Raw genomic sequence first — 51,689 nt, forward strand, 5'->3', positions numbered from 1 at the left:
TTATTTTTGTTCCATTTTTTCATCTTCTTCAATATTTTCATTGTTTTGTTGTTCCGTTTCACTTCCGACTTCATGAATTCTGCCTGGTTCTTAGACCCGGATTCTCTAAGCTCCAAATCTTTTTCATTTCGCAATTACCTAATAAACAGTTTTTTTATTTAAACTGTCCACTATAAGGGGAGCATATCACAGACGACTTTAGTAGGTATTTTATTTTATAGACTGCTGAATCATAAATGCGATATACCACTATCCAATTTTTCACTCGAAGGAAAAAATGCCGTACAGCTTTTGGACAATAAATGGGCAACTGAATGGGCATACTCTTTTAAACAAAAATTCAATCTTTGTAAAAGGCTTTCTTATCGTCTTAACTGTGTGCCCTTAGAAATACAAAACCCCGACCTTCAGGTCGTAGGTATATTGACTAGTCATTTTCCCAGATCAAAACAGATTCACCCGAAACATCCGCCTATTTCTTTCAGTAAGTGACTCGGTATGACGATCCATATTAAAGCAGATCATATCCAGACACAGAATATCCAGATAAGCTTTGGCCATAGCTGGTTTCAATTCTTTGATCCGATTGTAATTAAACACATAATCGACTTCGTCTCCGACCAGACTTCTGGCCGGTTCGTAGTTCAGGTTGGCACCATCGTTAAAATTCCGGCTCTTGATTCCCTTTTCCCAGGCAATGCAATGAGCCATATCAAAACCCAGGAATTTTCCACGTACATAGATAAACAATTGGGAAAAGATCTCCTGTTGATTTTCCTGTTGATACAGCCATCAGTGCCCATCTTCCTGTCACCAGCATTTTTCTAATGAAGCCAATATTGGTGAGTTCTGGTGCCCGACTGTAAAGAAGTCCTGGCTGATTGGGCCATAGTAATGTGAATATCACATTAGGTACCTACACCCATGTTTTATAGCAACAAAAAATAAAGATAGCATCACTCATTGATGCACTCTATGATACTGAGGAAATTTCAAATGTTATCTCTATCGGTTAAAATTCGGTTAAAACATAAAAAAAACCCATCCGCAAGAAACTTGCGGATGGGATTACACTGCATTTTATGGCGTGCCCTGAGGGATTCGAACCCACGACCTCTCGGTTCGTAGCCGAACGCTCTATCCAGCTGAGCTAAGGGCACGCAGCGTGACCTAGGATACTTCCGTTGGCCACGAAAGTCATTATAGCACACTCAGATTCAAAATAAAAGTCTTTTTTTGATAATTTTGTGTAATTTTTCACAAATCATGGTTATGCTTATTTTCGTAGTGTTCCTGTTCCGCCAAAATCTCTGCCGCTGTTTTACGGCGGGGCATAAACCGCTTGGCAAATTTTCCCTTGCTGCGGTTTTTAATATAAAAATAACCGAGAATTGAAAAGGTCACTGCCCCGATAAAGTTAACAAAAAGGTCATTCATGGTGTCGTACAAACCAATATCGATGTAACCCCCATAATGCCAGAGCTCCTGGTTGACCACCATACTTTCGATGGGCATCACCACCGCCACATTTTTTCCCTCGGGATTGAAGATCACCGAACTGATCACGGTCTGGATGGAATCCTTCTGCATATCGGTTTGGAAAAACATATCCATGCCAAATTCAAAAAACTCCCAGACTACCCCCACTGTCATCGAAAAACAGAAGGCCACCAGCGCCACAAAAAACGGCGATAACGAAAAGGTCACTTTTTCATTGCGGTTGAGGATATCAATCATTGAGAAGCCGATGGCGGCACAGAGAAACCCATTGATGGTATGGAGCATATCATCCCAGCGGTCAAAAATCAGGTAGTACTCATTGATTTCGCCGAGGATCTCGGCACCAAAGATAAACAAGAGCACGATGATCTCCAGGGTCCCGGGCAAAACAATGTTCATCCGCTTGTTGAGAAAGTTCGGAATCATGAACAGGATCAGCGTCAGCACACAGAGAAACACGTTATTATAATTCCGGTTGAAAATCTCAGCAATTAAGACCAGTACCACCAGAATCCGCAGGGAAACATAAACAAAGGCCTTGATTTTATTTTCCCTGGCTTCTTCCCAGAAATCTTTGAGATGCTCAAGCATCCACGTTTTTTTATCTATTTTCGTTTTTGTCATCGGCATTCTCTTTCATTTTAGTCGTGATCTTATCATTATAGCATCATTTCCAAACAGTTTACAATTACAATAACTTCACTTATAATGTCTATATTCAGTAAACTAAACCAAGGAGTTTTCACTTATGAAATTTTACCTTTGCATTGATGATACCGACAACCTGGACTCCATCGGCACTGGAACTATCGCCGAACAGATTCAGGAGAAACTCATCCGCCAGGGCTATGGTCCCTGTTCGCTGGTGACCCGACACCAGCTTTTTATTCACGAGGATATTCCCTATACCTCTCATAACAGCTCGATGTGCTTTTACGGCGAAGCCCCCGACGATGCCCTGGCCGCCATCATCAGCCTAGCCGCCGATCATCTGGATACTGTTGCCGCAGTCGGATCCGACCCCGGCCTTTGCGTGCTGGCCTATGACGAAAGCTGTCATTATGATGAATTAATGGAGTTTGGCATCCAGGCCAAGAAAAAAATATTAACCAAAGATGAGGCGATGATCTGTGCCCAGAACCATCAGCTGCATCTGTCTGAACATGGCGGCACCGGTCAGGGCATTATCGGAGCCTTGGCTGGGGTAGGCCTACGGTTATTCGGATGCGACGGCGAAATAAAAGGGGCGCTGAAAAACGCCGCGATCAACCAAACCTATCCCGTTTCCAAGCTGAAAAACATGCCGGAAATCGAGCAAGTGTTAAACCTGTCAACCAAAGAACCCCTGGCGGATGCAACCCTTGTCAATATGTGTAATCGAACCAAAACGGTACTGTATCAAAACCAATACGTGCTTTTTGTCCGCCAAGACGAAAACGATCAGTACGCCACCCTGCCCAAAGCCGAAATCCGGAAACTGGGAGATCATTTCTATGTCTGATCAAACCCAACTTCCCATGGACGAATGGAAAAAAGCTCAGTCTATCGCATTGTGCTGCCCCGAATTTAAGCCGGATGTGGAAGAAGAATGGCTGGCTGAGGAAACCGTTTCCTGCTATAATTGCCGCTACCGGCGTTTTGTTGGATCGGGCATCCGCTGTATGAAAGCTTTATTTCCTGATTTTTAAATCAACCATCCGGTTCGGATCTAACCAGATCAGGACTTGTCGTCTCGGAGTTGACAAGCCGGTTGATTTATCATATATTTACACTTGTTAGCTAATGGATTTAACCATCATCAGCTAAAGCAAAATATTAATTCCGAGCCTTTGTTCCTAAAGACACACTATGGATCAAGGCCGATAGGGTTTAAATGGAAACGTTTATGCCTCCACGTTGGGAAGGAGTTAATTAATTGTCAGTTGTTACAGCCTTTACTGTACAAATGCGGATTAATTAATAAAGGCCAGCCGGTCTTTATTTTTTATGTCTCATATTCTAAATTTACGGAGGAAAAACATGAAAAACACTATCTTTTCAAAAACATTGCTGTCCATATTACTGGTCAGCCTGATGGCTTTTGGTTGCTGCGGCAGCGTGATGGCAGGCAGCGGTGACGGTTCCGGCGGCGGTAGCGGCGATGGGTCCGGTGGTGGCAACGGGACTGCTACTGAAACAACGTCTGAGACCACCACAGCCCCAGGCAGTGGTGACGGCAGCGGCGGTGGCAGCACCGAACCCCTGACCATTGTCACCGCCACTCCTGCCGACAAGGCCACCGAAATCGCTGTGGATACCCCGATCAAACTGGAATTCAGCAAGAACGTAGCCTATGCGACCGTCCGGGACACCAATCTCAAGGCCGTAACCCTCTGGGCCGGGGATCAACCAGTCAAAGCCGAAATCACCATGGCCGATGATCAATTGGAACCGGATCTCCGAAATTTCATCAACATCGTGCCCGGAGAACCCCTGATGGAAGGTACAGTTTACACCATCAAGGTTGACACCACCCTGAGCTCCAAAAGTGGGGATGTCCTGACTGAACCCCTCGCATTGACCTTTACCACCGTCGGCACAACAGAAATTGCCAGCCAGTCCAGCACCGATACAGCCAGCGGCAGCACCGGCATCAACACCACCTGGATCATCATCGGACTGATGGCCATTGCAATTGTCGTTGGGGTAGTCATAGTCAGACGCAAAAAAGCCTAAATGTCACCACAAAAAAAGACGATTGTCACTATCATTCTGATCGCTCTTCCCGTCCTCTTTTTCTTTGGGACCATCTGTATTGGCCGTTATTACGTTTCTTTAACGGATATCTTTTCGACCCTATGGCAGGGACTCACCGGCAACAGCAGCGGGTTGAATTCCGAAACTACCACCGTGATTCTGCAGATCCGCTTGCCCCGGGCCTTTCAGGGGGCCATGGTGGGGGCGGCCCTGGGAGCCAGCGGTGCCGCCTTCCAGAGTCTCTTCCGCAATCCCCTGGTTTCCAGCGGTATTCTGGGGGTTTCCGCCGGGGCCGGCTTCGGGGCCGCTCTGGCCATTGTTTTATTTAACACCGTTTTTCTGACCCCCTTGTTTGCCTTTGTCTTCGGGATCCTGGCAGTGATTCTCAGCTATTTTGCCGGAAAAATCGACAACACCTCCACCACCATCACCCTGGTGCTGGGTGGTACCATTATCCAGTCGATTTTTTCGGCCCTGATCTCGCTGCTGAAATACCTGGCCGATGCCGCCACCCAGCTGCCGGCCATCACCTTCTGGCTGATGGGCAGTCTGGCTTCAACTAAAACCGCCGATGTCTTTCTGGCCCTGATCCCGATGGTTCTGGGCATGGCCGGAATCCTGATCATGCGTTACCGCCTCAATGTCCTGTCCATGGGTGATCGGGAAGCCCGCACCCTGGGGATCAATGTGATGGCCAATAAGGCTGCCATTATCGGCTTTGCCACCCTGGCCACCGCCGGCGCCGTCTGTGTCAGCGGCATCGTCGGCTGGATCGGACTGATCATCCCTCATGTGGGGCGGATGCTGGTGGGCAATGACAACAAGTGGCTGGTGCCGGCCAGCATGTCCCTGGGGGCCTGTTTTGTCATCTTCTGCGACACCCTCTGCCGCAGCCTCACTGGTGGCGAAATCCCTTTGGGGATTGTCACCGCCCTGATTGGCGGTCCCTTTTTTATTTACCTGCTTAAAAAAACCAAAGGAAGGAGCTGGTAATGGCCTTGTTACGTTTAAACCACTTGAGTTTTGGTTACAACCCCCACCGACTGATTTTTGAGGACATCAGTTTTGCTGTCCACCCCGGTGAAGTTTTTTGCATTATCGGCCCCAACGGCTGTGGCAAAACCACCCTGATCGACAGTATCCTGGGCATCAACCAGCCCCAACAGGGAACGATTGAAGTAGGTGGCATCCGTCTTGCCCAGCTCAAACCCCGGGAATTTGCCCAACATATTGCCTATGTTCCCCAGAGCCACACCAAAACCTTCCCCTATACGGTTCTTGATATTGTGGTGATGGGCCGGACCTATGCCACCCGGGGCTTTGGTTCGCCAGACTCCAGCCAACGACAACGGGCCCTGGAAAGCCTTGACCAGGTCGGTTTGACTGGTTTTTCGGAACGGCTCTACACCGAACTCAGCGGCGGTGAACTGCAGCTGGTACTGATTGCCCGGGCTCTGACCCAGGACGCAAGCATCATGGTGCTGGACGAACCTACTGCCCATCTGGATTTTCGCCACGAGCTGATGGTGATGGAAATCATCACCTGGCTGGTCAAAGAGAAGGGACTGACCATTGTAATGGCCACCCATTTTCTCAACCAGGCCTTTTATCTGGAAAATGCGGAGGTACCCACCCGGGTGGCGCTGATGAACCAGGGCAAAATCGAAGCCATCGGCACCCCCTCCGAGGTGATTACCAAAAACACTCTCAAAGACGTCTTTAAAATCAGCTCCACCACCGGCACCACTGACGAAGAAGGAATTCAGCGAAAATTTATCGTGCCGTTAAAAAACCTTCGCTGACTGGCTACATTTATTCATCAAGAAAGGACACTGTATGCACAAAAAAACAAGCTTACTGCTTTGCTGTCTGCTGATGGTCACACTGTTGATGGCTATCAGCAGCGGCTGTCAGAATCAAAACCCCACCGCGGCGGTGCCGACCAAAACGATTGTCGATTGTCTGAACCGAGAGGTGGTGATCCCGGCTGATCCCCAGCGGGTGGCCTGTCTTTACGCCTCCACCGCTCATATCATGGCGATGCTGGGGCAGGAAGCTAAGATCGTCGGAATCCCCAACGGGATCAAGCGGGATGTGCTGATGGCCTATAAAAGGTCGGATATCGGTGCGATATCAGTACCGTTTAACGACGGCGCCATAAATATTGAAGAATTGTTGGCCACCAATACCGATCTGGTGCTGCTGCGCCAAAGCACCGCCGAAAATGCTGGGGAAATCGAAAAACTCAACAAAGCCGGAATTCCCTGGGTGGTCATCGACTATGCCAGCCTGGAAGGTCTTCAAAAAGCCATCACCATCACTGGTCAGGTTTTTAATCAGGACGAGCGGGCCGCCGGTTATAATGCCTTCCTCCAGCAAACCCTAACGCTGATTTCCCAGAGGGTCAGCGGCCTGCCGGAATCGGCCCGACCCCGGGTTTACCATGCCGTCAATGAGGCCGCCCGAACCGATCGGGCCGGGGATCTCTGCAGCCAGATCACCGCTGCTGCCGGCATCATCAACGTCTCAACCCAGGGCGGCAGCCTGATCACCGATGCCGAAAAAACCATGACTACCCTAGAGCAGATCTACAGCTGGAATCCCGATGCCATCATCGCCAATGATATCAATGCCAGCAAATATATGCTCACTGATCCCAAATGGTCAGGTCTAAAGGCCGTGGCCGAGCACCGGGTCACTACCCTGCCAGTGGGCGTCACCCGCTGGGGCCATCCCGGTTCCATGGAACCCCATATGGCCGCCTTATTTATCGCCACTACCTTTTATCCCGATCTTTTCGGCGATGTGGATCTGACTCAGACCGTCAAAGACTATTATCAGCAATGGTTTGATCTCAATCTTAGCGATGCCGACGTGGCCGCCATCTTATCAGGCGAAGGCATGCGGCTGGCTAAATAAGTCTGCTCACGACTCATATCGCGCGAGCAAACTATAGCTATCATTTTAAACGAAAAACATCATAATCACAGGGAAAGTTTGAATCTTGGACATAATTGTGACTAAAGTGTGATTGCTATTGTTCCAAAAGTGTTATAAAATATACTCATACATGAAATAGGAGCGACGGCATGCCAAATAAAAGATTCTTAACTATCATAATTATTTCCCTGATCGTTTTACTATCCGCCGGTTGCGACAAAGATGACGGCACCACTGCCTATCTTACCTTTATTACCCTACCTACGAAAGCAACCATACCTGATGGACTACATCTCGATTCGATCTTAAGCATCACCAATCCCATACCTGATGATCCCAATGGTGCTACCACCACTGTCCAATTTGGTGTCTTTGGGTTTACCAATACCGCCGGGGAACCGGTTTACTATGTTTACGGAAAAAAAGAATCCATCGACGGTGACCAGTCTCACCTAATCGGCGAAGGTTTTTATCAGGTCGATTATCGGATCGACGAGCAAAACGTTTATCTAGCCTTAAAAAACAGCAGTTCTCCCCTGACCAAGGTGGATAAGGCTAACGGAATTACCACCGCTTATGGTGGTGAACTCCCCTTTGCTTTCTACACACCAGTCGAAGGTCAGGATGGCTTTTATACTTTTGTCGACGCCGACGGGGCGACTCAATACCGGGTTTATGCCACCTTTCTGGACAAGAACGGAAATTTTTTTCCGGCCTCAGAAGATGGTCGCATGATTGCCGGTGCACTGCCGATCAACAAATCGATGGAAGAAACTTTACAAACACAGGGTCAAAGCGGTGTTTCTAAAATGATCACCACCCCCATTACCTGTACCAACATACCAACTTCTTACGTTGTATAATATAAACCATAAAAACCGGCAATCGCCGGTTTTTATGGTTTTGTTTGATTTTAATCATAAACCGGATGGTATTCCGGGTTTTGGTGGGCTTTAAAAAAGAGGGCCAGCTGTGCTTCGGTGGTTCGGCCCAGGGACAGCGGCGGCAGCTGATCCATGGCAAAGAAGCCGCTCTCAATGGTTTCAGCATTGCATTTAAAATCCCCTTCCAGCAATTCGCAAAGCATCAGGATCTTATAAATAGTATAGGGACAGGTATCCTGGACCCACTTGCTGCGATCCAGCAGCGCCACCAGCCGGGTTGGTTTTACCAGCACACCAGCTTCTTCAAAGGCTTCTTTGATAACATTTTCCTGGGGCGTCCGGTTGACATCAGCCCAGCCCCCCGGCAGAGACCAACGACCATCAACCTTTTCCCGAACCAGCAGGATCCTGTTTTCCACAATGACCCCGCCCCGAACATCAACCTTGGGCGTCAGATACCCTTCTTCCCGGACATAGTAATCCTTGATCACCTCATGGGAAACCTCGGTATGCTTTTCGATGATTTCTCTCGACAATTTTTCGATTTCACGATAACGGACCAGGTCATAATCATTTTTGCAGTAGGTCAATCCTGACTGAGAGATTGATTGTAATTCTCTTGCCCATACAAGCCATTGTTTTTCCATTTTTATTCTCGAAGCCGCGCTTCTCTCCTTCCAAAATTAACAATTTGTGTCTTCACTTTCTTAAATCTTGTGTTATAATATAATCAAGAATTAATCTTATCTGTTTATTTCTTCTTTTATAGGGAATATAACTAAAGAGATTAGTATTGACTTAGGAGGTCTATTATGTGTAAAGAACCAAAATTTTTTGTCTGTAAACACTGTGGAAATTTTGTGGGTATGATTCACGAATCTGGTGTGGAAATGATCTGCTGCGGGGATCCGATGACAGAAGTTGTTGCCAATACAACAGATGCCGCTCAGGAAAAACACGTACCAGTCATCGCCGTTAATGGCAACACAGTTACTGTCGATATCGGAAGTGTTCCCCATCCAATGACTCCAGAACATCATATCGAATGGGTCTACCTTGAAACAACCGAAGGCGGCCAGCGAAAATGTCTGGCAGAAACCGGTGCTCCCAAAGCAGAATTTGCCTTAACACCTGGGGATAAGGTCATTGCTGCCTATGAATATTGTAACCTTCATGGTTTATGGAAAGCAAGTCTATAATTAAATAGCTTCTGTAAAAATAATCAGATAACCCTAAAAGCTGCCATTTTGGCAGCTTTTTCTATTCTTAAAAAAACTCATCAATAAATTCGGCGTAGGTGCCATTATAAAGGTTCATATCAATGAAAGTTTCATCACCATCGTAACCATCCATCATACCCCGATGGCTGTATTGCCAGAAAGTAAATATTTCTCCGTTTTCCAGCGCATCCGGCCAGTAATTATCCAGATCAACAATCCAGATCGGATAGTCTTTGTAGTCGGTCCCGATATACATTTTAAAAATACGATGGGTGGTGTAGATAATCGGCTTGACCCCATAATTGTCTTCCAGTTCTTTTAGTAATTCATCAAGGATAACCTTGACCTGCTCCTTAGGCAAGGCGTTGTCCTCGTAGATCCCATACAATTCCAGGTCAACCACCGGCGGCAGGTTCCGAGCTGAAACCGGCACGTTATCGATAAAGTTTTTGGCCTGGGCTTTGCCGGTGGTATCATAATTTAAAAAGTGATAAGCCCCCACCTTGAGTTGGGTTTTCTGACTTTCTTCCCAGTTGGTCTTAAATTTAGTATCCACATAATCATCGCCTTCGGTGGCCTTGATAAAGGCAAAATCGATGTTCTGATCGGCTAGCAGCGCCCAGTCCACATCGCCCTGATAAGCGGATAAATCGACACCTTTAACGAGATGATCCTCACTTTTAGTGTGATTAAATGTATTGGTAACCCCATATATTATTAACACGATGATAAATAAAACTCCAATTCCGACACCCAGTGAGATGGCTTTTTTTACAGACATTTAGTACCCCCCTATTCTTTAATGTAAACATTATAACAAAATATTTACTGGCGGGGAACCCTCTTAAGGAGTTATAATATAGCCATTATCAGAATCACACCATTCAAATAGACAGATACAAGGAGATGCCATGAAAATAAATACGATCCTGTCCCCAGTTCTTTCCGAAAAACTGGTTGCTTTGAAAGAAAATATCCAACGTTTCCCCAAGGTTGCCATTGCCTTTTCCGGCGGTGTCGACAGCACCCTGCTGCTGCAGGTGGCTGTTGAGGTGCTGGGAGAGGCTGTTTTGCCCATCACCGTCAACGGCGCGATGCTGCCCGGCTCCGAATTTGCTGAAGCCCAGGCCCTGGCCAAAGCCATTGGGGCGGTGCCGCTGGTGATTGATGCCGATGTTTTTTCGTTGGAAAATTTTGTCAAGAACCCGGCCGATCGCTGTTACCACTGCAAGAAATTCATTTTTACCCAGATCAAAGATGCAGCCCGGGCCAATGGCTACGAGGTGATTCTGGACGGTTCCAACCTGGATGATATGAAAGATTACCGGCCGGGCATCAAAGCCCTGGGTGAACTGGGCGTTTTCAGTCCGTTAAAAGAAGCCGGCCTGACCAAGCAGGATATCCGCGAACTCTCGGCTTATTACGGCTTACCCACCGCCACCAAGCCGGCCATGGCCTGCCTGGCCACCCGGATTCCCACTAACACCCCGATCACCCCGGCAGCCCTGACAGCCATTGAAGCCGGGGAGGATTTTCTCAAATCCCTGGGCTTAAGCCAATACCGGCTGCGGCTGCTGGGTGAGACCGCTAAAATTGAATGCGACCCCGGCGATTTTACCGCCATCATCGAAAACCGCCTGGCCCTGATTGATACCCTGAAAAACCTCGGCATCAAAACCATCACCCTGGACCTGGCCGGCTACAACTGTGGCAATATGAACGGCTAAAACTCTTCGTTTAATTCATCCAGCTCCCGGTACATCTGGTAGAGGTCGTAGTAGACGCCTTCTTCCCGGAGCAGTTCCTCATGGGAGCCTTTTTCAACGATCCCATCTTCGGTGAGGACTAAGATCGAGTCCGCATTTTTGATGGTCGTCAGGCGATGGGCAATGGTAAAGGTGGTTCGGCCCCGGGTCAGTTCTTTCAGGGATTCCTGAACAATCCGTTCGCTTTCATTATCCAGGGCCGAGGTGGCCTCATCGAGAATCAGGATCGGCGGGTTTTTCAAAAAGACCCGGGCAATGCTGATCCGCTGTTTCTGGCCACCGGAAAGTTTGATTCCCCGTTCGCCAATATGGGTATCGTAACCCTGGGGGAGCTTCTCAATAAACTCATGGGCCCCGGCGTGTTTAGCTGCCTGAATCACACTGGCCCGGTCGGCATCTGACCGGCCATAGCTGATATTCTCATAAACCGTGCCCGAAAAAAGATAAACATCCTGCTGAACCACCCCGACCTGGGTTCGCAGCGAGTGCAGGGTCAGGCTCTGAATATCCTGACCGTCAATCAGAATCCGGCCGGAGGTGACGTTGTAAAACCGCGGAATCAGATGGCACATGGTCGTTTTGCCGCTGCCGGAAGGCCCGACGATAGCAATATTCTCCCCGGCTTTGACCTCGACATCGATATGGGAAAGCACGGCCTCGCCGCCATCGTTGTACTGAAAGCTGACATCTTCAAAGCGGATCTCACCCACCACATCGGTCAGTTCTACCTCATTGGCCCGATTTTCGTATTCGGTGGGTTCATCGAGAATTTCAATAAAGCGCTCAAACCCGGTCATGCCGCGCTGAAACTGCTCGGCAAATTCGACAATCCGGCGGATTGAAGCCAGCAAGGTGGTGACATACATCAGGTAGGCAATATAATCCCCGGGGTTAATGGCGCCGTTGATCATAAAGATCCCCCCGCAGACCACTACCAGCAGATACATCAGTCCGTCGAAGAGCCGGGTGGTCGTCTGAAACCCGGCAAAATAGCGATAGGTTTTCCTTTTGATTTCCAGAAATTGACTGTTCCCCACTTCAAACTTCATTTCTTCAATATTTTCATTGGCAAAAGATTTCACCACCCGGATCCCCAGCAGATTGTCTTCCACCTGGGCATTGATATCGCCGGTCTTGACCCGGGAGCGCTTCATTTCGCGACGCATCCGCTTGCGGAAATAGGTGGTGGTCAATAGCATCACCGGCAGGGCGGTAAAAATAATCAGTGTCAGCCAGATATTAACCGAGCCCAGAATCGCAAATGAAATCCCGATTTTTAAGCCGGCAATAAAAAACTCTTCGGGACAATGATGGGCAAACTCGGTGACATCAAAAAGGTCTGAGGTGATCCGCGACATCAGCTGGCCGATTTTAGTGTCACTGTAAAACGAAAAGGACAGCTTCTGGAGGTGTGAAAAGAGATCCCGACGCATATCGGTCTCGATCTGAGCGCCCATGACATGGCCGACATTGGCCATAAAATAGTTGGCCACCGCATCAATCAGCCGTAGCACCAGATAAACCAGCCCCAGCTTTAAAATCGTCGCCACCGTCAGACTGGCCAGGTCATTGATGGCGGTATTGGTAATAAACCGCACGATCAGCGGCAGGACCAGATCACAGACCGTCGTCAGGGTGGCGCAAAACAGATCCAACAACAGAATCCATTTGTATTTTTGATAGTATGGTATGAAACGTTTGATGAGTTGCGTATTAGAGATTCCCAAAAATATTCCTTCTTTCTTAATTGGTGTATTTAAAAACTTAGGGCAATTGGGAAACGGCTAGCCGCTTTCCAATTGCCCATTCATGGTCATTGATTTAACTTTTATAAAAGCTCTATTGACTGACTTTCGTCTGATCCTTCATGATTTCACTGAGGGATGTGGCCAGACCGGCCAACCCCTGAATTTCTGAGGGAATAATAATCTTGGTGGCTTTGCCGTCGGCGACCTTTTCAAAGGTGGACAAGCTCTTCAGGGCAATGACCGACTTGATCGGATCGGCTTCATTGAGCATTTTAACGCCCTGGGCGACCGCTTCCTGAACCTTGATAATGGCTTCTGCTTCCCCTTCGGCCCGTCTGATCTGAGCTTCCCGATCGGCTTCGGCACTGAGAATGGCGGCGGCTTTTAAACCTTCGGCCTGTAAAATAGCCGCTGATTTTTCCCCTTCAGCTACCAGCACGGCGCTGGCTTTTTCCCCTTCGGCCTGGAGGATTTTTTCCCGACGTTCCCGCTCAGCCTTCATCTGTCGTTCCATGGCATTTTGAATCGCTTCTGGTGGCATGATATTTTTAAGCTCCACCCGGTTGATTTTAATCCCCCAGGGATCGGTGGCTTCATCGAGAATCACCCGCATTTTGGTATTGATGACGTCCCGGGAGGTCAGAGTCGCATCCAGCTCCATATCGCCGATGATATTACGGAGGGTGGTGGCAGTGAGGTTTTCAATCGCCTTCATGGGATTATCAACCCCATACATATAGAATTTAGGGTCAGTGACCTGTAAGTAAATAACGGTATCAATCTGCATCGTAACATTGTCTTTGGTAATTACTGGTTGCGGTGGAAAATCCGCGACCCGTTCTTTTAAGCTGACCCTTTTTGAAATCCGGTCAAAAATCGGAATCGCGATATGGAAACCGGTTTCCCAGGTGGCATGATAAGCACCCAGCCGTTCCACCACATAGGCATTGGCCTGGGGCACAATCTTGGCATTGACAATAATCACAACAATAAAAATGATAAATATTACGCCTAAAACAATAAGTCCATACATAATTTTTTCCTCCTTTTATTCAGAAACTATTTCTTTTTCAACCACTTTAACCATGGCCTTGACCCCTTCGATACCCACCACAATCACTTCAGCATTAACAGGAATAACGGCCTCACCGTCGATATTTCTGGCAGTCCAGGATTTGCCGTCAATTTTGACTGCCCCCTGTCCTTTGAGGTTATTGATTTCTTCCTCGACAATCCCCCGGTTTTGCAGAATCCGATCGGCATTGGTGGCCATTGTTTGGGGATCCAGATGTTTCTTTAAAAACGGTTTTGTCCCCAATAATAAACCAATCGAGACCACGAAGAAAAGCGTCATCTGCACCCAGAAGGCGGCGCCAAAATACGCGGCTACCAAGGCCACCAGGGCTCCGACACAAAACCAGATTGACACCAGTGCGCCAGCGGTAACCAATTCAGCCACCAGAAAAACGACAAACAGGACCAACCAGACAAAAACAATATTCATCCTCTCACCTCCCTCATTCACTTGAATTCATTATAACATAGTTTTATTCGTTTTTTTATGGCAACTGCGCAAATCAGTTTTTTTTATTTTTTTCTTGCACATTCATTTTTAGTGTGTATAATTAAGAATAAGTGAATAAAAAAGCGAGCATAGGTGCCTTAGCAATAAGGAGAATAGGGAATCAGGTGAGAGTCCTGAGCGAACCCATCACTGTAAGGGCGGAGCAAACCACAAGAACCACTGTTTTTTATGGGAAGGTGTGGCGCAGCGCTAAAACCCCGAGTCAGGAGACCTGCCTATGAATCGATCCTGAATGAACGAAGGTAAAGTTCATGGCTGTTATTGTAAAAATAACTGCTGTGGGCTTTTTTATTTGCCAAAATTTGTGGAAAACAAAATAACTACAATCATTCAGGAGGAAACGATGACAATTCTGGAAAAAGCACGCGCTGGTGAAATCACCGCAGAAATGATTTATGTGGCACAAAAAGAAGGGATCGATCCCGAGCTGATTCGCCAGGGGGTGGCCGCTGGTGAAATCGTCATCTTGATGAGTTCCCGGCCCCATATCAACCCGGTGGCGGTGGGCAAAGGTCTGTTTACCAAGGTATCAGCCAGCGTCGGGATGTATGAAGTGGACGACACCATCACCGGTGAAATGGCCAAAATCGATCAGGCCGTTAAGGCCAAGGCCGATACCCTGATGGACTTAAGTGTCCGCGGCCCGATTGATGAAATGCGGGAAAAAGTCTTAGCGACAGTGGACCGGCCGGTGGGTACCCTGCCTCTTTATCAGACCCTGGCCATGGCTCAGGAAAAATACGGCAGCGCTTTAGATATGACCGCCGACGACATGTTTGCAATGATGGAAAAGCATGCCGCTGATGGGGTCAGCTTTTTAGCCCTGCACTGCGGCACCACCTTGGACGTGATCAATCGCGCCAAAGAAGAAGGCCGGATCGATCCATTGGTCAGTTATGGGGGTTCCCATTTGATCGGCTGGATGGTTCACAACCACTGTGAAAATCCTTTCTTTACCCAATATGACCGGGTCCTGGAAATCTGTAAAAAATATGATGTTGTGCTGAGCTTTGCCGATGGCATGCGCCCTGGCTGCATCGCTGATTCGCTGGACGGCGCTCAGGTTCATGAATTGGTGATCCTCGGCGGCCTGGTTAAAAAGGCCCGGGCGGCCGGGGTTCAGGTGATGGTCAAAGGACCGGGCCACGTGCCCCTGGATCAGATCCAGACCACCGTCCAATTACAGAAACAATTATGCGGCGGCGCCCCCTACTTTGTCTTCGGCTGTCTGCCCACCGATTCCGGGGCTGGTATGGATCATGTCACCGGTGCTATCGGCGGAGCGATTGCCTCCTTTTACGGGGCTGACTTCCTCTGCTACGTGACCCCGGCGGAACATATCGGCATGCCGAGTGCCGATGATGTCTATCTGGGGGTGATGGCCAGCCGTATTGCTGCCCATGCCGGTGATGTCGGCAAAGGTCATCCGGCAGCCATTGCCTGGGATCTGGAAATGTCCCATGCCCGGCGGGAACTGAACTGGGGCCGACAGATGGAACTGGCCATCGATACCGAAACTGCCACCAAGGTCTGGAAGGATCGCAGTACCAACTTCGAATCCGAGTGCAGCATGTGCGGCGACTTCTGTGCCATGAAAATTGTCGGCAAGTATTTACGAGACGAAAACCAGGAAGCGAGGAACTAATCATGACCCAAATGTTAAAAGCCCGTCAGGGTAAAATTACCGAAGAAATGGAAATGGTGGCGAGAAACGAAGGCTTCACGCCCGAATTCATCCGCGCCGGAGTAGCCGCCGGCCGGATCGTCATTCCTAAAAATAAATTGCGCAGCCGTACTAAAATCTGCGGCATCGGCGGTGGCCTGGATGTCAAAGTCAATGGCCTGATGGGCACCTCCGGTGACCGGGATGATATGGACATGGAAGTCAAAAAACTGAAAATTATCGAAACCGCCGGCGCCCATGGCTTTATGGATTTAAGCATGGGTGAAGATATTGATACGATGCGGACCCTGAGTCTGCGTAACTCCAATATCGCGGCCGGCTGCGTGCCGGTTTATCAGGCGGCCAAAGAAGCCGCTGATAAAAGAGGCCTGATGGTCAATATGACCGCTGATGACCTGTTTGATGTGGTCGAGAAACAGTGCCAGGCCGGTATGGATTTTATGGCCGTACACTCGGCGCTGAATATGGATCTGCTCAAAATATTGAAAAAAACCGGTCGTGTTGCCGATATCTGCAGTCGCGGCGGCTCACTGCTGACCGGTTGGATGTTCCATAACGATAAAGAAAATCCACTTTATGCCGAATTTGACCGGCTGCTGGAGATTCTTAAAGCCACCGATACGGTGCTAAGCATCGGTGACGCCATCCGCCCCGGCGCCAATGCCGATTCTCTCGATCAGGCCCACCTGCGCGGCTTAATGGTCGCTGGTGAGCTGACCAAACGGGCCCTGGCCGCTGGCGTTCAGGTGATGGTGGAAGGTCCCGGCCATGTGCCGCTGAACCATATTCCGTCAGCGATGCTGCTGCAAAAACGGCTTTGTTTTGACGTCCCCTACTATATTCTGGGCTTCCTGGCCACCGATGTGGCTCCCGGTTATGATAATATTTCCGGGGCCATCGGCGGCGCCTTTGCCGGCATGCACGGGGCTGACTTCCTGTGTTATCTGACCCCCGCCGAACATCTCGGTCTGCCCAATGAAGAAGATGTCCGCATCGGTGTCGAAACCACCCGGATCGCTGCCAATGCCGCCAATGTCTTAAAACGCGGCGGCGCCGCCTGGAACCGCGATCTGGCGATGTCCCGGGCCCGGGTTTCCCGGAACCAGGAGGAACAGGTCAAAAACGCCATTAATCAGGCCAATCTGATCGCCGCTTTGGCGGCCCAAAAGCCCACCCATGGCTGTGCCGTCTGTACCGACAGCAAATGTCCGGCCGATGTGGCAGCGGAGTTTTTTGGACTGGCTTAAATGATAGGTTAAGTGATGCGGGCGAACCCGGTTCGCCCCTACAAATTGACAAATCGCTACGTTGCTAAAATAGTTGTTTCGTTATTGTTTATAGTGAACCAAAAAAATAGCGCCTGATCTAAATCATCAGACCGTAGGGGCGGTCCGTGACCGCCCGAAAACTTGCGTTTTATAATCAATACTACTTTACAATCAATACCAATAGAAGGGATAAATACCATGATCGAAACCAAATATACCTTAAAACACGTCATCAATCATACCGAACCGGCTGATCCTCAGTGGCGTCAGGCGGCCCGGGATCATATTGAAAAATTGGCGATTCCGCCCTGGAGCCTTGGTCAGCTGCTAGTTGTCGCTGAACAACTGGCCGGGATTCAGCGCACCATCCGCCCCAATGTCGATAAAAAAATGGTCATCACGATGGCCGGGGATCACAGCGTAGTGGCCGAAGGCGTTTCCGCCTTTCCCCAGGAAGTGACGCCACAGATGGTAGAAAACTTTGTCAAAGGCGGAGCTGGCATTAATATTCTGGCCAAAGCCGCCGGCGCCGAAGTCATCGTCGTCGATATGGGCGTCGCTGTGGACATGCCCGAACTGGTTGAACAAGGCGCTATCATCGACTGCAAGATCGCCCATGGCACCAAAAACTTTTATCGCGAACCGGCAATGACCCGGGAACAGGCCATTGCCGCCCTGGAAGCCGGTATCAATGTGGCTTCCAAGGTCATCGAAGAACAGGGCATCAACCTGCTGGCCACCGGCGATATGGGGATCGGCAACACCACCCCCAGCGCCGCAATTTTAGCCGTCATGGCGGAATATCCGGTTTCGTCGGTAACCGGCCGGGGCACCGGCATTGATAACGCCGCTCTGATCAACAAGATCAAAGTGATCCGCGAATCGATCAACCGCCATCAACCGGACAAAAGTGATCCCCTTGATGTGTTATCAAAAGTGGGCGGCTATGAGATTGCCGGGATTGCCGGCGTGATCCTGGGGGCTGCCTATCATCAGGTCCCGGTGCTGGTGGACGGCTTTATTTCCACCGCCGGCGCGCTGATTGCCAAGGCCCTCTGTCCCCAATCCCTGGATTACATGATTCCCTCCCATCAGAGTGAAGAACCCGGTCATCAACTGATGTGGCAGGCCCTCGGATTACGGCCGCTGCTTAACCTCAATTTCCGCTTGGGAGAAGGCACCGGCGCGGCGGTAGCCATGCACCTGGTGGAATCCTCGGCCCGGGTCATTTGTGACGTTTTAACCTTTGCCGATGCAGGAGTAACCAATGGTCATGAAGGGGTATGATCCCCGTACCAACGGCGGCCAGTATCTGGAAGACCTGGCTACTGCCTACTGGGTTTCCGACGCTCTGTTCACGGCCCTGGAAATGGATCTTTTTCAGACCATCGATGATTTCGGGATCCGGGGCGCCAGTCTCGCTGAACTCGCCCCCAAACTGAACGCCAATGAAAGCGCCCTGGAACGTTACCTGGCGCTGCTAAGCAGCCTGGGCTTGCTGAGACAACACCAAAATATTTACTATAACCAATTGATTACCAAAGAATATTTACTGAAAGCGAGTCCCCTTTACCAGGGTGACTCGCTGCTGTGGCGAAAAAATCTTAGCGACGACTGGACTACCCTGAAAGCGTCCCTGACCGCCGGCGGGCGGGTCAACTTTCTGCCAGATACTATCAGTGAAGATGAGCTGAATAGGCGCCGGGCCAAATATATCCGGGCCATGGACAATGTCGCCAAGCTTAAAGCCCGGGACTGCACCACCTTCTTTACTGAACTCAGTGGCGCTATTCTCGATGTGGGGACCGGCTCCGGGGCCATGGCCCTGGCTTTTTTAGAAGCCTTTCCAACCACCGACGCGACCCTCTTAGATATTGAGCAGATGCTGCCTCAGACCCAAAAGCTTGTCGCTGCCACTGCGTTTGCCGATCGGGTTTGCTACCATCCTGCCAATATTCTGGAACCGGAATGGGGACTTACTAAAAAGTATCAGCTGATCATTCTATCAAATATTGTTCACGCTTACGCCGAAGCGGAAAATGAACAGGTTTTAAAAATCGCGGCCAGCCACTTAAGCGATGACGGCATCATTCTGATCCATGATTTCTTTAATGAACATGATCCGGTCAAGGCTCACCTGAGCGATATCAACATGTTTTTGAACACCTATAACGGCAAGGTTTTTTCCGGGGCCTGGGTAATTGCCGAACTGGAAAAACATGATTTGATCACCTCGCCGCTGATGCCCCTGGCCACCGACACCGCCCTGATCTTTGCCGCCCGATCCCAGTCGATCCTGGAGCGCCTCTGTTTAAAATAAGATACCGATTAACTGCTAATCAAATCAAGGAGAAACCATGAAAATACTTTTCATTCAAGCCCTCTCAATGGAGGGCATCGACATCGAGCGGGTTTATCCCATTGGGATCGTCGTTCTGGCATCTCAGGTCGAACGCCAAACCAATCATCAGCTGCAGCTTTTTGACATGAATATGGCCCTCGATCCCTATGGGGATCTGCGGCAGCAGCTGGATGTTCATCAACCGGACGTGGTCTGCCTGTCGTTACGAAACATCGATCCCCTGGGCAATAAAACCTCATCGCTGATTCCCGGCTTTGCTGTTACCCTGGCTTTTATCAAACGCTACGCGCCAAACACCAGAATCTTAGCCGGGGGAACCGGTTTTTCGCTATTCCCCGAACGGCTGATGAACGAATACCCGGAAATTGATTACGGCGTCACCGGCGAAGCTGAAAAAATCATTGTGCCGCTGCTGGAAAATCTGGACAACCCGCCCCATCTGCCAGGGCTCTGTTTTCGGGAGCAGGGCAAAGTCACAATCGTTCCACCAGTCGGCGATTATGATATGCGGGGTTATGTGATGCCCAACCGCGATCTGCTCGATCCCCGACCCTACCTCACTGTCAATAAATATGTGGAAAGTATCGGTGTGGAAACCAAACGGGGCTGCTGTTTTAGCTGCGGCTACTGTTCCTATCCGCTGCTGCAGGGAACTAAAATGCGCTGCCGCACCCCGGAAGCGGTGGTCGACGAAATTCAGTTTCTCTACGACAGCTACGGCGTCACCCGGATCCATTTCACCGATTCGGTGGTCAATATTCCCGTCGATCATCTCGATGCGATCTGTACCGAAATTATCCGGCGCGGTCTGAAAATAAACTGGAGCGGCTTTTTCCGGGAAAACCTGTTAACCGAGGAAAATGTCGCCCTCTATACCCAGTCCGGCTGCGAATGTTTTTCGCTGTCCCCCGACGGCCTCAGCCAGACGGCTCTGGATGCCATGGATAAACATATGCGGGTCCAGGATATCCTCGACACTGCCCAGGTTCTGGCCAACAGCGGCGTCGTTACCGTTTATCACTTCCTTGTCAATACCCCCGGGGATACCGCCGCAACCCAGCAAGCAGCCAAAGACCTCATCGACGCGATCTACGCGATCCATCACGCTTCCAAAACCCTGGGCACCATCGTTCTCAATAATATCCGGATTTTACCGGGCACCAAGGTCGAACAGCAGGCGCTGGAGCATGGCGTGATCACCCCGGAAACCGATCTGCTCTACCCGACCTATTACAACCCGGCGCCCTTTGACCGGGTCCGTTATGAGCTGGAAATCTATCATACCAAAAAAAATATCTTTATGTGGCAGGAGGTCACCTCATGAACGTCATCCTATTAGAACATCCCCGCTCCTACGGCGACGACCGCTGTAACGATATTGCCAACGCCCCCCTTTCCGCCTGCCTGAACACCGGCTATATCGGCGGCATGCTGGCGGCCAACAAGATTGATGTGACGATTGTCGACGGTTATCTGGAACAGCTGGATTATCCGGCCATTGAAGAACAGATTGCGGCGCTGGAGCCGACGATTTTAGGGATTCACCTGGTTTATCACTGGGAGGACAATAAAACCCTTTATCAGTTTATCGAACACGTCAAACAAACCTACGGGATTGCTTATGTCTGCGTTTATGGTTTTTACCCCACCTTTGCCTATGAAGAAATTCTCACCCGCTGTCCGGCCATTGATGGCGCCCTATTGGGTGAGGCTGAACTGACTTTTTTAAAGCTGGCCGAAAATTTCCCTACCGTCCCCCAGGCGGGAATCGCTACGCGCAGCGCTACCGGCATCGTCGCCACCCGCGGCGAGGTGGTTATCGATGTCGATAGCTTGCCCTTTCCCCTGCGCAGTGCCGGTTCCTATTCTTTTGGTGAGGTCAATATTTCCGGCAGCCGGGGTTGTTACGGCGGCTGTACCTTCTGTTATATCAACCCCTACTACGGCGATACCAAGCGGAAATGGCGGGGCCGCAGTCCGGAAAACATCATCGCCGAAATCGATGCGGTGATGCAGGAAACCGATATCCGCTACTTCTATTTTATGGACCCCAACTTCTACGGCCCCGGGCGCGCCGGCAAAGAGCGGGTCCTGAAACTGGCCCGTCTTTTAAAGGAACGCCAGATCCACTTTGGCATAGAAGCCCGGGCCAACGATATCGAAGCCGAAACCATCAAAGCCCTGACCGACGCCGGTCTTAAACACATCCTGATCGGTCTGGAAAGCGGCCGGGATGAAGCCCTGAAACGGCTGAATAAGCTGACCACGGTGGTCGATAATGAGAACGCCTTGCGCATCCTGCGGCAATACGGGATCGAACCCAGCGTCGGCTTTATCATGTTTGAACCCGATTCGACCCTTGAAGATCTGAAAGTCAACTACGACTTTTTAATACGCAACAAGCTACTGGATAAATTGGAGATCAGTGTCAACGTGCTCTACCATCATATGATTATTCTCCAGGGCAGCTCCTCCTACAAAGCCCTGCAGGAGCAGGGGCGGCTGAATATTTCGGCGCACTCCACCTATGAGGCGGATACTGATTATCTCAACCCCCGGGTAGCGATGCTGGCCGGGATGATGCGGGACATGACCAATCATATCTTTTCCTATATGAAGGATACCTGGGAGCTGAGCTTCAAAAAAGATCCGGTGATTCTGGAAAAATACCGCCTGATCAATCAGCTGCTGGTTCAATCTTTTGAAGATTATCTAGCGTTACTGAAAAGCCGGGAACTCAGTCTTGACCAGCGCGACGATTATGTGGCAGTCTTTAATCGTACCGTTGATGAAATAATGGCCTAAATAGCAAAAGCTCCTGAAGGCAATGCTTCAGGAGCTTTGTTTATTGTTTTTTTTTTAGTCAACCATAATCATTACAGAAGTAGCTTTAATTACTGCGGTAGCATCGCCACCGACTGCTAAACCCAGGTCTTTGACGGAACCCATTGATATAGAAGATGTAATAATATTGCCATTACCAATATCAACCTTGACGATTGCATTAACTGCACCTTCTTCAATACTGACGATCTTACCTTTTAACTGGTTTCTTGCACTTAATTTCATTTCTACCTCCTTAAGGTTTATTACAATTAAAGCCTACTCCTCCAACCTTTGTATATCCTTAATTTTCTGGACTAATTATTTCATTTTTAACGACATTTATCTCGATAACGTGACGTTCATCGCCTTGGGTAATCGTAATGGTCAGATTTTCAAAGTCAAAAGACTCGCCCACATCGGGAACCCGATCCAAAAATTCAACAATCCAGCCACCCACGGTAATCACATCAAACTCATCATCCATCTCGAAAAGATCAAACATTTTTCCCAGGTTAGCTTTTCCCAGGATGCGATATTTATTTTCTGAAATTTTTACAATTTCGTCAATAACCTCATCGTGTTCATCCCAGATTTCGCCCACCAGTTCTTCGATGACATCTTCCAGGGTGACAATACCGGCGGTACCGCCGTATTCGTCAGAAACCACCGCTATATGGCATTTTTTCTGCTGAAGCAGAGTTAACAGCTTGGAAATCTTCATGTTCGGGGTAATAAAGACTACCGGACTGATGATTTCTTCCAGACTGCTGTTGCCATTGTTGACATAGTGGGTAAAGTCTTTATAGCTGATAAAACCGATAATCTGATCAATGGTGCCCTGATAAACCGGGAGCCGGGAAAAGCCGGTGTCAAAAAATATTTTGGCAATGTCCTCTTTGGGATTATCAAGATCGATGGCTACTACATCCACCCGATGGGTCAGGATATCATCCACATCCAGGTCATTGAACTCGATGGCACTCCGAATTAGTTCCCCATCCTGAAGATCGATGCCGCCATCATTTTCGGCTTCTTCCACAATGGTCAAAAGTTCTTCTTCAGTCATACTCCGTTCTTCATTAACCTTAAACAATTTATCCAGCATTTTTTTCCATAACATAAATAAATAATTCACTGGTGTCAAAATAAACATCAGAAACCGAATAAAGGGAACGGCAAACATGGCAAAACTCTCCGGTGAATCCTTGGCCAGACTCTTGGGCGATATTTCCCCAAAAATAAGCACCAGCACTGTCATCACCGCCGTTGAAATCGTCACCCCGGCATTGCCGTAGTACTGAACAAAAACCACTGTAGCAATGGAAGCGGATGCAATGTTGACAATATTATTGCCGATCAGAATCGTCGATAATAAAACATCATATCGCTCAGAAAGAGCCAATACCTGAGCCGCCCGTTTGTTTCCGTCTTTGGCCAGATTTTTAATACGAATTCGATTAAGGGAGGTGAATGCCGTCTCTGTCGCCGAAAAATAGGCTGACATCAGCAACATCACCACCAGAACTGCTATAAAACCTATAATACTACTGTCCATTGACTAAGATTCCTCCCAGTAAACAGATCCATCAATCATCCATTTGACTGACTTGATAAGTTGAGTTGTTTTTTTTGTTTTCGTCTCAGATAATGGTACGTCGTCCAATTTTATTCCTCTTTCAAATATTATTTGTCACTATAATATCATATTTTTAGTTACAATTCCATAATATCTGATAAATTTTACCTGATTGTCTGATCTTTAATTTTTTTTAATTTTTCATAATGGTTAAGGATAATCATAAACAGCAGATTGTCATTACCGCTGCACTTGAGCTGAAAACCGAGACATTCCTCCATTTTCTTTTTTCTGAAAATAACTGTATTTTTGTGGACAAACAAATCCCCAGCCACTTGTTCAAAATGAAAATGATAATCGAACATTTTGCGCATGGTGATCATCGCTTCATCCGCACCTTTGCCAAAATATTTCTGAATTTTTTGAATATAGGGTTCCACTGCCAGGGTGTAGGTTTCCTTATCCAACTGATTATAAAGACGCCAGAAATAATGGTGATGGGAAAAATACATATATTGGTCTTTTTTATAAACGCCGCTGCGATACATACCATAGGCATCACCATAGGATTTTACATAGCCCTTGATGCCCAGATAATAGCTACCCACAAAGCATTGCATATTTTTAGCATCCTCCCCACTGTTCACCGCTTCCAGATAGGCCGTGATGGAACTTTCGATCTCCCAGGGTTCAGTTTTCTTGAGAGTTTTGAAAATTAAAATAAAACCGCCGGACATCACCGATGAAATATCATCTTTTAAATGACTGTCTGACAGTTTAATCTGGTTGAGGATTTTTTCTAGATTTCCCTTTTCAGGTGTTTGATGATCGCCACCAAAGCTTAAAATTACCGCGACCCGATAACTTTCCATGTTATAGCCGATACGCTCCCCCCAGTCCGCAATTTCTTCTTCGCTGATGCTCCGCTGATCACTAATCAACGTGTTTAAAAAAATTTCCTTATCGTTGCGGTGGGAATAAAAGCGGTTCATAGTTTCCTGCTGTTCAATGATCAGTTCTGCTGTCATCTTCACCAGTTTTCCAATGTTTCGAACCTCATCCGGATCGCCGGTTATTCCTACGACGCCAATGACTTCTCCGGCTTTATCCACAATCGGCAAATTGATCCCCGGTTTCACGCCCCGAAGTTTTTTTGATTCTGCCTCGGTTACCTCGCAGGTGATACCGTTTTGGATTGCAAACATGGCTGTCTCATGGAAGGTACCAAGTCGATCCGGTGAACCGCTCCCAATAATAATTGCATTTTTGTTCATGACATTGATATTATAACCAAGCGTATTCATGACCTCGTCGGCAATTTTTTGAGCAATTTTCTTATCCAGCATCTATCCACTCCTTATTGTTCTGTCTCATCGGCGTTTGTTAACGCACCGAATCCCTTGTTTAAAACTTTTAACTTTCATACTTGCCTTGTTCTACCTCATATTTTGCGGGATCATACATATAATTGCCAAAAAACGAAAGAGATTGCAGATGGTTTGCTCCAGTAAATGGGGCGCATTTTCCATATGCCATGCCAGACCCCGGTCGTTGCTGAAGATGGCAAAAGCGGCCACCACCCCACAATTATAAATCGCTTCATAACCGTCGTCCAGTGCTCCTGAGATCACCACCACCGGAATATTCTGTTTTTTCCCCCGTTTTCCAACACCAGAAATCACCTTGCCCATCACACTCTGGGCATCGGTTTTTCCTTCGCCGGTAATAATCATATCGGCTCCGCCAATTGCCGCATCAAAAGCAATTTGGTCCAGAACAATATCCAGACCCGATTTCAGCTGACCCTTAAATAAGGCCACTAATGGCAACGCCATCCCACCGGCGGCACCGATACCCTTTAGCATCACCAGTTTCATGGCTGTTTTTTTCTCCAGAAGCTGTCCAAAAGTATTTAGTCCCTGATCCAGAAACGCCACCATCTGACTGTCAGCGCCTTTTTGAGGACCATAGATTGCCGCGGCCCCCTGATCCCCACAGAGAACATTTTCAACATCACAGGCAATGATTATCTCCACCTCCTGTAATAAGGGCTCCACCTGGCTGGTATCAATGGTCATCACCCGACTTAAGTTTTCGCCAACGGGCGCCAGCAATTCCATGTTTTGGTCATAAAACCGGACCCCCAACGCATTGGCAACCCCGAGTCCGCCATCATTGGTGGCACTGCCACCCAAACCCAAAATAATCTTGCGACAACCGCGGTTAATTGCATCGGCAATCATTTCTCCGGTACCATAGGTACTTGTTTTCAACGGATTGCGTTCCTCGGCGGCAAGCAGTGGTAAGCCGGAAGCGGACGACATTTCAATAACCGCCACCCCCCCATTTAAAATGCCGTAGGCGGCGGTTATTTCTCTGAATAAGGGATCTTTTGTTTTTATTTTTATAATCTCACCAGTTTGGTGCCTGACCAGCACCTCCACTAGACCTTCCCCGCCATCTGAAATGGGAATTTTGACGATCTCGGCTGTGGGCATAATTTTAAGAATCGCACCTTCGACGATGTCACAAACTTCAGTGGCAGATAAGGACCCCTTAAAAGAGTCCGGAGCAATCACTATTCTCATTTTGTGCTCTCCTTTAAATCAGATTAGCAGGCAATAGCCAGGCTTTTAAATTACAAATAAAATTATTTAGCGCAAACCGGAAGGGAATCTCACAGCTGTTTGGTAATAAGCGATTGGTTCCAAAAAACAATAACATGGGTAACAGGACGACCCATGCTATTATTGATGGAATTCTTAGGCTTTTATAAAATCAGCAACGGTCTGATTGAATTTATCAGCTTCTTCCCAGAACAGCATATGACCGGAATCTTCAAAGAACTCAAGTTTTGCTTCTGGAATCTGCTCAGCCACATAGGCACTTCCCTGCCAGTCAAAAACAACGCTGTTTCGGGCCACACATACCAGGGTCGGTAGATTAATCAGCGGCAGCAAATCCCGCCAGTCCAAATTGGTATGATCCCGCATAATTTCAATGCGAACCTTAGGCGGGCATTTTGAAATTTCATCAGCAATGAATTTTACTTCTTCGTCTGTCGGTTCATGGTACAGACAAGCAAAGGCCAGGCCTTCGGCGCTGTCTCTCGGAGCGTATTCAATGGCACAGCAAGTCCGGATGAACATTTCCACATCATAACAGCCATTCTGTCCCCAGACCCAATCCGGGCCAGTATATTGAAGTGGCGCCTGATCAACACAGACAAGTTTGCTGATCCGATGTTTGCCAAATAATTCCAGATAACTCCAGAGTACAGCAACTCCCATGGACCATCCCAGCACCGTGACATCTTCAACATCCAGCTGATCCAGGAGCTCTTTCACATCCATGGCATAACGAGAAATCCGGTGACCGTGCAAGACCTTTTCTGATTCGCCATGCCCACGAAAATCCATCAAAATAACCTTAAAATCCTCAGCCAGAACATCGCTGTTTTTTTTGAAAAACTGGGTTGAACAGGTCCATCCGGGAATCATCAGTAAGGGTTTTCCTTCGCCCTTTACCTCATAGTACAATTCAACATGATCATTGGTATAAAAAGTTGCCATAGCTTTCCTCCTATTATTGATTAATACCTTGCCTGCTGCTCGCTTTGCCACCTGTTAACCGTGACGATTTTTCCATTCACTCAGAAAACGTCCGCTTCATCCGACGCCAAAGTACGATGATTCTGTTTGTAAGATCGACGCAAAATACTATTAATTATTATTATACACAATCTGTAATAGTTTTCAATGGCTTTTTCCCCAATTAATTTCTCAACCATTAGACAATTGTACAATATTTTATCTATTTTCCCGGAGATTATAAAATCATTTCAAAAACCTCATTGCTGATCAGCTTTTTACCACATTTTTTAGCAAGCCCGATTCCGGAAAACCCTTATTTAGCAGGCGCTTCTTCCATTTCAAAAATGAAATAAAAAAACAACCAGTATTCTTTACTGATTGTTTTTTATTTTTATCGTCTGATTTCGAGCATCTTGACTTTTAAATCATTTTCAAGTTTTTCAAGCTCAGCTTCCACTTCTTTTCGTTTCTGACGACCTTCAGTTTGGATTCGCAACACCTCGTCAAAGGTGCTAATCAGGGATTCGTTGGAGATCCGCAGGGTTTCAATATCAACAATTCCCCGTTCCGACTCTTTGGCGGTAGCAATGGATTCCATCTTCAGGGTTTCGGCATTTTTTCGCAATAATTCGTTAGTCATATTGGTGACTTCCCGCTGGGCCTTGGCCGCCTGTCCAGAATGAACTACGCCGAGAGCCAGAACCATCTGACTTTTCCACAAAGGAATGGTATTAACGATCGAAGACTGAATTTTTTCGGCCATTAAGGTATCGTTATGCTGAACCAGCCGGATCTGCGGGGCCATCTGAATGGAGATCATCCGGGTCAGTTCCAGATCATGGATTTTCTTCTCAAAGCGATTACACATGGCTGACAAATCGTTGACCGCCTGGGCGTCTTCCGGCAGCCCGCTGATCTGCGAGCGCTTGATTAGTTCCGGCAATTCTTTGCTTTCAACTTCCTGAAGTTTCTTTTTGCCGGCCATAATATACATCGACAACTCTTTGAAATAGGTTTTGTTCACATCGTAAAGCTTATCCAACATGGCGACATCTTTTAACAGCTGCATCTGATGTTTTTCCAGAGCTTCGCAGATCCGGTTGACATTGCTTTCGGCGGAAGCATAGCGGGTCTGCATGGAGCTGAGCTTATTGCTGCTTTTCTTGAAAAAACCCAAAAAGCCTTTATCTTCTTCCTCAATGTCAAAGTTCCGCAGTTCCATGACCATGTCGCCGAGCATTTTGCCCACCTCCCCCATGTCTTTGGTGCGGACATTATTCAGCGCCGTTTCTGAGAAATCAGCAATTTTCTTTTGCGCCCCAACTCCAAACTGCATCACCAGGCTGGAATTGGTGAGATCAATTTTGCTGGCAAAATCATCCACCATTCGTCGTTCTTCCGGAGTCAGCCGGCTTTCGTCAAAAACTTGCCGTTCCCCCTTGAGTTCCTGATGCACATTTGTGGTCATCACTTTTTCTTCTTCAAATGGGTCAAAGGTCAGAGTGGGGGCTACCTGGGAATAATCGTTCATATTTTCTTCCATCGCTATTCTCCTCGTCTTAGTTAAGTTGAGCATTTCAAAACTGCCATGAATAAAAAAGTCATGGTTTGCTTTTACTGTATTAGTAGCTTATTTTTTAAAGTCTCTTTGGGTTAAGCCTTCCTGGGCCAGCATCGTGTTAAGCACTGAAATATCTGTAGAAACATCCATAGCAGTGTCTTCATAAAAACTGTCCAGCAGATTTTCAAAGGCATGGCTAATCGTATCTAGAGTATCTTCAATTTCTTTTTTGGTTGCCAGGATATTACCACCCTGAATAGGCTCCGCATCTAAATCCCGGTAGACAGAGACCAGTTTTAAGGTGGTGGGCAGATAATAACCCATGAATTTCCGTATTTCCGGCAAGCCCCCCGGGTTCTCTTCAATAAATTCAAAGATCTTGGTAATCACCTTTTCCAATCGATCTAATTTCTGGGAAAAAACCTCTCCTTCAATGGCGACATTGGCTTCATTGATTTGACGGATGATGTCCTGCCCTTCAGCAATCACCTCATGAACCGTCTTCATTTCAGGATTTTCAGCTTCCAGTCTCCTTTTTTGATCCAGCACCTCCTGCTCCATTCGGGCTCTTTCTTCCTGAAGTTTCTTGCCTTCTTTAAGTTTTAAATGGTTTTCATAGGCTTCATTGCTGATCAGCAGATATTCTTCCTGTTCATCAAAACGCCCCTCCGGGAACATCCCCAGACTGATCATCTTGCGCAGATCTTTCACCACAAACTTCCTGCTACGACCGATGGGATCCGATAATTCGGTGATTTTACAGAATTCCCGTCCTTTCAGACGACTGGCGTACTGACGAAACCGTTTCACCCGTCCCCGCAGGTTCGACCCCTTGGCTGACATCAAGGCGCTAATCGTAAAAATAGGCAGCAGAATCCCGGCACTGATACCCATCAGCGGCATACTGGTAAATGCAAAACCAAATACTGACGAAAAAATAAGCAGCAACAGCAGTGAAACACCAATGCCGATGTTTCCAAATATCATCAATAGCATGCCGGAGATTCGACCTTGGGGTGATTTCGAAATCATGTTATTTGGCTGCTTTTTGACGGAACTGTAGGCAGTCTGATAATTGTTTCGGGCAACCATTTCCTTTGGCTGAGGTTTGTTCATTTTTTCCTGGGTCTTTCTGGTATTGGCTGCCTGCTTTCTGGTTTCCTGGTTGTTTTCCCGCTGCTGTCGTTGCTGCTCCTGCCAATAATGACCACTTCGTTTGACTTCATCCATGGCCCGGGCGACTGTCTCTGAGATGTTTTTATTCAGCTCTTTAAACTCCGCCGAATTCAAGGCATCTTGAACAATATCCTTGATATCATTGCCGATATTTGAATAATCTTTTTTTGTCATCGCTTGTCCTCCCAAACATTGAATTAATTATATCTTATAAAATTTAAAATTTCAATTAGGAAACCAATTCCCCGGGCGATTCTTAAAACAAATTCATGAATTTTTCTGTTTTCCCTGCAGATGATTCTCAAACTTGGGGTAAACGTAAAAAAAGCCTGAACAAGTCAAGCTTTAGGACAGCTTTGTACCAACCATCGCTAAACAATTGGTCAGTACGGCAGTTACATATTATCGGATCCGGGGTTTTTGCATGCACAGGGGTAGCTCCAGGTGACATTGGGATAAGAGCTCTTCATCCAGCAAAATGTCTTTAACCGTGCCATCAGCAAACACGCTGCCATGGTGTAAAATAATCACCCGGTCACAGATATCCAGGGCCATATCCAGATCATGGGTGGCAATAATTTTGGTCATCTTCAGGGAATCCAGGGTATTAATTACATTCCTTCTGGCCTGAGGATCCAGAAATGAGGTCGGTTCGTCAAACAAAATAACTCGGGGATTCATGGCCAGCACCGAGGCAATCGCAATAACCCGTTTTTCGCCGCCAGATAAGCGATGGGGCATCCGATCCCGGAGATGGGTGATGCCCAACTGCTCCAGGGCGTTAACCACACGCTCTTCGACAACATGTTCATCCAGCAATTCATTTCGTGGCCCAAAGGCAATGTCATCATAAACCTTTGTCATAAACAGCTGATCATCGGGGTTCTGAAAAACCATCCCGACTTTTCGGCGAATATCCTTCAGTGTTTTTTTTTCGACTGGCAGATCTTCAACTTTAATTGACCCTTCTTTAATATCAGAAATACCGATAATCAGCTTAAACAAGCTGGATTTTCCCGCTCCATTAGCTCCCACCAGGGCAATGCTTTCGCCCTCTTTAATTTTTAGATTGATATCCCGGATAGCCTGATGACCGTCGGGATAAGCATAGTTTAACTTTTCAATTTCTAGCATTAGAACTCCTCATTATAAAAAACTGCCAATAAACAGGCTCAGATCAAAAAATCGCATCAAACACAAAATACCAGCTACTAAAACCAAATACACCCAATCGCCTTTATGGATCGGGCTGGGTTTGGCATACAGATAATTACCGTCGTATCCCCGACATTTCATGGCCACATAAATGTTCTCGGCCCGATCAAAACTTTTTAATAACAACTGCCCGACAAAGATACCCATATCCTTCATTTTGATCCCCTTAGAAGCCGGGGCTCTTAAAATATAGGCGGTATACATATTAGAGACTTGTTCCAGCAACACCGAAATGTAGCGGTAGGTCAGCATGATTTGCTCCACAATAATTTTAGGTATTTTGATGGCTAACAGCTGATAAGAAATCTTTGGCAACGAAGTTGTGGCAATCAGGATCAGCACTGCCATAACCGTAAAAATGGTTTTAACCATAATTGATATAAAAGAGATAATGCCATAACTGACGGGCATCGGCCCAATCATCAGGGCCAGTTGCTGATTAAAAATGATATTCGATAACCCCGCAAAAAAAGAAAACGGCAAGGCCACCAAAAGCCGTTTCAGCAAGGGTTTATAAGGAATCTCAGCCAGTGCCATTAAAATTATCGGATAGAAAGCAAACACCATCAGTCCAGTAATATTATAGGGGTTAAACGAAATTACCAGCACCAGGTAAAGCATCGTGGTAATCAGTTTGACCATCGGATGCAGGCGATGGATGATCGTATTGCCCTCGGCCATTTCCTCCAGGGAATTGATCGTATTCAGTGATTCTGTTATTGTTGACATTGAGTTTACCTTTCAGTTAAATATTAATAACCTCTGTTATTAAACAGAGGTTATTTAAAAAACTAGTATTAATGTTAACATATAAAACTTACTATATCAATTATTATCGAACCAGTTAAGCTGCTTTTTCTTTTCTTCGTTTGACGGCATAAATCAGATAACCCGTACCACCTGCCAGCAACAGGGTAATGCCTGCTCCAACAATACCGGACACACTGGTTCCGGCCACAGAGCCTTCGCCATCCGTTGATTTAAAGCTGTAATCTGGCAGAAATGCAGTACTTTCCTGAATACTACCAACACTGCTATAGATATCACCATCTGCTTCCAGTTCGGCTGTTCCGGCCACATTTTCCATGGCCCATTCCAACCCATCTGGATTCGCTGATGCAAAAAGTGACAAACCACCACCAACAACAATGGCAAATACCAGTAATATCCCCAGCACCTTTTGAATAGACAGGTTTTTCGGTAATTTCTTGTTATCCATGGTTGATTCCAGCAATTCTGGTCGCATTTTGTAAACAAAGACTAAAATTCCCCCGGTGACAATTCCTTCAACCAGACCAATGGCCAGATGAATCGGAACCATCATGCCCATGAAGGTTGCCATTGGCAATTCAGTAATACCTGAAGCCAGGGTTTGAATCACCACCGAAATGGCTCCCAGGGTCAAAGCTAAAATAACCGAAACCACAGCGGCTACCGATATCCGGGTCGACGTCATTCCTTTTTTTACAATCGGTTTAAACACAAAAGGGTAAACCAATAAACAGGCATAAAAACCCATATTCCAGATATTTGCGCCCAGAGCAAGAAGCCCGCCGTCGGCAAAAAATAATGCCTGAATCAATAATACTGCAGTAATAGTTAAAAAAGCGGGAAACGGCCCCAACAAGGCAGCCAGTAAAATCCCCCCGCCTATGTGTCCACTGGAACCGGTTCCCGGAATGGTGAAATTAATCATCTGTCCGGCAAAAATAACGGCTCCCATAACTCCCATTAACGGGATTTTCTTTTCGTCTAAATCGTCTTTACATTTATACGCCGAATAGGCGATTGCTCCGGCGCTAGCCGCAAGCATGATTCCTCCGACTGCCGGAGAAACTAAAGCATCTGCCATGTGCATAATAAAACCTCCTCAAAGTTTAAAAAACTATACAAAAAAAACACGAAGAACACCTCCAAGTTTCAACTCTGGAAATACCTTCATGGCATCATTTTCGTATCTTAAAATTGATTCGTATTCTGCACTTCAATGCTTTAAATACTGTAATTAATTATAAACTTAATTATTATACTCTGTCAAGAAAAAACATGAGATGTGATGGTCATTAAACAATCACATCTCATGTGGATTTAAATCCATAAATCGTCTATCTCCTCTTATTAGTTCGCTGGGTTGGTTTTTGAGGTTGTTTTGGGGTTGTTTTTGGGGTTGTTTTTTTCTTAATCTTAATCTTTTTATACTTGATATTGTTATTGTGCATAAACTGAACAAACATAATCCGCAAAATCGCCAGCAGCATCAAAATTACAATGATCGTCACATACCAGTACAGAATCGGATAATCAGTCCAGTTTCTGGCTTTCATATCATTGACTGCGTACAGCGGCGTAGCCTCCACCATGGTTTCGCCATTATAGACCTGCAGTTCGCCAATCTGTTCACCTGCTTTAAGATCCTTTTCCAGATTTGCCAGGGTCGCATCGCCCTTGACCTTGGTATCATCCCATTTCACCTTGCTTGTGTAGCTATCCCGATTGGCCTGAGGCACTGCGGTAATCAGCGCCTCATTGGTCTTGTACTTGAGTTTATTGCCATCAAATACATGATAGTTGACCACCTGCACTACCTGGTCTTCATCTTCAGGATCCAACCATTCCAGTAATTCATATTCTTTGACAACCGCGTTGATGGTATTGCTGGCTTCGCTGAAAATCGCCGTCTCATCGGCATTGAAGATGATGCCAATCATATCCTTGTCGTTGCCTTCACCTTCAAAAACAAGACACTTATTTGCCTCCTCAGTATAGCCGGTTTTTCCGCTGGTCGCATAACCGTTAAAAACCGAATTGGTTCCCGAAAGATTATTTGCAACCCGGTATTCTTCTGATAATTCATTAAAATTGGCATAAAGCAAAAGGTTGGAATTATTCCACTTGTGTTTGGTTTTGTTGGTTTGAACCTCGTGAACCTTGCCCCGGGTAATTGCCTTGATCGTCACATCGGAAAAGGCGGTTTTGGCTAGAATCAGCATGTCTGCCGGAGTCGAATAGTGATTATCGTTATGCAATCCATGAGGATTGGTAAAATTAGTACCGTTCATCCCCATTTCTTTGGCTTTTTTATTCATGGCTGCAATAAAAGTTTCATAAGCTTTATCTGAACTGATTGAGCTGTCTCCGGCAATTTTTCGTCCGATATTCACGGCAATGGTTTCCGCCGCATCATTTCCGGATGGCAGCAGCAAAGCATAAAGCAGTTCGTTAAGGGACAGTACCTCTTCTGCTTCAAGACCGGCGGTACTGCTGTCCTCACCGATACTCTCAATCTCATCACCCACAGTAAAGTTCTCATTGAGATCGCCGTTCTCTATGGCGACCAGCGCGGTCATCAGCTTAGTGGTGCTGGCTGGATAGAATTTTTCATTCTGCTTTTGGGCAAAAAGAATATCGCCACTATTCACTTCATAAATAATCACGCCCTCATCAGCACCATAGGCGGGTAAGCCCGCCGCCAGAACCCCAGATGTGCAAAAGACCAGGCTCAGTATCAGTAATAATCCTATTTTTCTTTTCATATCCCCTCTCCCCTCAAAACTTTTATTTGATATAGCGGGTCACATTAAACAATTCTTTTTCTTCATTGATGGCTTCTTCGCTGCCTAAAACGCAGATGGCATTCTTGGCCAGTACTGCCGCAATCATTTTTGCATAGCTTTTTAATTGTTCAACGGTGGTTTCCAGAATTTCTTCCCGTTCTTTTTGCAGATCTTCGACAGTTACGCCACTGAAATAGAAATTGTCTGCGATTTCGCCCTTCACCGAGGCACTCAATGGCACATCCTTGCTACTGATGGTTCCGATAATATACTTTTCCAGTTCTCGTTGGGAGAGCTTCAGCTGATTAATATAATCAATGACACCATGATAGGCTTCGAAGGTCTTTTTCAATTTGGGATCCCGATACGATCCGAAATACAGGTCGCCGCCCCGTCCGATGCTCATAAAGGCACCATAGGCACCGCCCTGAACCCTTACTCGGTTCCAGAGATAATCCATCGACAAAATACCTTTTAAAACTAGTTGAGAACCGGCATATTCGTAGCCTAAAGCTCTGATATTATAACCCTGGGAAACATATTGAATCTTGGCTGCCGTTAAAAATCCTTCATTAGCAATTTCGGTCTCAAAGGCAAAAACATTTTTCTGCTGTTTTTTCGAAGTCAGTCCCGACACATAAGGGCTCAGGGCTACCAAAGTCTGATCCCGGATTTCTTCGGTACCGGTGATGCTGATAATTGGTTTTTTTGTGGTAAAAACTAATTCGGCAATGCTAACCAGCTTGTCGGCCAGGTCTTCAAATTTTTCATCAAAGTTAGCTTCCAGATCCGCAATAAAGCGATAAAACTCAATACCGCCAAATTCTTCAAACAGCCGGGCCGACTGAGAATAGTAGGACTGCAGCCGTTGCACACCGACCACATGGCCGGCAGTTAAAAACTGGGTCTCTTTATGGGTCTTGATTTCCCGGATCATATCGTGAATCAGGTTTTTTTCCTGATAGCGGGTCTTGGTAATCACATCGGTCATAATACTAATCAGGGTCGGGATATTTTCCGCAACTGCTTTACCCTTGACATAACAATTGGAGGTGAAATCCCCAAACTGATGGACCTCATCATAAGATTCAATCCCAAAGGACAGGCCGCCAGTATGAATTTCAATTTCCTGACTCAGTCGTCGGAAATCCATGGTTTTGGTACTGAGACTACCCAGCAGTTTACACAATAGCGACAAGTATTTCAAGTCTTCCTGGGGCAGATCACTGTAATCAAAATATAGTTTTAAATAGGAAATCCCGCCGGTAAAACCGGGGTGAAACAGCATCTTAGTGTCCAATACTTCGGCAACTTCCATCGGGTAGGTTCGGCCAGTGCGGCTGATATCTGCCAGCGACAGTTTGGGAATTTTTTCCAGATCTTCCGGGGCATCTTCTTCATTTTGTTTTTCAATCAGGGTTTGGGTTTCGTCAACCAGCGCCTGGAGTTCTTCCGGGGTCAGACCGGCTTTAAAAGCCGCCAGTTTTTCCGCTAACGCCTGATCGGCTTTTTCCTGCAGCGTGTTATCCGGCACAATGGTCACCAGGGTCTGGTGGGTATTGTCAATCAGCATCCGTTTAAGCAGTTTTTCAAAGTAGCCGTCTTTCCAGCTGTCCTTGAATTTTTTAAAGGCTGCTTTATATTTAAGATAGGCGATCGGGTCGTCGCCATAGAGCCAGTCATCCATCATTTCAATCCCATAAATCAAGCCTTTGGGATAGGAACCGTATTCCCCTTCAATGTGGGAAAATTCATGGATATTGATGCCCGCTTCAACGCTCAACGGATCAAGCCCCTCGTTTGCCAGCTTATTCAGCACCGACTCCACCGTGTTGACAAATAAGTCGCGATGCTTTTCCTCGGTATTTTTAAGGACAATTGAAAAATAGGGTTGTCTGAGCGAACTGCTATAATGATAACTAACCTCTTCAGCTATTTTCAGATCCAGCAAGGCCTCTTTTAACGGCGACGAATTATTATTTAAGATAATATGGGCAAGAATATCAAAGGCCAGGGCATCTTCATAGGTTAATTTATCACCCAACACCACATTCAGAGCCAGATAGGCTTTATTTTCCAGTGATTCTTCCTTGGAGACCCCATAAGATGTCCGTATTTCAGCACGGGTTTTAAGCAGTGGCTGGGCCATGATCTCACTGTCAACCGCCTGTTTTTCAAAGGCATTGAGGTATTCATCATTAAGATACTTTAAGTGCGCCCGGACATCGCCATCGCCATAGAGATAAATATAGCTGTTGGAGGGATGGTAATATTTTTTATGGAAGCCCAGAAAATCCTCATAGGTCAGTTCCGGAATCACATCAGGATCTCCGCCAGATTCAAACCGGTAGCAGGACTGGGGATAAAGGGATTCAAAAATTTTATTTTGCAGCAATTCCTCCGGATTGGAGAAGGCGCCCTTCATTTCATTATAAACTACCCCATTGTAGATAATCGGATCATCCACATTTTCAATGTGATAGTGCCAGCCTTCCTGCTGGAAGGTATAGGGATTTTCATAAATATTGGGATAAAAAACCGCATCCAGATAAACATCCATCAAATTCATAAAATCTTTGGCGTTGGTGCTGGCAATCGGGTACATTGTTTTATCGGGATAGGTCATGGCATTCAGGAAGGTGTTTAGCGATCCTTTGGCCAACTCCACAAAAGGTTCCTTGACCGGATATTTTTTTGATCCGCATAAAACCGAATGCTCCAGAATATGGGGCACCCCGGTGCTGTCGGTTGACGGGGTGCGAAAGCTAATTGAAAAAACCTTATTATCATCGTCGGCCGATATGTATAGTAATCGGGCCCCGGTTTTTTCATGGACAAAGGTTCGCGCAAAGCCATCTATTTCATCCACAAATTCTTCTTTATTCAAGATAAATCCGTGGATATTTTCTTCCAGTTTAAACATTTTTTCCTGTTGTTCTTGTAATTCTTTTTTCAAATGTCGCTCCTTTTCTATTTGTATTTATTCAATAATTCCATTTTTCTTGAGATATTCCTTCATCTTGCGTTCATGACCCATTTCTGTCGGTTCATAAAAATGAGTGCCGACCAGATCATCCGGAAGGTACTGCTGTTTAACATAGTGTCCGGGATAATTATGGGGGTACTGATAAGTCATACCGCGACCCAGTTTTTTGCTACCGGAATAGTGGGTATCCTGCAAATGGGCCGGAACATTGCTGTTAGAGACATGCTTGACCGCCTCAATGGCAGCGTCCACCGCCAGATAGGAGGCATTGCTTTTAGGCGCACAGGCCAGAAAAACCACCGCCTGGGCCAGATTAATCCGGGCTTCCGGCATGCCGATAAACTGAACCGCATCAGCAGCGGCCATTGCCACGGTTAAGGCCAGCGGTTCGGCATTGCCGATGTCCTCTGAAGCTGAGATGACAATCCGGCGGGCAATAAACTTGGGGTCTTCCCCGGCGGTGATCATTTTAGCCATCCAGTAAAGCGCCGCATCGGGATCAGAACCGCGGATACTTTTGATAAAGGCGGAGATCGTATCGTAATGATTATCGCCATTTTTATCATATTGGACAGCCCGCTGCTGGATACACTCCTGCGCCGTTTCCAGATCGATATGAATGACGCCGGCGGCGTTTTTATCCACCGTCAGAATCCCCAGCTCCAGGGCGTTCAAGGCCCGACGGACATCACCGTTAGCGACCTCGGCAAAATGATCGAGGGCGTCCTGATCGCATTTTATTTTCATCACGCCATAGCCACGATCCCGATCTTCGATGGCCCGTTCGATCACATGACGGATATCGTCTGGGGTCAGATTGTAAAACTCAAAAATGGTGGAGCGGGACAGCAGCGGTGAGTTGATTTCAAAATAGGGGTTTTCGGTGGTGGCCCCAATCAGGGTCACCAGCCCTTTTTCGACACTGGGTAACAGGGCATCCTGCTGAGCCTTATTGAAGCGATGGATCTCGTCAATGAAGAGGATCGATTTTTTATTATAAACCCCCAGATTGTTTTTGGCCTTATCCAGCACCTCGGTGATTTCTTTTTTTCCCGAGGTGACCGCATTCAGCTCATAAAACACCGCATTGGTACGGTTGGCAATAATCTTTGCCAAGGAGGTCTTGCCGGTACCCGGCGGTCCGTAAAACACCACCGAGGATAGTTTATCGGCTTCAATCAGCCGATACAAGAGTTTCCCGCGACCAATAATATGCTGCTGGCCGACAAATTCTGCCAGGGTCTGGGGTCGCATTCTCACCGCAAGGGGCGCATTATCCGCGATTTGGCCTTCAAAATTCTGATTAAAAAAACTTTCCTGCATAATGTCCTTTCACGATAATGTTCTATCCTGGTGTTGCGAAGCTCACGCAATTTTTTTTCACCGGTTCGTTTCTATCACTACTATTTCTGCCTGGCTTAACTCAAAAAAATCATAGAACCACCGGTCAATTTCAGCAAGAATCTGGTCTGATTCGGCAGTGTTTCCACTTTTCTTTAAGTTTACAATTCTATCATAAGAAGCTTTAAAAAACTTAATCGTTTCATCTTTTATGTCCGGTATTCCCAACCGCAACAGGGTATTTGGATAGTACTCATAAAGTTTGTCCCCCAGTTTTTTTCCGTAGGACTTAAAGTAATAATTATAGAGCCGGCTGTTTAATAGCATCACCAGAAACTCCTCATTGACCTGATGGTAAAGCCGGGGTTTGAGGATCAGTCCATAAACATCCGCACTGAAATAACATTTATTTTCATCAATGGCAAAACGGTTTTGGGTTGCCTTATAAGGGAAGACGATTTTTCGTCCTTCAAAATGTTTCGGATCCCGGCCCCATTGAGGCTTATACCAGGCCAGCTTGCCACTTTTGCATTCCCGGCGGTTTTTGAGCTTGTCCTGGTGGTTTTCCAGATGAGCGGCCACCTGAGGGTACTGATCAACGGTCCCGATCCTGTTGGTGTAGAGGATTTTCTTTTGCGGTTCGGTTACCTGGTAGGCCTTGACATCCTTATTTTTGATCCAAGGTTTTAACAAGACCGGATCAAAGGCACAAAGTGCCGGATCAGTCTGTTCAAAGATAAAGGCCTTGTCGTTGCCGGTAATAATACCCTGAAAACTCTGGACAACATTATCCAGGGTAAATGGTGTTTTTTTCTCAATTTTTTCAATAATCCCCTGCGTAACTGGCGAATATAGCCGCCAGGAATCGTCATTTAACCGGGCCTGCAACAATTCAAACGACTCATAAAGATCGCTTTGCTGATTATTTTGCTCCAGTGATTGGATCAGTTGGGGATAGCTTTCCGGTTTATGGTTTTTAATGAAGAAACGCTTAATCCGAATAGTTTGCGCATCATCAATCTCCTGCTTTTTCTCCAGCCGGATAATGGCCGGATCAACCCCAACCCCTTCAATAACCCGCAGCCCGTTGAAATCCACAATTTCCTGGATCGCAAAAGCTTTTCTGATAAAGGCTCGTAAGGGTTTTCCGTAGAAGGCCTCGATAAAATAGCGGGAGGTGATATGGATTAATTGCCCCGCAGGTTTCAACAACTCCCAACCCCGGTAGATAAAGCAATAGGAAAGATCACCCTTGTCCCGATACACCTCGGCATAGCGGTTTTTGAGCAGTTTCATATACTCGGCCTGGATTTCTTTGTGCCCTACATAGGGCGGGTTCCCGATTACTACATCCACCGACTGGGTTGTTACTAATTCTTCAGTAAGAATATCGCCGCAAAAAACCCCCAGCGGTTTAACGTATTTGCTTCCTTTTAAGGTCAGGATCAGCCGGGTCACCAGACAGGCAATGGGATCCCGGTCCACACCCAGCAGGCAGTTTTCCAGCAGCTGGCGATGCTGTGCTTCTTTCTCCGCCGGACTCAATGCGCCGCTTTGGGCAACAATCTCATCATAAACGGCGTTTAATAGAGATCCACTTCCGCAGGCCGGGTCCAGAATCCGGAAATCCTGCTGATCGTGCCCCGGCTGGAATGATCCCAGCACATCAGAAGCCATATAAGCGGCAATGTTTTCCGGGGTATAAAAAATGCCGTGGTTTTTCTTGTGATTGATCAGCAGACTCGCTTCGTAAAGGCTGCCAATCAGCCCTGGATTTTCACCTGCTAATGAGGGTGAGGCAGCGATCAGGTCGCCGACCCAATCCCAAATCTCATCGCCAATCGGTTGGGGATCTATCTGCTCTTGTTCCCAGAATGCCGACCGCAGAGATGCTCCCTGCCACAGCCCGAGGATATAATCCAGGGTAAAGTTCTTTTTGATATCCTTTTGATGGACTTCAAAATCAATGCGCTGATTATCCGCCAGATATTTTAAAACGATGCATTTCAGCAAAAAAAGCACATTGGCACTGCGGTCCTCCGTCAGGTAATTGTATCTATTTATAAATTGTGTCAGCTTATCTGAAATCTCCTGAAACTTCATTAAAACCTCTTTCATTTTATTGATGTTAGTCTCACCTGGTTATTATAACATCATTTGCCTGAAAAAGATAAAGAAAAGGCTGAAATAAACGATTCATCAAAAAAATCCAGAGAATAGTTCTCCGAATTTTTTTGATGAAGTTATTTTCCAAACTCAGTACAGTCTGATTTCAGTGATGCCGGTGGCATGCTCGTCGTCAGCAGGTCCCCAGACCACCGTAGTCGATGACAAGAACCACGGAATCGCCGGGATCAATGACATCATGAGAGGATATTAATTTTGGGCATAAAAAAAACGGCCATCTCATGCCGTTTTCATAAATTCTAAATGGTGCGAGAGACGGGAGTCGAACCCGTACGCCTTGCGACACACGCCTCTGAAACGTGCTTGTCTGCCAGTTCCAACACTCTCGCATAAGTCATTTTGAACACCACTATAGAATACACTCTTTTGAGTGTATTGTCAAGGCCTGTTCTAAACTTTTTTTGTTTTGAGCGATTTTTATCTGTTTCTTCTAATTCAATACTATAAAAAAGAATAACAGCCCCAACCCGATCTGAAGAATCAAAATAACTGGAATTCCCCAGACAAATAAAGCGTGCTTTGTCTTATGATGAAAAACCTGCATTCCCAGAATGCCGCCAATCGACCCGCCAATCAGACACAGGCCAATCAGGGTTTTTTCTGGAATCCGCCAGACCTCCTTTTTTGAACGTCTTTTGTCGTTCCAAAAAAAGATAAAGGCGAGTAAGTTCACCGCAACCAGATAACTAATAAAATAATTCATTTGAAACTACTTCCTTATTTGTAAAATGATTTTCCATTTAATGTAATATTCTCCCCTAATACATATATGGTTCTTTTTCCGATGGGATAATCGTCCACTGTTGAAAAATATATGTTGATGCAAAAAATCGGCATATTATCGTTAATTAACAGCCGGTTTGAAATGTATTTATTGGGATAATCCATTGTCACTTCCATCGTTTTTTTCACTTCATAACTATTTAAGATCTTATCCATGATGGCGATATTTTTTTCTGCTTTTTTTTCAATACCTTCCGAAAGATAGCGACCTTTTAAGAACAATGCATCAATACTATAGCCAACCGGCATTGAATCAGAAAGATACATTCTTCTGATTTCCAATGTTTTTAATTCGCGTTTCTCACCCTTTACTTTTGTCACAGAAATAAGAATATCTTCGGTCTTGATATCCGTTATTTCTTCATTGATATTACCTTCCAGCGAAAAATTAACTAAAAAAAGATCCTTTTCACGCTCTTTAACAAATGTTCCCACGCGCTCAATCGAAACCAAGTATCCTTTATTTACAAGTGCTGCTAGACTTTTGCGTACCGTTACACCGCTGGTCTGATACTTTTCTGCCAGCTCCTGATTTGTCGGCAATTTTTCATTTGGTTTAAGTAACCCACTTTTAATATCTAAGAGAATATCATTCTCAATCCGTTCGTATATTTTCACTTTTATTCACAATCCTCATTCTTTATTCCCGGTGAGAAGTTCCCCGAATGCAGCACCATTCTCTTTTAATAAACAACTGACGGTAACCCATTGGTTCATTATCATCCAGAATCTTTTGTGTGATCTGCATGACTGGCGTTCCTACTGGTATTTTTAATATCTCTGCAATTTCCCTTTCGCAATTAATACCTGAAATATTCATTCTTCCCTGCATTTGAAAGAGCTTATTTTTTTGCGACAGTATTTCACTGAAACTGGTATATTCAAAATTATCATTCCAAACCGTAATCCCTGGAAAATATGGAATGTACTGCATATCATAAGCAATCGGTTTTTCGTCATCAAGCAACACCCAGCGGATGTAAACAACCCGGGCATCTGGTGCTATTCTAAGGTGGTAAACCAGATCAATGGTTGGTCTGATAATTTCTGATCCTAAAAGTTCAACCCGTTGATATGGTTTTTTCAAAAGTTTGTCCGTTTTTAATGATATGAGATACTTGTCATTATTCTTTTCGAGAACAAAATTTCCTTTTCCCGGGATTGAATAAATATAACCTTCATCAATTAACTTTGAAATTGCGTTGCGAATGGTGATACGACTGACCCCATACTCATCAGCCAGGGTGTTTTCCGGGGGGATCGAAGAATTAATCGAATAAAAATTCTTCTGAATTTTATATTTAATATTATCTGCAATATCTTCATATTTGTGATTAATTAGCCTCTCCTCCTTCGTTTACCCAGATTTTGCATTGTTTGACACCTTCATAGACATCATTGGCAAAGGCATCCACGCCCGTATATTCGATCGCCTGACGATGGGTTGAAAGTCCACCGACAATTATTTTAACCTGGTCCCTGATCCCAGCGGTCACAAGTTTTTCATTCACTTCTTTAATATATCGGACCCCTTCCGCCAAAATCGAGCTGATTGCAATGATGTCCGGTTTACGATTGATGGTTTCATTTAAAATCTGCTCTGCTGTAACATTAATGCCCATATCGATTATTTCAAAATTTGACATTAATGCCGCACTCTTGAAAATCGATTTTCCAATATCATGCAAATCCCGTTCAATGGTACAAAGCAGAATTCTGCCGATCGGTTCTTCTGATTCCTCATTAATCAGCTTTAAGCTTGGTAGCTTTAAAACCTCTTCAAAAATAATGCCTGCCATCATTAAATCGGTGACCCCGTATTTTCCTTCTTCAAAAAAATGGCCAATCTGATCCAACCCCTGCTGAATCGCCTCAATGATCTGTGCTTGAGCAGCGCCTTCACGAATTGCATAATTAACAAGTTTGAGGACTTTTTTTTCCTCAATTTTTTTCATTGCCTCCACAATACTTTCTAAGGTAGAAACATTGACGGTGTTTTTAATCGATGTATTCATCTGGTAAATAACCTCTTAATATTTTAATTTGATCTTTGGTCGGAGCTGGAAATTCATAATTATTCAAACGCCGGTTTATTTCATCATCGGTCTTTTTCAATACTTCAGCTTTTGTTTTTCCTTCTCCAAAACCATGTTTGGGATATTGCTTTCGGATTAGTTTAAGATTCCGTGACGATATATAATTACCAGTTGATCCGACTTTCAGAATTTCATCCGTCATGATTGTCACATCATTAATTTCCATCCCCTTGACAAAGTCTTTAAGACTCAGGTACATGTATTCATCCAAAACATATTTATTGTAATTTATGGTTTTAAGCGCATCCTCCATCCCAAAGCTATGCATTAAACAATCGACTTCAGCGAGCAGGCAAGACAACAGGTTAATGCCACTTTCAAAACCGCTTTGATAATCCAAATATTTTGAGTCCGTGAAAGTTCCGCCGGCCCGAAACGGAATTTGATAATATTCAGCCATCCCTTTGGCTGCCAGGGTAAATAGAGCGGTTGCCGGACTCCCAACCGATGTTTCGGCCTTGAACGGATCAACTCCAAACAATGGCAGACCATATATGATTGGCAGTCCGGGGCTTTGTATTTGCGCAAACACAATCCCGGCTAAAATTCCGGCGTTTGCCAGCAGAAAATTGCCTCCAGGAGTTGGGGGTGCCGTTAATCCGCTTAAACCACTGCCACAGGCGATCATCAATGGTTGGTTTTCTTCACAGTGGACAGTGATTGCTTCGGTGGTAGAAAGTCCCATAATCATTGGTGCTGATACATTCACGTTTCCAAGAACTACCGGTTTGTTGGTGATTCCATAATAACGTCGGACCATTTCAATACATTTACGTGACTCTTCCCTACTGCCAACAATGGAAAGACTCGGTTTATCAGAGTATTTTAGAATCATCGCCATCCGATAAATATTTCGTTGCTCTAAAGGAATATCGAAAGGTTCTAAGGTGTAGGGACAAGCCATACTGATATATTCATTAAGCTGATTGAGTTTTGTGAAGTTTAGGTAATCGTTGCGAGTGCCTAAAGCGATGCACTCATTTCTGGAAACATACGTTCCTCCATACGGTGGCAATGAACATAGTTTACCCTTTCCAACCACTACACGCTTAGCATTTGAATAAATCGGGAATGCATGTGGCACCATTTTAAGGCTTTCCTCTACCAAATCGGCATCAATAAAAACCTGATTCTCCTGCACCCTGGCACCCGCTTTTTTGAAAACTTCCAGTGCTTCTTTCGAAAAAATCGTTATCCCCATGGTTTGTAATAGTCTTAGCGACTGTTCGTGGATAAGATCACATTCCTTTTTCGAAATACTAAGCGTTAATTTCATGATCACTGCCACCTGCTATCCCCTCAGTTTTGATACATTTTAAGATTATATCATAATAACCTCGATTTGTTTACCGTTTCATCATGATAATTATCCGTCTCTATCTTTTCTAAATATTACCTCAGTCTGTGGTGATATCACTTGGAGTTTTTCTGTGTTTCATCCTGAGCAACTCATTTAAAACACATCTTTCGCCGATAAAATAAAACAAACCGTAGCTAATACGGTTTGTGAGGTTGTCAATAAACTACCGTTCCGACCAATTGTTAATCGGCAGACCAAAACATCTCTTCAACGATTACTTCGCCTGGTGCTAATCGGATAAACCGATCATCCTTGCTGTCACTTATCATTTCATCCAGAATATGAATATTTCCGGTAGTTTCATTGACCTTCAGTCCTAATTTTTCAGCCATGGTCAAACATTTTTGTTTATCTTCCGCTGTTTCCACCCCGGTTCGGATAAACAAAAGATACTGGTAATTTTTAAACATCGCTCTGGCAATTCTCAAGGCCCGCTTTTCACCATATTTTTCTTTCATCCGATCATGCTCATAACCGATCCCATCTTCGCCCCACAACCAGCCCTGGGACACAAAGTAAGATGAACAGCGTAAACCGCCGAGATCGGATCGATCATACAAAATCATGGCAATGCAGTCATCGACTCTGGGCATCACCACGGGACAGGATTTCGCCTGAATATCAACCAGCGCTTTTCCGCACAGTCCATAACTGAGATAGATGATATCAGCATCTGTTTCAGCATCAATGGCCGCTTGTATTTCAAGATGGAGGAGATCCGGGGTGTTGTGGAGGTGCTCTTTTAACCAGCGGTATTCAATATCCGGACACTCAAGCATTGCTTCAACTTCCTTTTTTAAAACACTACACCCTATCATAACTCTTTTCATTTTTTCAACCATTCCTTTCATTACTCAAGTCCACGCTCTTCGATTTGCCTCGTTTACATTTTTTTAATTGTCTTTATTGATGCTTTCATTCTTAAACGCTTTATCGATTGAAACACAAATCATGATGATGACCAATACAAATGGCAGTGCCATAATGATGGCAACATTTCTGATCGCCACCAATCCCCCGCTCAAAAGTAAAACAATGGCCATTGAAGATAACACCACGCCCCAAATCACTTTAATCTTTTTATCCGGATTTAAATCACCATTTCGGGAGAACATCGCGATGACAAAGTTTGCCGAATCGGCCGAGGTCACAAAAAAAGTGATGATCAAAACTGTTGCCATAAAGGAGATAACCTTACCAAAAGGCAGGTATGACAAGGTTACAAATAGGCCCACCGCAACGTCTTCGGTAATCGCATCGGCAACATGAAGTCCCTCAAAGATTTCAAAATGCAACGCCGTTCCGCCAAAAACAGTAAACCAGACACAACAAAAAATAGCTGGAAGAATAATCACCCCCAGAATAAATTCTCTAACCGTTCGTCCTTTTGAAATTCGGGCAATGAAGGTCCCCACAAAAGGCCCCCAGGACATCCACCAGGCCCAATAAAAAATCGTCCAGTTCCCCAGCCATGGGTCATTTTCAAACGGTGTCAACGCTAAACTCATAGTCAGAATATTTTGAACATAGCCACTTAAACTGACAAAAAAAGTATTAATGATAAAAACTGTCGGTCCAGTAAAAAGTACAAACAACATCAAGACCACGGCAAGTACAATATTAGTATTGCTTAGTATTTTTATTCCCCGATCCAACCCGGACAATGAAGAAATTAAAAATAAGATGCTAATAACAATTATGATAATGATTTGAACATTAATATTATTGGGAATATCAAAAAGTGTCGCCAACCCCGCATTTGCCTGTAATGCACCCAGTCCCAAAGACGTTGAAACACCAATTACCGTTAAAACTAGCGATAGAATATCGACCATTTTGCCAAGTGGCCCCTTCACCTTTTCACCAAGCAATGGCCGTAATGTAGAACTGATCAAGCAAGGCTGTTTTTTTCGAAACGTTGCGTAAGCCAGGGCTAATCCGACAATGGCGTAAATTGCCCAGGGATGAAAACCCCAATGCAAAAAGGCATACTGAAATGCCATTGTCGCTGATTCTGTAGTTTCTGCTTCAATCCCCAGAGGCGGCTGCAGATAATGAAAGACAGGTTCAGCAACACCCCAAAACACCAGTCCAATCCCCATTCCGGCACTGAATAACATCGCAAACCAGGAAAAGTTCGAATACTCTGGTCGATCATGGTCATTTCCTAAACGTACATTACCATATTTGCCGAAGGCCAGATAAAGACAAAAAATCAATATTCCTAAAACTGAGATCAGGTAAAGCCACCCCAGATTGTTGGTGATCCCCCCAAACAAAAGATTGGTAAATGTTAATAAACGGTCGGGAAACATGAATCCAAACAACAAGAATATGACTAAAAAAACAAGCGAAATATAAAATACCATAATGTTATCCTCTCACCAGAATCTTAAAACGCATTCGAATCCTTCACGCCAGTTGTTCAATCTTTTTCTTTGTAAATAGCTTGTCATAGTTTCATTTCTCAATATCGATATGTGATAATGAAACTACGTCAAGCTATCTGAATTCTTGTAGACGTTTATTTGACCGGTCCAATCTGTCCCTGCCGATAGGCTTTACTATATTTTCGGCAATGCTTATCTTGTCCAAGTAGTGCATAGGTTGCAATTATTGTCCCCATCATATCCCGGTTTAGTGGATCTAACACAGCTGAATCCATACCTGCCTGAATGGCAAAGGCCATACATGTTTTATTCAGGAGCGATCGTACCGGCAAACCAAAAGACATATTGCTGATCGCACCAGTGACATGAATAGTCGGGTATAGTTCTTTAATTTTTTTAATTTCCTGGGCAAAGTTTAACATCGAGTTATTCTCGGTTGACAAGGCCATTACGCAGGGATCAATATGGATCCGATCTGGTGTAATTCCGAATTTTGCTGCCTTTTCAACCATGATTTCTGTGATTTTCAATTTCGTTTCAAGATCACTGGGTATACCATGGTTATCACAGGTCAAGCCGACAACTTCCCAGCTATTCCCTTCTAACAGAGGCAGTAAAACCTCGCATTTATCTCCTTCTTCTGAAATTGAGTTGATCAGGCCGGGTTTGTTCGCATACTTAAAGACCGCTTCAATTACCTTAGGATTGGGACTGTCGATGCCCAGTGGTGTGTCCGTTGCATCCTGAACCACTTCCATCAACCATTTCAACGTTTCAATTTCATACTCCGGTGCAGTACTAGCACATACATCGATAAAATTCGCACCGGCCTCCGTTTGCTTAATCGCCAGATTTGCTATAAAATCGGCATCTCTTCTTTCGATGGCCTCTTTAACTGACGGAATTGTTCCGTTTATTTTTTCTCCAATTATGATCATGCTTTGTCTCCTTAAATTATACATAGAAGACAAGTATACCTCTACTCATCTTCTATGTATTTTCTTGTTTGATGATTTATTTTTATCGTTACCGAATTATTCGATGATGATACGTTATTATCTTAATCGGGTTATTTATGCCACCCAACCTTGACAAATCTTAACCCCTTCAGCAGCATTTGTTGTATACTGATCGGCTCCAACCATTTCACAGGATTCTTTGGTTACAGGATTTCCGCCGATTATAATCTTTGCGTCGATGCCTGCTGCTTTAATCGCTTCAACGGTCTCTTTCATCGAATCAATCGCCAGGGTTAAGACACCACTCATACCAATAATACAGCCTTTATTGTCTTTTGCAGTTTGAACGAATAGTTCTGGAGCCACATCGATTCCCAGATCCACCACTTCAAAACCGGCTGCCTCCGACATACTTTTAAAAATATTCTTGCCAATATCATGCAAATCACCATGAACGGTCCCGATTACAATGGTTCCGGCAATCGCTGTTTCACCACTGCCCAAAACTGGTTTTAAGAGATTGATTGATTCCGTTAATAACTCACCGGCAAAAATAAGATCGCCAACAAAATATTCTCCTTTTTCAAACAGATCACCAACGATTGCCATGCCAGCCTGGCAGGCAGCAATGGCCTCCTGTGCTTCTGGTTCAGTCGGATTTGACTTAACAAATTCGTTCAACAAATCCATCACTACTTCTTCTTCCAAATCTCCAACAGCCTGCGTTAATTCTTTTAAATCCAGCATATCTTTTACCATTCCTTTTCTTATTTTCATTATATTTAAACCGACACTTATTTTTTTGAATGTTACCCGATCAACACGTTGAAATTTATCATCAATGCGCTTTTCTGTTTAAAAATTCAGTTCATGATCCAAGTTTCTCAACCATCGGTCAAGGAACAATTATTACTTAGAATTTTTCACTTTCCGGCAGGTAACGATTGAGAATTTCCTGTTGTTTTTTTGTTAAATCAGGGGCTTTGTAGCTAGCTAATCTCGCTTCAACCTGTTTGGAAGCACGTTCTCTGATATCACCAACTTCTTCAAATATCTGCGTCGGATCACCAGCAGTTTTATTGAAAATTGCCGATAAATGATGCTCATCGCGGTATTCCTTTGGTGTTCTGCCGGATAGATAATTTCCTAACGGACCGGCTTTCTTGATCTCTTCAAAGACCTTACTGGCCTTGGTATCAGAGATGTCAATCCCCTTGTTTAATCGCATTAAGATCCGATTTACTTCTTCATCAAGGACAAATTTTTCATAACTGCCGACCGCATAAGACTGAAGAATACCAGCATTGTTCAAGGCAAAGTCGGATTTTCCCAGATATGTAGTCATTAACGTCGTCATTGTCTCAACACCCGCCTGATAATCAGGCTTGAGTGAATCTGAACCGCTGACTCCGGTTCTGACCGGCAGCCCATAGTAACGACCCAAAGCTAGAGTTGCCATTTGAATCAATTGGGCTTCGGGCGACCCGATGGCAATCGCAGTTTTTCGCATGTCAGTTGGTGAAGAGACGGTCCCGTAAATAACACCAACACCAGGGTTAATCAACTGTGTCAAAACGATGCCTGCAAGGATCGTCGCATTGTCCTGGATTACCGAACCCATCAAAGCAGCTGGAGCAGTAAGATTCGTCATTGAACAAGTGATGATTGTAACCGGTTGTCCTTCTTCAACAAGACCCATAATGTTATCAAGTACCTCATAAGAATAACCCATTGGTGAAAGCGCACAACAATTGGTTAATAATACAGGTCGATCCCAGATATCATAGAACTCTTTATACATGTTGGCAATCTCTTTGGCGGCATCCTTTAAGCTCTGTTTTTTAACATTCAGACTATTGGCAACGTTTCCGTAAGTTGGTCTGTCTGAATATTTTAAACACAAGGCCACTTGTGGCAAATAAAAATTATCTACGGTTTTATCTAAATCTGGCGTGTCGTAGGCTGAATTATTGACAAAGTCGGTAACATCACTGGTGTGCATCAGTTTTAAAAACTTAACGACATCTGGCAATAATGCCATTCTATAAGTATCATCTTCAAAAAGGAATTTTGATGGACCATAGCAGCCAACTGTTTTAGGTTTGAAACGCTCACCAATTGGAGTTTCGCCGGCGTTGGTCGTTACCGCGAATGATTTGGGTGCTGTTTCTAACGCTTTGTTTAAAAGCACTTCACTAATTTTTACGATATTTCCTTCAACAGTGGCACCATGTTTTTTAAAAATCTCAAGTGCCTCTTCACTGGCAAATGAAACCCCAACTTCTTGTAAAACCTTTAGTGAATACTCATGTAACAACTCTACATCACGGGTAGATACATATTTTTCATAAAAACGTCTGTTAATATACATTTGAAATAGCCTCCAGTTTTTT

The 51,689-nt window shown here is 45.6% G+C and carries 46 protein-coding genes, 2 tRNA genes, 1 pseudogene and 2 riboswitches; of the genes and pseudogenes, 15 read left to right on the forward strand and 34 right to left on the reverse strand.

What is annotated here, in order from left to right; all coding sequences use genetic code 11:
* Positions 1–444: 444 nt before the first annotated feature.
* The 3 genes from ACEW8F_RS05615 to ACEW8F_RS05625 form a co-directional block, all read right to left on the reverse strand.
* Positions 445–750 (reverse strand): hypothetical protein, encoded by a 306-nt coding sequence (locus ACEW8F_RS05615; protein ID WP_373482494.1) that lies wholly within the window; start codon positions 748–750, stop codon positions 445–447.
* A 333-nt stretch (positions 751–1,083) separates the two neighbouring features.
* Positions 1,084–1,160, reverse strand: a tRNA-Arg gene (locus ACEW8F_RS05620).
* A 97-nt stretch (positions 1,161–1,257) separates the two neighbouring features.
* Positions 1,258–2,124 (reverse strand): hypothetical protein, encoded by an 867-nt coding sequence (locus ACEW8F_RS05625; protein WP_373482495.1) that lies wholly within the window; start codon positions 2,122–2,124, stop codon positions 1,258–1,260.
* A 124-nt stretch (positions 2,125–2,248) separates the two neighbouring features.
* Between ACEW8F_RS05625 and ACEW8F_RS05630 the strand changes: the two genes are divergently transcribed.
* From ACEW8F_RS05630 to ACEW8F_RS05660, 7 genes are all read left to right on the forward strand, one after another.
* On the forward strand, positions 2,249–3,001 hold the full coding sequence (locus tag ACEW8F_RS05630) for a hypothetical protein (protein ID WP_373482496.1): 753 nt from the start codon (positions 2,249–2,251) through the stop codon (positions 2,999–3,001).
* Complete coding sequence (locus tag ACEW8F_RS05635; protein WP_373482497.1) at positions 2,994–3,188, forward strand: hypothetical protein; 195 nt, start codon at positions 2,994–2,996, stop codon at positions 3,186–3,188. Before ACEW8F_RS05630 ends, ACEW8F_RS05635 begins: the two co-directional genes overlap by 8 nt.
* A gap of 119 nt (positions 3,189–3,307) precedes the next feature.
* Positions 3,308–3,423, forward strand: a riboswitch (molybdenum cofactor riboswitch).
* 96 nt (positions 3,424–3,519) lie between these two features.
* Positions 3,520–4,215 carry an Ig-like domain-containing protein gene (locus tag ACEW8F_RS05640; RefSeq protein ID WP_373482498.1) on the forward strand — a complete coding sequence of 232 codons (696 nt, stop codon included), beginning with the start codon at positions 3,520–3,522 and terminating at the stop codon, positions 4,213–4,215.
* Positions 4,216–5,229 (forward strand): FecCD family ABC transporter permease, encoded by a 1,014-nt coding sequence (locus ACEW8F_RS05645; RefSeq protein ID WP_373482499.1) that lies wholly within the window; start codon positions 4,216–4,218, stop codon positions 5,227–5,229. It abuts the gene before it with no gap.
* Positions 5,229–6,038, forward strand: coding sequence for an ABC transporter ATP-binding protein (locus ACEW8F_RS05650; RefSeq protein ID WP_373482500.1), 810 nt, complete (start codon positions 5,229–5,231; stop codon positions 6,036–6,038). Before ACEW8F_RS05645 ends, ACEW8F_RS05650 begins: the two co-directional genes overlap by 1 nt.
* Positions 6,039–6,072: 34 nt before the next feature.
* Positions 6,073–7,155, forward strand: a complete 1,083-nt coding sequence (locus ACEW8F_RS05655) for an ABC transporter substrate-binding protein (RefSeq protein ID WP_373482501.1) — start codon at positions 6,073–6,075, stop codon at positions 7,153–7,155.
* Positions 7,156–7,325: 170 nt separating this feature from the next.
* Positions 7,326–8,039: a hypothetical protein gene (locus tag ACEW8F_RS05660; protein ID WP_373482502.1), complete on the forward strand. Its 714-nt coding sequence runs from the start codon at positions 7,326–7,328 to the stop codon at positions 8,037–8,039.
* A gap of 50 nt (positions 8,040–8,089) precedes the next feature.
* Here ACEW8F_RS05660 and ACEW8F_RS05665 read toward each other — a convergent pair whose 3' ends face one another.
* The gene (locus tag ACEW8F_RS05665) at positions 8,090–8,707 is read right to left on the reverse strand and encodes an NUDIX hydrolase (protein ID WP_373482503.1); all 618 of its coding nucleotides are present in this window, start codon (positions 8,705–8,707) and stop codon (positions 8,090–8,092) included.
* Positions 8,708–8,872: 165 nt separating this feature from the next.
* On the opposite strand from ACEW8F_RS05665, the gene ACEW8F_RS05670 reads away from it, so the two are divergent.
* The gene (locus ACEW8F_RS05670; protein WP_373482504.1) at positions 8,873–9,259 is read left to right on the forward strand and encodes a desulfoferrodoxin family protein; all 387 of its coding nucleotides are present in this window, start codon (positions 8,873–8,875) and stop codon (positions 9,257–9,259) included.
* Positions 9,260–9,326: 67 nt separating this feature from the next.
* Here the strand turns inward: ACEW8F_RS05670 and ACEW8F_RS05675 are convergent, their stop codons facing one another.
* The gene (locus tag ACEW8F_RS05675) at positions 9,327–10,061 is read right to left on the reverse strand and encodes a glycoside hydrolase family 25 protein (protein WP_373482505.1); all 735 of its coding nucleotides are present in this window, start codon (positions 10,059–10,061) and stop codon (positions 9,327–9,329) included.
* 130 nt (positions 10,062–10,191) lie between these two features.
* On the opposite strand from ACEW8F_RS05675, the gene larE reads away from it, so the two are divergent.
* Positions 10,192–11,007: an ATP-dependent sacrificial sulfur transferase LarE gene (gene larE, locus ACEW8F_RS05680; RefSeq protein ID WP_373482506.1), complete on the forward strand. Its 816-nt coding sequence runs from the start codon at positions 10,192–10,194 to the stop codon at positions 11,005–11,007.
* Here larE and ACEW8F_RS05685 read toward each other — a convergent pair.
* The 3 genes from ACEW8F_RS05685 to ACEW8F_RS05695 form a co-directional block, all read right to left on the reverse strand.
* Positions 11,004–12,767, reverse strand: coding sequence for an ABC transporter ATP-binding protein (locus ACEW8F_RS05685; RefSeq protein ID WP_373482536.1), 1,764 nt, complete (start codon positions 12,765–12,767; stop codon positions 11,004–11,006). The genes larE and ACEW8F_RS05685 overlap by 4 nt on opposite strands.
* Positions 12,768–12,885: 118 nt before the next feature.
* Positions 12,886–13,827 carry an SPFH domain-containing protein gene (locus ACEW8F_RS05690; RefSeq protein ID WP_373482507.1) on the reverse strand — a complete coding sequence of 314 codons (942 nt, stop codon included), beginning with the start codon at positions 13,825–13,827 and terminating at the stop codon, positions 12,886–12,888.
* A gap of 15 nt (positions 13,828–13,842) precedes the next feature.
* Entirely contained in the window at positions 13,843–14,298 is a 456-nt protein-coding gene (locus tag ACEW8F_RS05695) for an NfeD family protein (protein WP_373482508.1), read from the reverse strand.
* A gap of 134 nt (positions 14,299–14,432) precedes the next feature.
* Positions 14,433–14,613, forward strand: a riboswitch (cobalamin riboswitch).
* A 109-nt stretch (positions 14,614–14,722) separates the two neighbouring features.
* Between ACEW8F_RS05695 and thiC the strand changes: the two genes are divergently transcribed.
* The 6 genes from thiC to ACEW8F_RS05725 all read left to right on the forward strand — a co-directional run bounded on the left by thiC (position 14,723) and on the right by ACEW8F_RS05725 (position 22,498).
* Complete coding sequence (thiC, locus tag ACEW8F_RS05700; RefSeq protein ID WP_373482509.1) at positions 14,723–16,024, forward strand: phosphomethylpyrimidine synthase ThiC; 1,302 nt, start codon at positions 14,723–14,725, stop codon at positions 16,022–16,024.
* Positions 16,025–16,026: 2 nt separating this feature from the next.
* Positions 16,027–17,310, forward strand: coding sequence for a B12 lower ligand biosynthesis ThiC-like protein BzaB (bzaB, locus tag ACEW8F_RS05705; protein ID WP_373482510.1), 1,284 nt, complete (start codon positions 16,027–16,029; stop codon positions 17,308–17,310).
* Positions 17,311–17,529: 219 nt separating this feature from the next.
* Entirely contained in the window at positions 17,530–18,618 is a 1,089-nt protein-coding gene (cobT, locus tag ACEW8F_RS05710) for a nicotinate-nucleotide--dimethylbenzimidazole phosphoribosyltransferase (RefSeq protein WP_373482511.1), read from the forward strand.
* Complete coding sequence (locus ACEW8F_RS05715) at positions 18,599–19,651, forward strand: class I SAM-dependent methyltransferase (RefSeq protein ID WP_373482512.1); 1,053 nt, start codon at positions 18,599–18,601, stop codon at positions 19,649–19,651. The genes cobT and ACEW8F_RS05715 overlap by 20 nt, the downstream gene beginning before the upstream one ends.
* 37 nt (positions 19,652–19,688) lie before the next feature.
* Positions 19,689–21,017, forward strand: a complete 1,329-nt coding sequence (gene bzaD / locus ACEW8F_RS05720) for a B12 lower ligand biosynthesis radical SAM protein BzaD (RefSeq protein ID WP_373482513.1) — start codon at positions 19,689–19,691, stop codon at positions 21,015–21,017.
* Positions 21,014–22,498, forward strand: coding sequence for a radical SAM protein (locus ACEW8F_RS05725; RefSeq protein ID WP_373482514.1), 1,485 nt, complete (start codon positions 21,014–21,016; stop codon positions 22,496–22,498). Before bzaD ends, ACEW8F_RS05725 begins: the two co-directional genes overlap by 4 nt.
* A gap of 54 nt (positions 22,499–22,552) precedes the next feature.
* Here ACEW8F_RS05725 and ACEW8F_RS05730 read toward each other — a convergent pair whose 3' ends face one another.
* The 26 genes and pseudogenes from ACEW8F_RS05730 to ACEW8F_RS05855 all read right to left on the reverse strand — a co-directional run.
* On the reverse strand, positions 22,553–22,762 hold the full coding sequence (locus ACEW8F_RS05730; protein ID WP_026394010.1) for a molybdopterin-binding protein: 210 nt from the start codon (positions 22,760–22,762) through the stop codon (positions 22,553–22,555).
* Between the two features lie 58 nt (positions 22,763–22,820).
* A complete protein-coding gene (locus ACEW8F_RS05735) occupies positions 22,821–24,074 on the reverse strand; it encodes an HlyC/CorC family transporter (RefSeq protein WP_373482515.1) in 1,254 nt (417 codons plus the stop codon).
* Between the two features lie 185 nt (positions 24,075–24,259).
* Complete coding sequence (locus tag ACEW8F_RS05740; protein WP_373482516.1) at positions 24,260–25,441, reverse strand: CdaR family transcriptional regulator; 1,182 nt, start codon at positions 25,439–25,441, stop codon at positions 24,260–24,262.
* A 90-nt stretch (positions 25,442–25,531) separates the two neighbouring features.
* Entirely contained in the window at positions 25,532–26,683 is a 1,152-nt protein-coding gene (locus ACEW8F_RS05745) for a glycerate kinase (protein ID WP_373482517.1), read from the reverse strand.
* A gap of 174 nt (positions 26,684–26,857) precedes the next feature.
* Positions 26,858–27,667, reverse strand: a complete 810-nt coding sequence (locus tag ACEW8F_RS05750; RefSeq protein ID WP_373482518.1) for an alpha/beta fold hydrolase — start codon at positions 27,665–27,667, stop codon at positions 26,858–26,860.
* A gap of 412 nt (positions 27,668–28,079) precedes the next feature.
* Entirely contained in the window at positions 28,080–29,231 is a 1,152-nt protein-coding gene (locus tag ACEW8F_RS05755; protein ID WP_373482519.1) for a toxic anion resistance protein, read from the reverse strand.
* Positions 29,232–29,318: 87 nt separating this feature from the next.
* Positions 29,319–30,599, reverse strand: a complete 1,281-nt coding sequence (locus ACEW8F_RS05760) for a 5-bromo-4-chloroindolyl phosphate hydrolysis family protein (RefSeq protein WP_373482520.1) — start codon at positions 30,597–30,599, stop codon at positions 29,319–29,321.
* Between the two features lie 228 nt (positions 30,600–30,827).
* The gene (locus tag ACEW8F_RS05765) at positions 30,828–31,559 is read right to left on the reverse strand and encodes an energy-coupling factor ABC transporter ATP-binding protein (protein ID WP_373482521.1); all 732 of its coding nucleotides are present in this window, start codon (positions 31,557–31,559) and stop codon (positions 30,828–30,830) included.
* 12 nt (positions 31,560–31,571) lie between these two features.
* Positions 31,572–32,369, reverse strand: a complete 798-nt coding sequence (gene cbiQ / locus ACEW8F_RS05770) for a cobalt ECF transporter T component CbiQ (RefSeq protein ID WP_373482522.1) — start codon at positions 32,367–32,369, stop codon at positions 31,572–31,574.
* 115 nt (positions 32,370–32,484) lie between these two features.
* Positions 32,485–33,498 carry an energy-coupling factor ABC transporter permease gene (locus tag ACEW8F_RS05775; RefSeq protein ID WP_373482523.1) on the reverse strand — a complete coding sequence of 338 codons (1,014 nt, stop codon included), beginning with the start codon at positions 33,496–33,498 and terminating at the stop codon, positions 32,485–32,487.
* Positions 33,499–33,745: 247 nt separating this feature from the next.
* Positions 33,746–35,173, reverse strand: a complete 1,428-nt coding sequence (locus ACEW8F_RS05780; RefSeq protein ID WP_373482524.1) for a D-alanyl-D-alanine carboxypeptidase family protein — start codon at positions 35,171–35,173, stop codon at positions 33,746–33,748.
* 22 nt (positions 35,174–35,195) lie between these two features.
* Positions 35,196–38,150 carry an insulinase family protein gene (locus ACEW8F_RS05785; protein ID WP_373482525.1) on the reverse strand — a complete coding sequence of 985 codons (2,955 nt, stop codon included), beginning with the start codon at positions 38,148–38,150 and terminating at the stop codon, positions 35,196–35,198.
* Between the two features lie 24 nt (positions 38,151–38,174).
* Positions 38,175–39,503, reverse strand: coding sequence for a replication-associated recombination protein A (locus tag ACEW8F_RS05790; RefSeq protein WP_373482526.1), 1,329 nt, complete (start codon positions 39,501–39,503; stop codon positions 38,175–38,177).
* A gap of 57 nt (positions 39,504–39,560) precedes the next feature.
* Positions 39,561–41,624: an Eco57I restriction-modification methylase domain-containing protein gene (locus tag ACEW8F_RS05795; RefSeq protein ID WP_373482527.1), complete on the reverse strand. Its 2,064-nt coding sequence runs from the start codon at positions 41,622–41,624 to the stop codon at positions 39,561–39,563.
* Positions 41,625–41,952: 328 nt separating this feature from the next.
* A tRNA-Leu gene (locus ACEW8F_RS05800) sits at positions 41,953–42,037 on the reverse strand.
* Between the two features lie 101 nt (positions 42,038–42,138).
* Positions 42,139–42,411: a DUF1294 domain-containing protein gene (locus ACEW8F_RS05805; protein WP_373482528.1), complete on the reverse strand. Its 273-nt coding sequence runs from the start codon at positions 42,409–42,411 to the stop codon at positions 42,139–42,141.
* Between the two features lie 14 nt (positions 42,412–42,425).
* Positions 42,426–43,109 carry a GntR family transcriptional regulator gene (locus ACEW8F_RS05810; RefSeq protein WP_373482529.1) on the reverse strand — a complete coding sequence of 228 codons (684 nt, stop codon included), beginning with the start codon at positions 43,107–43,109 and terminating at the stop codon, positions 42,426–42,428.
* A 22-nt stretch (positions 43,110–43,131) separates the two neighbouring features.
* Positions 43,132–43,578 carry a UTRA domain-containing protein gene (locus tag ACEW8F_RS05815; RefSeq protein ID WP_026394459.1) on the reverse strand — a complete coding sequence of 149 codons (447 nt, stop codon included), beginning with the start codon at positions 43,576–43,578 and terminating at the stop codon, positions 43,132–43,134.
* A 63-nt stretch (positions 43,579–43,641) separates the two neighbouring features.
* Positions 43,642–43,830: pseudogene (locus ACEW8F_RS05820) on the reverse strand (winged helix-turn-helix domain-containing protein); the annotation flags it as partial.
* The gene (locus ACEW8F_RS05825; protein WP_373482530.1) at positions 43,826–44,506 is read right to left on the reverse strand and encodes a B12-binding domain-containing protein; all 681 of its coding nucleotides are present in this window, start codon (positions 44,504–44,506) and stop codon (positions 43,826–43,828) included. The gene ACEW8F_RS05825 and the pseudogene ACEW8F_RS05820, both read right to left, overlap by 5 nt.
* Positions 44,490–45,863 (reverse strand): trimethylamine methyltransferase family protein, encoded by a 1,374-nt coding sequence (locus ACEW8F_RS05830; protein ID WP_373482531.1) that lies wholly within the window; start codon positions 45,861–45,863, stop codon positions 44,490–44,492. Before ACEW8F_RS05830 ends, ACEW8F_RS05825 begins: the two co-directional genes overlap by 17 nt.
* Before the next feature lie 266 nt (positions 45,864–46,129).
* Complete coding sequence (locus ACEW8F_RS05835) at positions 46,130–46,777, reverse strand: DUF1638 domain-containing protein (RefSeq protein ID WP_373482532.1); 648 nt, start codon at positions 46,775–46,777, stop codon at positions 46,130–46,132.
* 63 nt (positions 46,778–46,840) lie between these two features.
* The gene (locus ACEW8F_RS05840) at positions 46,841–48,316 is read right to left on the reverse strand and encodes a BCCT family transporter (RefSeq protein WP_373482533.1); all 1,476 of its coding nucleotides are present in this window, start codon (positions 48,314–48,316) and stop codon (positions 46,841–46,843) included.
* Positions 48,317–48,471: 155 nt separating this feature from the next.
* A complete protein-coding gene (locus tag ACEW8F_RS05845) occupies positions 48,472–49,275 on the reverse strand; it encodes a methyltetrahydrofolate cobalamin methyltransferase (RefSeq protein ID WP_373482534.1) in 804 nt (267 codons plus the stop codon).
* 135 nt (positions 49,276–49,410) lie between these two features.
* Positions 49,411–50,043: a B12-binding domain-containing protein gene (locus tag ACEW8F_RS05850; RefSeq protein WP_373482537.1), complete on the reverse strand. Its 633-nt coding sequence runs from the start codon at positions 50,041–50,043 to the stop codon at positions 49,411–49,413.
* A gap of 166 nt (positions 50,044–50,209) precedes the next feature.
* On the reverse strand, positions 50,210–51,689 hold a 1,480-nt coding region (locus ACEW8F_RS05855), incomplete at its 5' end, for a trimethylamine methyltransferase family protein (RefSeq protein WP_373482535.1).

The organism is Acetobacterium sp. (genome assembly GCF_041752335.1).
Lineage (GTDB): Bacteria > Bacillota > Clostridia > Eubacteriales > Eubacteriaceae > Acetobacterium.

Bases quoted from the DNA above. Each gene is read 5' to 3' on its own strand.
- ACEW8F_RS05625 (WP_373482495.1), bottom strand. From the start codon at position 2,124: ATGACAAAAACGAAAATAGATAAAAAAACGTGGATGCTTGAGCATCTC.
- ACEW8F_RS05630 (WP_373482496.1), top strand. From the start codon at position 2,249: ATGAAATTTTACCTTTGCATTGATGATACCGACAACCTGGACTCCATC.
- ACEW8F_RS05635 (WP_373482497.1), top strand. From the start codon at position 2,994: ATGTCTGATCAAACCCAACTTCCCATGGACGAATGGAAAAAAGCTCAG.
- ACEW8F_RS05640 (WP_373482498.1), top strand. From the start codon at position 3,520: ATGAAAAACACTATCTTTTCAAAAACATTGCTGTCCATATTACTGGTC.
- ACEW8F_RS05645 (WP_373482499.1), top strand. From the start codon at position 4,216: ATGTCACCACAAAAAAAGACGATTGTCACTATCATTCTGATCGCTCTT.
- ACEW8F_RS05650 (WP_373482500.1), top strand. From the start codon at position 5,229: ATGGCCTTGTTACGTTTAAACCACTTGAGTTTTGGTTACAACCCCCAC.
- ACEW8F_RS05655 (WP_373482501.1), top strand. From the start codon at position 6,073: ATGCACAAAAAAACAAGCTTACTGCTTTGCTGTCTGCTGATGGTCACA.
- ACEW8F_RS05660 (WP_373482502.1), top strand. From the start codon at position 7,326: ATGCCAAATAAAAGATTCTTAACTATCATAATTATTTCCCTGATCGTT.
- ACEW8F_RS05665 (WP_373482503.1), bottom strand. From the start codon at position 8,707: ATGGAAAAACAATGGCTTGTATGGGCAAGAGAATTACAATCAATCTCT.
- ACEW8F_RS05670 (WP_373482504.1), top strand. From the start codon at position 8,873: ATGTGTAAAGAACCAAAATTTTTTGTCTGTAAACACTGTGGAAATTTT.
- ACEW8F_RS05675 (WP_373482505.1), bottom strand. From the start codon at position 10,061: ATGTCTGTAAAAAAAGCCATCTCACTGGGTGTCGGAATTGGAGTTTTA.
- larE (WP_373482506.1), top strand. From the start codon at position 10,192: ATGAAAATAAATACGATCCTGTCCCCAGTTCTTTCCGAAAAACTGGTT.
- ACEW8F_RS05690 (WP_373482507.1), bottom strand. From the start codon at position 13,827: ATGTATGGACTTATTGTTTTAGGCGTAATATTTATCATTTTTATTGTT.
- ACEW8F_RS05695 (WP_373482508.1), bottom strand. From the start codon at position 14,298: ATGAATATTGTTTTTGTCTGGTTGGTCCTGTTTGTCGTTTTTCTGGTG.
- thiC (WP_373482509.1), top strand. From the start codon at position 14,723: ATGACAATTCTGGAAAAAGCACGCGCTGGTGAAATCACCGCAGAAATG.
- bzaB (WP_373482510.1), top strand. From the start codon at position 16,027: ATGACCCAAATGTTAAAAGCCCGTCAGGGTAAAATTACCGAAGAAATG.
- cobT (WP_373482511.1), top strand. From the start codon at position 17,530: ATGATCGAAACCAAATATACCTTAAAACACGTCATCAATCATACCGAA.
- ACEW8F_RS05715 (WP_373482512.1), top strand. From the start codon at position 18,599: ATGGTCATGAAGGGGTATGATCCCCGTACCAACGGCGGCCAGTATCTG.
- bzaD (WP_373482513.1), top strand. From the start codon at position 19,689: ATGAAAATACTTTTCATTCAAGCCCTCTCAATGGAGGGCATCGACATC.
- ACEW8F_RS05725 (WP_373482514.1), top strand. From the start codon at position 21,014: ATGAACGTCATCCTATTAGAACATCCCCGCTCCTACGGCGACGACCGC.
- ACEW8F_RS05730 (WP_026394010.1), bottom strand. From the start codon at position 22,762: ATGAAATTAAGTGCAAGAAACCAGTTAAAAGGTAAGATCGTCAGTATT.
- ACEW8F_RS05735 (WP_373482515.1), bottom strand. From the start codon at position 24,074: ATGGACAGTAGTATTATAGGTTTTATAGCAGTTCTGGTGGTGATGTTG.
- ACEW8F_RS05740 (WP_373482516.1), bottom strand. From the start codon at position 25,441: ATGCTGGATAAGAAAATTGCTCAAAAAATTGCCGACGAGGTCATGAAT.
- ACEW8F_RS05745 (WP_373482517.1), bottom strand. From the start codon at position 26,683: ATGAGAATAGTGATTGCTCCGGACTCTTTTAAGGGGTCCTTATCTGCC.
- ACEW8F_RS05750 (WP_373482518.1), bottom strand. From the start codon at position 27,667: ATGGCAACTTTTTATACCAATGATCATGTTGAATTGTACTATGAGGTA.
- ACEW8F_RS05755 (WP_373482519.1), bottom strand. From the start codon at position 29,231: ATGGAAGAAAATATGAACGATTATTCCCAGGTAGCCCCCACTCTGACC.
- ACEW8F_RS05760 (WP_373482520.1), bottom strand. From the start codon at position 30,599: ATGACAAAAAAAGATTATTCAAATATCGGCAATGATATCAAGGATATT.
- ACEW8F_RS05765 (WP_373482521.1), bottom strand. From the start codon at position 31,559: ATGCTAGAAATTGAAAAGTTAAACTATGCTTATCCCGACGGTCATCAG.
- cbiQ (WP_373482522.1), bottom strand. From the start codon at position 32,369: ATGTCAACAATAACAGAATCACTGAATACGATCAATTCCCTGGAGGAA.
- ACEW8F_RS05775 (WP_373482523.1), bottom strand. From the start codon at position 33,498: ATGCACATGGCAGATGCTTTAGTTTCTCCGGCAGTCGGAGGAATCATG.
- ACEW8F_RS05780 (WP_373482524.1), bottom strand. From the start codon at position 35,173: ATGAAAAGAAAAATAGGATTATTACTGATACTGAGCCTGGTCTTTTGC.
- ACEW8F_RS05790 (WP_373482526.1), bottom strand. From the start codon at position 39,503: ATGCAGGAAAGTTTTTTTAATCAGAATTTTGAAGGCCAAATCGCGGAT.
- ACEW8F_RS05795 (WP_373482527.1), bottom strand. From the start codon at position 41,624: ATGAAGTTTCAGGAGATTTCAGATAAGCTGACACAATTTATAAATAGA.
- ACEW8F_RS05805 (WP_373482528.1), bottom strand. From the start codon at position 42,411: ATGAATTATTTTATTAGTTATCTGGTTGCGGTGAACTTACTCGCCTTT.
- ACEW8F_RS05825 (WP_373482530.1), bottom strand. From the start codon at position 44,506: ATGAATACATCGATTAAAAACACCGTCAATGTTTCTACCTTAGAAAGT.
- ACEW8F_RS05830 (WP_373482531.1), bottom strand. From the start codon at position 45,863: ATGAAATTAACGCTTAGTATTTCGAAAAAGGAATGTGATCTTATCCAC.
- ACEW8F_RS05835 (WP_373482532.1), bottom strand. From the start codon at position 46,777: ATGAAAAGAGTTATGATAGGGTGTAGTGTTTTAAAAAAGGAAGTTGAA.
- ACEW8F_RS05840 (WP_373482533.1), bottom strand. From the start codon at position 48,316: ATGGTATTTTATATTTCGCTTGTTTTTTTAGTCATATTCTTGTTGTTT.
- ACEW8F_RS05845 (WP_373482534.1), bottom strand. From the start codon at position 49,275: ATGATCATAATTGGAGAAAAAATAAACGGAACAATTCCGTCAGTTAAA.
- ACEW8F_RS05850 (WP_373482537.1), bottom strand. From the start codon at position 50,043: ATGCTGGATTTAAAAGAATTAACGCAGGCTGTTGGAGATTTGGAAGAA.